This is a genomic window from Thermococcus cleftensis (assembly GCF_000265525.1).
Classification (GTDB): domain Archaea; phylum Methanobacteriota_B; class Thermococci; order Thermococcales; family Thermococcaceae; genus Thermococcus; species Thermococcus cleftensis.
Genome location: NC_018015.1, coordinates 324456 through 380798, shown reverse-complemented (window position 1 = coordinate 380798; position 56343 = coordinate 324456). Strand labels below are relative to the sequence as shown.

Genomic DNA, 56343 nt, shown 5'->3' with positions numbered 1-56343 from the left:
CAAGAAAGATGCGGAAGGGAACGAGATACCGCCCAGCCACAAGAACGCCCGCTTCACCGTTTCGCTCGAGCACTTCCCGAACGTCGATCTTGAAGCCCTTGAGAACCCGTGTGGAGTTGAAGTGGGGGGAATGATTTTCGGGGGGAGGGACAGGGATACCTGGCCCCCTGTCAGGGAAGCCTTCGACTGGAAGCACGGCGTCATAACGATGGGGGCTTCACTCGAGAGCGAGACCACAGCGGCAACGCTCGGAAAGGAGGGGATAAGGGCCTTCAACCCGATGGCGATACTCGACTTCATGAGCGTTCCGCTCGGCGACTACATCAGGAACTACCTGCGGTTCGGGGAGAAGCTGAGGAGGGCCCCGAAGATATTCGCGGTGAACTACTTCCTCCGCGACGAGAACGGCAACTGGCTCAACCACAAGCTCGATAAAGCGGTGTGGCTCAAGTGGATGGAGCTTAGGGTTCACGGCGATGTCGATGCCATAGAGACGCCGATAGGCTACATTCCGAAGTACGAGGACTTAAAGAGGCTCTTCAGGGAGGTCCTCAACAAGGACTACAGCAGGGAGGCCTACGAGAAGCAGTTCACGATAAGGGTTCCGGAACTGCTCGCCAAGATTGACAGGATAGAGAAGATCTACCGCGAACAGGTCAAAGAGGTTCCGGAGGAGCTCTTCGAGGTTCTCGAGGAGGAAAGGAAGAGGCTCCTTGAGGCGAGGGAAAGGTACGGCGACTACATCAGCCCCTTCACCTTTGAGGGGGCCTGACTTTTCTCTCCTCTTTTCGGCAAACGCCGAGCGGCAAGACTTTTTAAGGTCGCCGATAACTAAGTATCACCCAGAATGATATATGGTGGTTGCCATGGCCGAAGTTGAACGCGTGCACGATACAATCAGGGAGAAGCTCCCTCACCCTCTGAAGGGACTGGCCGAGTTGGCCTACAATTACTGGTGGAGCTGGAACAGGAGAGCAACCAGGCTCTGGGAGAGAATAGACCCAGAGCTGTGGTGGGAGCACAAGAACCCGGTTAAGCTCCTGCTAGATACCCCTGAATCCAGGTTCAGAGAGCTCCTTCGTGATGACGACTTCATGAACCTCTATGAACTCGTCATGGACCAGTTCGAGGCCTACATGAACCCCGACTCGACCTGGTTCTCCACCAACTACCCCAAGTGGGACAAGCCGATTGTCTATCTCTGCATGGAGTACGGCATAAGCAGGAGCCTGCCGATTTACTCCGGCGGCTTGGGAATTCTGGCCGGAGATCACGTCAAGACCGCCAGCGACCTTGGCTTGCCCTTCATAGCGGTCGGCCTGCTCTACAAGCACGGCTACTTCCGCCAGGAGATTGACGGGAACGGGAGGCAGGTCGAGATATTCCCGGAGTACAGACCGGAGGAGATGCCGATAAAGCCGGTCTTGGACAGGGACGGAAAGCCCCTCCTCATTGAGGTTCCGATAGAGGATAGGGTCGTTTACGCGAGGGCCTTCGAGGTTCAGGTCGGGAGGGTCAAGATTTACCTCCTCGATACGGACGTTCCCGAGAACGGCCCCGACGACAGGACGATATGTGACTACCTCTACAACGCCGAGATGGACAAGAGGATAAAGCAGGAGATCCTCCTCGGTATAGGCGGAATGCGCCTCCTTCGCAGGCTTGGCATTGAGCCAGGCGTCGTCCACCTCAACGAAGGTCACCCCGCCTTTGCGAACCTACAGAGAATGGCCTGGTACATGGAGGAAGGGCTTACCTTCACGGAGGCCCTGAGCATAGTCCGCGGAACGACGATATTCACCACCCACACGCCCGTTCCTGCTGGTCACGACAGGTTCCCGATTGAAGAGGTTAAGAAGAGGCTGGCCAAGTTCCTCGAGGGAAGGGAAGAGCTCCTCGAGCTTGGCAGGGAGGGCGACCAGCTCAACATGACCCTCCTGGCCATAAGGACGTCGAGCTACGTGAACGGCGTGAGCCAGCTCCACGCCGAGGTCAGCAAGCGTATGTGGAAGGACCTCTGGCCCGGCGTTCCGATAGAGGAGATACCCATTGAGGGCATAACCAATGGCGTCCACACCATGACCTGGGTCCACAACGAGATGCGCAAGCTCTTCGACCGCTACATCGGGAAGGTCTGGCGCGAGCACACGAACCTCGAGGGCATCTGGTACGCCGTTGAGAGGATTCCTGACGGGGAGCTCTGGGAGGCCCACCTCGAGGCAAAGAGGCAGTTCATCGAACTGCTCAGGCGGAAGGTAATGCAGAGGAACCAGCGCCTCGGCAGGAACGACCCACTGCCGAACATCGACGAGAACGCACTTGTAATAGGCTTCGCCAGGCGCTTCGCCACCTACAAGCGCGCCACGCTTCTCTTCACGGATCTCGAGAGGCTGAGGAGGATACTCAACGACCCGGAGAGGCCGGTCTACATAGTCTTCGGCGGCAAGGCTCACCCGCGCGACGAGGCCGGCAAGGAGTTCTTGCGGAGGGTCTACGAGGTCTCCCAGATGCCCGAGTTCAGGGGCAAGATATTCGTCATGGAGAACTACGACATGGGGAGCGCGAGACTTATGGTCGCTGGTGTTGACGTCTGGCTCAACAACCCGCGCAGGCCGATGGAGGCGAGCGGGACGAGCGGAATGAAGGCCGGCCTGAACGGTGTTCTAAACGCGAGCATCTACGACGGCTGGTGGGTCGAGGGCTACAACGGCAAGAACGGCTGGGTCATCGGCGAGGAGAGCACCGAGCCTGAGACAGAGGAGGACGACGTCAAGGACGCCCAGGCCCTCTACGACCTCCTGGAGAGGGAGATAATCCCGACCTACTACGGCAACAGGGAGAGATGGATATACATGATGAAGGAGAGCATCAAGAGCATAGCCCCGCGCTTCAGCACACACAGAATGGTCAAAGAGTACATGGACCGCTTTTACTCCAAGGCCATGAGCAACCACATCTGGCTCACGAGGGAAAACTACCGGGGCGCGAGGGAGATAGCGGCCTGGAAGGACAGGGTGATGGAATCCTGGCACGGCGTTGAGTTCGGCGACGTCAGGATCGGGGACGGGAAGCTCGAGGTCGAGGTGATCCTCGACGGCCTTAAACCTGAGGACGTCCGCGTCGAGCTCTACTACGGCGTCAGGGCCGAGGGGTATCACGTCGAGAAGCCCCACATCGTGGAGCTGAGGCACCCCGTGAAGATTGGAGAGGGCAGGTGGCTCTACACCTACGAGGGGAGCGCGCTGGGGCACCTCGGCGACCCCTGCTGGCACTACGCCCTCCGCGTTTACCCGCACCACGAGAAGCTCCCCCACAGGTTCCTGCTGGGATTGGTTAAGTGGAAAGCCATTGACCGTTGATTTTTCCCTTTTGTTTCATCTTTGCACTGTATTGTACCTAAGAATACCCGTTGGAACTTTTGGACTTTCCCTATTGAGGGGACATATTTTTAACTGGAAGCGTTCATTGTAAAGTTTGAACGACCCTCTGGGGGTGAAATCATGGATGAAGTGAAGAAGTGGACCCTGTATCTGATATTCCTGGTGGCCGGATTCGCCACCGGCATTGGTAGCATAGGGCTGTTTCCCCAGTTCTGGCTCCAGTACGGCATAACGGGAATGGCAGTGTACATAGTGTTCTTGGCAATACTGACCTATGTGGCCATACTCGAGGCGGAGACCGTCATGAAGTCCGGCTACTACTTCGTCGAGCTGTACAATAAGGTCTCCAAGAGGCCAGCGATGGTGCTGTCTATCTTCGTGGTTGTAGCGATGTTCCTGTCATACTACACTGCCAACACCATGCTGACGGTGCTCTCGCCGGTTCTCGGCACGGGAACTGTAGCCAGGTTGGTAGCGAAGATACTAATGTTCGCCATAGTCTTCCTGATACTCACCAGGGCCAAGGAGAAGACCTTCGCGATAATGGCGTTCGGTTCGATAATCTTCGTTGTTGCTGTTTTCATCACAGCCTTTGCCTTTAAGACTCAGATACCAGAGAATGCATCGTTCCTTGGTATAGCCAAGCACATGATGGTTGCCAGACATGACATAAACCTTGCCATGATAAAGGCCGCGGCGGAGAGAGCCATCTATGGGGTCGGTCTTGGATTTGCCTTCTACCTGATGCTCGGCAGCTTCATCAACGAGCGCTTCAACGCCAAGGTCATAATCGGAACTGGGATCCTGATTCAACTGCTCATCGGTGTCCTTTCCACGGTGATAGTCGTCTACGCCATCGCACCCACGACTCCCGAGAGACTTATCCAGTACGTTTACGGTGGCGAAGAGGGAGCCATTCAGATGCTTGGAGATCTGCCGGACATACTGGCCGACTACCAGACTCTGCTGCTCCTCATAGGCCTATCTGCGTTCTTCGCTGGAGTGACCAGCTTGCTTCCAACGGCTGAGGTTGGTCTCCAGATCATCGAGTCCCTCCTTGGAGTCGGCAGGAGCAAGGCCGCAACCTACCTAATCGGTGCGTCGCTCCTCATAGGAATCTTTGACTCCCCGCCAACTATAGCGGACATGATCCTCAAGGCCGTCGTCGTCGCGACCTTCTTCACGGCTATATACGAGCTTTATCCAGTGGTGTCCTCAAAGGAGAAGCTCTCGACTCCGGCAATGGCAGTCATTGCAATAAGCGCACTTATCCTGGCGGTGGGTGGTCTCTACGCCTTCTTCGGTGTATTCAGGGCCGGCGGAGTGTACATAGTCTCCGGAATCCTTGCGGCGATAGTCGTGCTCTTCGGTCTCTTTGGGGACAGTCTGGTCCCACAGAAGAGCGCCTGATTCTTCCCCGTCTTTTTATCTTCAAAATCAAAAGCAGAGGAGAAGAGAGCATCACTTGTGGGCGAAGATCGCCCTCACCTTTCCATCTTTTACCTCGTCTATCCTCACAAAGCCGAAGCGCTCGAATTGAACGACCTCATCAACTTTCACATTGGCGTCGCTTTCGAGGAGGCCGTGTCTTATCACGAGTTCCTCTCCCTGGGGCACCCACACCTCGCATGGCTTCCCCTCTGTGACCCAGTGAACCATTCTCCACCTGTTCTCCCTAGCTATTTCGTACTCAACGCTGTGGAACTTTGCCTTAATCCCCTCTTCGCTCACCTCGATGATTTCGACGTTGAAGAGATCCTTGAGCCTTACGAAGTTCCCGGGCTTGAAGAGCTCCATATCGTCCTTCGAGACGTAGACCGGCTTCCCAGGTGTGAACTTAAGCCTTCTAACGCCCCTCTCGGGGTAATCTGGGTGGAGTGGTATCTCGGCCGTGAACTCTTCGCCATAGCCCTCAATATACATCGGAACCGGGTCTGCAACGAAGAAGTAGCGGTTCGCTATCGGCTCGACGATTCTCCTGTTTATCGCTGCGAGGTTGTCCCAGCTCACCGTCGTGTCGCTCCTCTTCAGCCCGACCTCGATGATTAGCTCTCTAATAGCTTCCGGCCTTATCCCGCGCCTCCTCAGGGCCCTAATCGTTCCGAGCCTCGGATCGTCCCAGCCGAGGTATTTTCCTTCTTCAATGCCCTTCCTCGTCTTCGACTTGCTGAGGATAACGCCTTCAATGCTCAGCCTCCCGTGGTGAACCGTTACCGGGTATTCCCAGCCGAAGTAGTCGTAGACGTAGCGCTGCCTCGTCTCGTTTTCTGCATGCTCCTGTCCGCGGAAGATGTGGGTAACGCCCAGCTCGTGGTCGTCTATGGCAGAGGCGAAGTTGTAGAGCGGCCAGACGCGGTACTTGTTGCCCGTTCTCGGGTGATTGGGGTTGTCAATTATCCTCAGCGCCGGCCAGTCCCTAACCGCTGGATTCGGGTGCTTGAGGTCGGTCTTTATTCTAACTACCGCTTCGCCCTCTTTGTACTCGCCGTTCAGCATCTTCCTCCAGCGCTCGAGCTGAACCTCAACCGGCTCGTCCCTGTGGGGGCAGGCGATGGCCTTGTCCCTTAGCTCGCGGAACTTCTCCGGCGGACAGGTGCAGACGTAGGCCTTTCCCATCTTAATCAGCTTTTCCGCGTAGTCGTAGTAGATTTCGAGCCTGTCGCTGGCGATGTGCACCTCATCAATCTTGAAGCCGAGCCACTCGAGGTCCTCTTTAATCCACTCGTAGAAAATCGGCTCGGGCCTCTTCACCTTAGGGTCTGTGTCGTCGAAGCGGAGTATGAATTTACCGTCATACATACGAGCGTACTCGTGGCTCAAAATAGCGGCCCTCGCGTTCCCGAGGTGGAAGGCTCCATCGGGGTTGGGGGCGAAGCGTGTAACGACCTTTCCTTTCTCGGCCTTCGGGAGGGGTGGGAGGCCTTTCTTTTCCTCTTTCCCTGCTTTTTTCTCCTCGAAGAACTCGGGGTAAAGCTCCCTCAGCTTTGCCTCCTGTTCCTGGAGCGAGAGGGCGTTAACCTTCTCGACTACCTCGTTCACGAGCGGGATTATCTCCCTCGCCTTTGGCCTGAGCTCTGGGTTCTCACCGAGAACCTTTCCGATAACGGCCTTGGGGTTTGCCTTCCCCTTGTGGGTGTAAGCGTTTATGAGCGCGTACTTCCAGATTAGCTCCTCCACGTTCATTCTCCTCACCGGTGGGAGAAGGGAGAGAGGAGTTATAAAGTTACTCCTTGGTCCATTCCTTTCTCGGCTTTTCGTCCGCAAGGGCCTAGGGGAACATGACGAGGGAGCCGATGACTCCGGGGAACAGTCCGGCGCCAGGGTATCCCACCAGGATCGCGAGAATGCTGGACAGTATGAGTCCTATGCCGAAGGGCAATATGTTCGTCCTCAAGGCAATCCCCTGGAAGAATTACTTAGAAGAGTTAAAAAGATCGCGGAGGGTCACTCCGCGAAGGTTATTATCTTGAGGTTTATTGGCCTCCTGACGACGTTGTACTTCCTTGCGCCGACGAGGTACTTCACGCCACTCTCACTTACAGTGTCGATGAGGCGCTGGGTTATGACGCCGTTGAACACAACTGCGTAGACGTCCTTGCGCTCCCTGAGCTGGTTCGTCATTTCCCTGACCGGTATCTCGGCTATTACCTTTTTGTCCTTGTCCAAGAGCAGGGCGACGGACTCCTTGGAGGCCTTAACCTTCTCGACGAACTCCTTGAACTCGTCGAGCTCGCTCTGCTTCGGCTGCTGTATGGGCTTTATTATGCGTTCCTCCTTCTTGGGTTCGGGCTGGGGCTTTTTCTCTTCCGCTTTCTGGGGCTGTGCGGGAACGACCGCAGGAGTGGGTTTGTTCTCCTTCCTCTCCTCCTTTACCTTGGCCCTCTCCTTCTCCCTGAGGACCTCGTAGAAGTTCCTGCCCTTGTAGAATATCTCCGTTATGACCTGCTCCGCCGGAACCTTGCTCCTGAGGGACTTGACTATTTCCTTCTTGGTGAGCTCTTCGACCTCCTTGCCCTCCGGCGCGCGAGCCACGTAGTCCACATCAGCAACCTGGAGGAGCTCCTTGAGTATGAGCTCGCCGCCGCGGTCGCCGTCTGTGAAGGCCGTAACGATGCGCTCCTTGCTGAGCTTTATGATGGTCTCTGGAACGGAGGTTCCTTCAACGGCTATGGCGTTCTTTATGCCGTGCTTGAGGAGGTTGAGCACGTCGGCCCTTCCTTCAACGACTATGATTGAGTCAGAGAACGGCACGTGCGGGCCGGCCGGAAGCTTCTCCGGACCGTACTCTATGAGCTCCTTGGCGCGGACGGCTTTCTTGACCTCCTCCGTTAGCTCCTGCGTTTCCGGAATCTCCTGCTCCATGAGGCTCTCGAGTATCTCCTTGGCCCTTTCGATGATGTACTTCCTCTTCGTTGCGCGGACGTCCTCGATGCGGAGAACCTTTATCTTGGCCTCGGCCGGGCCGACGCGGTCAATGGTCTCTAGCGCAGCGGCGAGGATAGCAGTCTCGACCCTGTCTAGGCTCGAGGGGACGGTTATAGTTCCGTAGGTCTTTCCGGCCTTTGTGTGGACCTCAACCCTTATTCTTCCAATCCTTCCGGTCTTCTGGAGCTCCCTAAGGTCTAGATCGTCACCTAGAAGACCTTCTGTCTGCCCGAAAATGGCCCCAACGACATCGGGCCTTTCAACAATGCCGTTAGCCTCAAACTCTGCATAGATAACGTATTTGGTAGTTCCAAACTCATCTTTGGCTGACATACCACCACCCTCTTTTCGTTTTTCAAACTTCTGCTTCTCGGCCAAAATGTGGTGAAGCACGGTCTTCTTCCTCTTCATCGAATCCCCTCCGCCAGGGGGTCAGAAACGGAGACGATCTTGATGTACAGGCTGTAGAGATCCTCGATACCTTTAATGTCCTTCTTCGCTATTCTCTTGAGCTCCCTGCGCGTCTCTGTATCGACCCTGCAGGGGTAGCCCTCCAGATATCGGAGGAGCTTTCTCGCGAGTTCTTCGCCCTTTCTGTCGAAGTCGGTAAGTATGATGACCTCTTTATGTGATGACGCGATGAGCGCGACCTCCGCCAGAGGCAGGCGGGAGAGTCTTATTATCTCCGCCCTGACCCCCAGATTCCTCAGAGCCACCTCGTCTCGCATGCCCTCGACGATGAGGGCACCCTCAAACTCTCGCAGTTTGTCTATAAGCTCCAGGAATCTTTTATAGTTTTCGGCGTACATTTCGCCGTCGGTTGGATAACGAAACAACGAGGTTATAAGCTTATTGGAGGCTCTTTGACACGTTTATGTTCATACTGACCTCCTCCCTGCCGTGAGGGGCGAGGCTCCAAAAGAAAAATGTACTCAGCAGACGTCCCTAACGGGCACCGTGTGGCTCATTGGCTCCTCGTAGAACTCCTCCATCAGCCTCTGGAGCCTCTGCGAGAGCTCGATCTGCTTGCCCCATGACCCCTCGATCTTACCCTTTGCGGCCATTCTCCCCAGGAACCTTCTCATCTCCTCACTCAGCGGACTTGGCTTACAGCGTGCCCAGGGGGTTCCTGGGAGGGGCATAAAGTAATGGGCGCGGACCTTTCCACCCTTTCTCATTATCCACCTCATAAGCTCGATGCTCTTTTTCTGGCTCTCCTTGCTCTCGTTCGGCAGGCCCACGATGAAATCAACGACCGGTTCAAAACCATACTCGAGCATGTACTCAACCGCCCTCCGGACGTGCTCCACCCGATGGAGCCTGTGCATGGCCTTGAGCATGGCATCGTCGCCGCTTTGAGCGCCTATAGCTAACCTCCTGTTGTCGGCGTAGTCAATGAGGAGCTCAAGCGTCTCCGGTAAAACGAACTCGGGTCGAACCTCGCTCGGGAAGGTGCCGTAGAAGAGCCTCCTACCCTCTTTCCTGAGGGGCTGAAGGGCCTTGAGGAGGGCCTCGAGCTTGCTGAGCTTGAGTATCGCCCCGGGTGAGCCATAGGCGAAGGCGTTGGGGGTTATATAGCGCATGTCCTTCATTCTCCTCGAGTACTTCACAATCTGATCTATTGGCCGGTGCCTCATTCTGAGCCCCTTGATGTAAGGCGTCTGGCAGTAGTAGCAGCCGAAAGGGCAGCCGCGCGTTATCTCTATCGGAGATATGAGCCGAACACTCTCTGGGTACGGGGGAAAACGCCAGAAGTCCTCCACCTTCGCAAAACCTGTAAAGACGAACTCACCGTTGAGGTAGAACGCCAGCCCCGGGATTGAGAGTAGGTCTCTGGTTATCCTGTATCCGCTACGCTCAAGGGCCGTCAGGAGCTGGTAGATTACCTCTTCACCTTCACCGATAACTGCTATGTCAAACCCGAGCTGATTGAGCGTATGTTTGGGCATCGCTATAGCATGATAACCGCCGGCTATCAGGAGCGAGCCTCCCTCCTTCAGTAGTTTAATCTCCTCGGGCAGGTTTCCCCATATCTCCTCAGTGAAGAAGGAGTAGAGAACCACCTTGGGCCGGGCCTTCAGTATCTCGCTGAAGTCCTTGGTTATCAGTAACTTTTCTAGGTCGTATCCCTGGCTCTCCAGGGCGCCCAATAGGTGAACGAAGGCATTGTGGTTGCGCTTCGTCATTCGGACGGCTATCTCGGGCATGGTTGAAGCCTGGATAAGGAACTTAAAACGCTAACGGTGTAGAAATGAGTAGAAAAGCCAAAAAGGCCTTCAGGCCTTGATGGCAAGCTTGATGTCCTCGGCCTTGACGGTCTTTCTGCCGGCGTGCCTGGCGAAGTCGTTGGCCTTCTTGGCGAGCTCAATGGCGTACTCCTCGAGGTACTCGGCGAGAACCTTGGCGGCATCCTCGCTGACCCTCTCGGCGCCGGCCTTCCTTATAAGCCTGTCAATCGGGGCAATCGGAAGCTCGGCCATTCACAACACCTCCATAAAGGGTTCTTCGGTATTTTTTTTTGGAATTGGAGGTATATAAACCTTTCGGTAAACGGGGCTTTCTGCATCGGTTAGAGAGCAAGTGCGCCGTTGAGTACAATCGACTGGGCTATATCAATATTTTCATGAAGGTTCACGAGAATAGGTAACCTGTCACGGGCTGGGTCTTCAATAGAAGCCCCCACCCAGATGGTGCCTTCCATTGGCTATAACCCGGTAATCGTGGGGCCTGCTTTTAGAACCTCCCCCAGGATTTTCTGACTTGTTTTCCGCGGCCATTGGAGAGCACCCACGACAAAAAGAAGGAGACTGAGGGATTATCCCTGCTTTCTCTTTGAGAGTGCAAGATGCTGGCTTCCCTGGTAGTTCCCCCGATATGGATTTTTGGCCGGCCCCTCCAGCCTGATGAAGGCTATCTGGACGAAGCGTTCGCCGTAGGAAAGCTCAACCGGCTCGTCAGAGGCATTGTAGAGGCCGAGAGTGAGGTTGCCGTCCCAGCCGGGATCGACCCATGCGAAAGAGCCGAGAAGGCCTTCCCTCGCCAGACTGCTCCGGAGCTTCATATCACCCATCACGTCGTCGGGAAGCTTTAGCCTTTCCAAGGTCAAGACGAGTGCGTAAGTCCCCGGGGGAATGGAAATCTTGCCTACCTCTTCGATGTTTACCAGTTTTCCTTCTATGTATGCCTCTTTACCAACGCGCAGGTCGTAACCTGCCGGTTGGAGCGACTTCTCGCTGAAGGGCTCGATTAGTATCTCCTTTTTGATTTTCCAGTCTGGAAGCATCATAGGAACCACCGCTGGGAATTTAAATAGGGGATATAAAAACAATCTGGCCGATGATGAGCGATTGGCCCGGCACCGAGCGGTGCGGAGGGCCACCACTTCTGAGGCCAGAAAGCTTTCGCATGAAAAGCTTGACCAACATGGTTTAATTATCTAAAAGGGCAAGAGGAAAGTTGTATACAAAGTTGTATGCGTTATATGCCCATAGTGGCATGAATAGGAATGTTTAGTTCAAACGATCCTTCATGATGAAGAGAACACGCGCTCAAACCTGGCAAAGTTTGAACATATAAATCTCCTTCACCAAAAGTTAGTAGCTCTTGCACAAAAAGAGGAAAGAGCCAGGCCTTTGTCAAACTTCGCCAAAATTTGAACTGGCGGGCCCGGCGGGATTCGAACCCGCGACTACCGGCTCCGAAGGCCGGCGCCATGTCCTCTAGGCCACGGGCCCGCCAGAGATGGTTCATAAGGATCAAACATAAACCTTGCGGTCTTTTTCGAAAAACTTTTAGATTACTATACAGAATATTAACCTGGGGGAATAACAATGAGACGGAGCACTGTGGTATTAACTGTAAGTGCACTGGCAATCCTGGGCTTCTTTGCCCTGGCACCGGCCCTTCCCTTGTATCCCATGTTGGTGGAGAAATACGGTGCGAAACCAATAGACCTACTAACGGTAGCTTTGGGACTGCTCGGGCTCGTCACTCTGATCGGAGGCGTGGCCCTCAGAAAATTCGAAAGACTTCCAAGAAACGTTGCCCTATACGAGACGGCCGAGTTTGTGATAATGGGAACCTTGGGTCTCATCTGGGTAAACACCATCAACAACATGGAAAGCACTTCCGAAAAGGCGGCCGTTTCTGCTGTGTTTTTCATTCTTTATGTGGTCATCATTGAGATTCTAAGGAAAAAGCTTGACCCAGATAGGTACAGAAGGACTTGGAGAATGATTGTAATGCTCAAGAACGGTGGAGAAAAGTTGTGAAAACGTCCGCCCAAAGGCGGACAAAAGGGGAAAGGAGTTCAGCCGAAGAGGGCACCGAGTCCAGCGAGGGCCTCCTCCTCGCTGGCCTCCTCTTCCTCTTCCTCCTCTTCCTCCTGGGCCTGCTCGGCACCGCCCTCGGCGGCCGGAGCGGCGGCAACGGCAACAGGGGCGGCGACCGGCATGGCGGCCTTCTCGATGACCTCGTCGATGTTGACGCCCTCAAGGGCGGCGACGAGGGCCTTTATCCTAGCCTCGTCCGGGGTGACTCCAGCGGCCTCAAGGACGGCCTTGAGGTTCTCCTCGGTTATCTCCTTACCAGCGGCGTGGAGCAGCAGAGCGGCATACACGTACTCCATTTTTCGCACCTCCAATCATCTTCATTTTTCATTCATTTCACACGGGTTGTTCAGGGATACGAGGGAAATGGAAAGTTCAGCCGAAGAGCGCGCCCAGTCCGGCGAGCGCGTCCTCCTCGGAGGCTTCCTCTTCTTCCTCCTCTTCCTCAGCCTCCTCAACCTTCTCTTCCTGCTGAGGCTGAGCGGCAACGGCTATTTGTGCCTGTTGGTTTAAAAGCTCTTTGGTCTTCTCGTCAAGCAGCTCCTCAGGCAGCTCCTGCGCTATGAGCAGGACAGCGCGCAGGGCCCTGCCAAAGATGTCCTCGACGGTCTCTGGGGTGACGTAGCCAGCCTCCACAGCGACGTTCTTCGCGCCGAGGAAGGCCTTCTGTATGATTGCCTCGATGGTCTGGCTGGTCGGATAGGCGGTGTTCACGGACAGGTTGAAGGCGTGCATGTAAGCCTGCTGGAGCAGGTTGATGTACTCCTCCTCGTCGATCGCCAGGACGTCCGGGGTGTAGACGATTCCGTCCTCGTAGGCCGCGAGCAGGTTGAGACCGACCTCAAGCGGCTCTATGCTGAGGGCGTTGAGGATTCTCGCGAGCTGGTCGGTTATAACCTCTCCGGCCTTGAGGACGGTGTAGTCCTTCTGGATGCTGACCTTACCCCTCTCAATCCTCGCCGGAATGCCGAGGGCCTGCATCTCACCGACGAGCGGACCCGGCGAGAGTGAAGTTGGACCGGCTGGTATCACGACGTCCCTCGGGACCACCGCTCCGGGCTTGGCCGGGGCCGGGGTCTTGCTCTCCTCGAGGAGCTTGTAGAGCTTGAAGGGGTTCATCTCGGTGGCGAGGATTCCGGCTCCGCCCTGAATGTGGTCAATGAGCTTCTCGAGATCCGGGTTGTTGAGCTCCTGGGCGGCCTTCTTTATGGCGAGTTCGATGAGGGTGTTCCTGCTGACCCTGAGGAGCGCCTTGCCCCTGAGCTTCTCACGCATCTTGCTGAGCGGGTAGGCTGGAACGTTGGCCACATCAACGAGCGCTATCACTGGGTAGCTCTTGATGATCTTGGCGAGCTCTTCAACTTCCTTCTTCTTCCACTCGGCAACGTGGGCCATCTCCCTCACCTCTCCACCTTAACTGCCGGTCCCATCGTGGTCTTGATGTACACTGACTTCACTTGGTTCTCGCCGCGCTCCAGCTTGTTGAGTATGGCGTTGAGAACGGCCTCGGCGTTCTCGGCGAGCTTCTCATCGTCCATGTCCTCGGTGCCTATCCTGGCGTGAACGACGGGGTTGTTCTTGAGCTGTATCCTGACGGTCTTCTTGAGCTTGTTCACTATCGGCTCGAGGTTGGTCATCGTCGGCGGAACGACCTGGGGCATCTTGTTCCTTGGACCGAGGTACCTACCGAGGTACCTACCGATCTTTGGCATCAGCGGCGCTGCGGCAATGAAAAAGTCGTAGTTCTTCGCCAGCTTCCTTGCCTGCCTTGGGCTCTTCGCGAGCTCTTCAAGCTGCTCTCCACTAATCACATCAAGCCCGAGCTTTTTAGCCGCCTCGGCAACGGCACCATCAGCGATGACCGCGATTTTGGGCTCCTTCCCACGACCGTGGGGCAGCACAACCTCAAGCTTGAACCTGTTCTCCGGCTTGCGGAGGTCTATATCCTTGAGGTTGACTGCCATCTCGACGGTCTGTGTGAAGTTGCGCGGCTTAGCCCGGGCCTTCGCCTCCTTCACCGCTTCCACGAGTTTCTGCCTGTCAAAGGCCATTTACAGCCCTCCCTTTCGGTTTTGATTTAAGCCCGAAAAAGTCAAAAATGCGTAAAAAGAGGGATTTTTAAACTTTTCCCTCACTCCTCGGCGTTGGCGAAAATCTCGTCGTAAACGCCTTCGTCAATCTCCTTCTGGACTTCCCTCGGGTCCTTGCCTTCAACCGTAACGCCCATGCTGAGGGCAGTTCCGATGACCTCCTTGGCCGCGGCCTTGAGGTCGGCCGCGAGCATCTGCTCCTGCTTGGCCTTCGCTATCCTGATGACCTGCTCCATGGTCAGGTTCCCGACAGGGCTGTGGCCGGGCTCGCTGGAGCCCTTCGGGGCGCCGATTTCCTTCTTGATGAGCTGGCTGACCGGCGGAACACCGACCTCTATCTCGAAGGTCTTCTTCTTCGGGTCGGTGACGATGATCTTGACGGGAACCTGCATTCCCTCGAAGTCCTTGGTAGCCTTGTTTATCTCATCAACGACCTGCTTGACGTTAAGTCCGAGCGGTCCGATGGCTGGGCCGAGAGGCGGACCGGGTGAAGCCTTTCCTCCCTCAACGAGCACCTCAACAATCTGCGGCATCTTTCTCACCTCTGTCCTTTGACCGTTCACTCCTTCTGGCGTTTGCTTATAAGTCTAACGTATTCGCCCCTCACCGTGACTGGAATCGGGACGATTGAACCTATGAGCTCGACGACTATCTCGTCCTTGGCCTCATCGACCCTGACGACCTTGGCCTTCTCGCCCTTGAACGGGCCGGAGATTAGCTCAACGATGTCTCCCGGTTCGAAGCCGCTCACGGCTGGTTTCTCCTCGAGGAAGTGCTCTATCTCCTCGAACTTGACCTCTCCCGGCAGGGTGCCCTTGGCGTGGCGTATGCCCTTTATAGCTTCGTCCACGGCGCTCTTGCTCGGTGCCTCAACGAAGATGTAGCCCTTTACCTTCGAGGGCGCCAGTATGGCGTAGACCGGGAGGTTGTATGTCTTAATCTTGCTGTATATCAGCTTGGAGGTGGTCTCTTCCTGTCCCACCGTGACGCGCACTGTGAAGATCCTGCCCTCGCTCATCGCTCTCACCCGCGAACAGTTCAGGCCCCTGTAATCAGGTAGCCTATCAGGCGGATTATGAGGCCGATGGTACCTATCAGGAGCATTCCGATGCCGGTTATCTTGGCGGCCATCTTAAACTCCTTCATACCCGGCTTCTTAGTGACCAGCAAAACCCTCCGCGACTCCGCGAAGAAATTTTTAAGCTTTTCCGTAGTCGTTGCCACTGCCGTCACCTCGCCAAATTTTGAAAATGAAAGTTAGTCAAAGCTCGTCAAGGTCGAGCTTAATAACTTTTCTCTCCTGTTCCTCACCGTAGTAGCCCGGCTCCTCCTCGGCCACCGCGTAGGGTGAGCTGACGCCGGTGACGACGATGAGGATTCTAATCATCTTGCCGAGCTCCTCGTCGAGCTGTATGCCCCAGATAACCTGGGCCTCCGGGTCGAGCTTGCTGGTGACGAGCTCTATTATCTGCTGGGCCTCCTCGAGCTTGACATCGCTTCCACTTATGCTTATCAAAGCGCCCTTGGCACCGCTTATGTCCACGTCGAGGAGCGGGCTGTTGAGGGCCTGCTGGGCGGCCTCTAAAGCCCTCTTCTCGCTGTCGCTCTCGCCTATGCCTATCATCGCAACGCCGCCGTCCTTCATGACTGCCCTGACGTCGTTGAAGTCAAGGTTAACCAGGCCGGGCTTGGTGATGAGCTCGGTTATGCCCTTGACGGCCTGGACGAGTATCTCGTCCGCGACCTTGAAGGCCATGTGGATCGGCAGGTTCGGAGCTACCTCCATAAGCTTGTCGTTCGGGATTACTATGACGGTGTCGCTGTTCTTCCGGAGCCTCTCAAGGCCGTACTCGGCGTTCTTTATGCGCCTTATGCCCTCGACGGTGAACGGGAGGGTGACGACTGAAACGGTGAGGGCGCCCATCTTCTTGGCTATCTCGGCCACGACTGGAGCTGCGCCCGTTCCGGTTCCTCCACCGAGACCGCAGGTGATGAACACCATGTCCGCCCCTTCGAGGGCCTCCCTTATCTCGCGCTCACTCTCCTTCGCGGCCTCCTCGCCCATCTTGGGGTTGTTCCCGGCTCCAAGGCCCCTGGTAAGCTCCTTTCCGATGAGTATCTTCTTGTGAGCGCGGACCTTGAGGAGGTCCTGGGCATCGGTGTTGATGGCTATGACCTTCGCCCCCTGGATTCCTACCTGCATCATTCTGTTAATGGTGTTACAGCCGGCACCGCCGACACCAACGACATAGATCTTAGCCTGAATCTGCTCAAGAATCCTCTTGAGCTCCTCATCAACATCGGTCTGGCTCGGGGCCTCCGGCACCTGGTTGAGGCCGGCGGAGGTTCTTTCGATGGCGTCTTCAATCAGCTTCAGCATTTTTTCACCCTCCGGGCAATTTAACATCTGTTCCACTTTGTACGCAGGTGGTATATAAATTTAGCTAGGCAGATGCTGATTTTAAATCCCGCTCAACGTCTTTAAAGATTTCGCCTCTTCAGTCCCGTATGAACTCCAGGCCCAGCTCTTCGGCCAGGGTCTTGGCCATCTGCCTGGTTTCTCCCTTACTGCCCTTCCAATCAACGTAAATGACATCTACCTTGCCCTGTGTCCTCTCAATCGCCCGGAGGATCAGCTCTTTTTTCAGCGGGTGGGTGTACTTGGGGGCTATGTGGCCGAAGGCGATGTCGCTTTCTAGGGCGCGCTTCGTCTGCTTGGGGGCGTAGTGGCCGCCGCCGATTCCCAGTGCGACTGGAAACTTGGCCTTCTTGTAGTTCTCCAGGACGTAAATTATGGTCTCGGCTATTATCTCGCCGGCCCTGTCAATCACCCACTCCTCCTCGCTCGAGCCTATCTCTATGAAGAAGCTTGGAACCTCCAGCTCGCTCGGTCCGTGGTGGGTTGCCTCGTAGCAGACGGTCCAGCCGAGGTCGTTTAGCTCGCTCATCTTGAGCAGGGCGAGCTTCATGGCGGCCGGCTGAGCTATGGCGAGGCTCTCGTCCTTTCCCCCGTACATGGCCTTTCCCCAGTTCCCAGTCACGTGAGTGGTAAGGGCAGGTAGCTTCTGCTTGCTGGAGTGCCTGGAGGCGAAGGCTATTATCTCTGGCTTAAATCCGAGCTGGGCTTCTATTGCATTATCGAGGTCGTCATAGTATATCATCTCCTCGTTGGTCGTCAGTATGAGCGTGTCGCCCCTGGCATAAACGGGATTTCCGTCGAAGATCCCCTCGGTCTCCCTGAACCCGAAGTTCTCAACGAGCCTGTTCAGTATGTTCATCGACGCGAGGTCGATTTTCGTTGTCATTATCACCTTCATAACGATCCCCTTTGGAATAGCCGTCTCCGTTAAAAGGCTTTACCCGGGTTCGAAGTTCTACCTTTGTATAGCTTTCATCGATGTTCTTGCGTTTTGCTTGGGAGATAACCTGAAAGATTTACGGAAATGTAACGAAAACTATATAACTTTGAATGTACTTCAATATCCTAATGTGGTCGTTAGGCCATAGGTGTACGTTACAGTATGGAGGTGGACATGAGTATGAAGAAGTCGGTAGTTGGTGTATTGGTTTTTGTGCTTTCGGTTTCTCTTTTAATGGCCGGTTGCATAAGTCCCGGAGGGGAGGAGACTGGAACCCAGACTACTGGCCCAACCGAAACGTACTCCATTGAGATATACACGGGGGGAACCAGCGGTGTTTACTACCCACTTGGCTCCGCCTATGCCAACATACTGAACCAGTACAGTAAGGACGAGACCGGGATAAAGATTGAGGCTAGGGCAGTTACAAGCGGTGCCAGCGTCGCCAACGCCCAGGCCATAGGCGATGGTAGAGCCCAGGCGGCTATAATGCAGAACGACGTTGCCTACTACGCCTTCCACGGCACCACCCTCGAGGCCTTCCAGGGCAAGCCAGTGACCAAGCTCCGCGGCATCGCCGCCCTTTATCCGGAGACGATACAGTTCGTTGTCAAAGCTGACAGCAACATAAAGACCCTGGCGGACCTCAAGGGCAAGAAGGTTGCCGTTGGTGCTGCCGGAAGCGGTACCGCCGTCGCGGCCCAGCAGATACTTGAGGCTGCGGGAGTCTGGGACGACGTTGATAAGGTCTACCTCTCCTTCAGCGAGGCAACCCAGCAGCTCAAGCTCGGCCAGATCGATGCCGCCGTTATAGTTTCCGGCGCTCCGACGCCGGCGGTTGATCAAATAGCGGTTCAGACCCCCGTCAGGATCCTCCCAATTGGGGACGATATCCTCAAGAAGCTCAAGGACGAGGGTTACATCTTCTACGTCAGCCAGACCCTCCCGAAGGACACCTACAAGGGAATGACCGAGGACACCCAGACGCTCGCGGTTAAGGCCGTTCTCGTCGTCAGCGCCGACGTTCCCGATGACGTGGTCTATGCTATGACCAGGCTGCTCTTCCTCCACGTCGATGAGCTCAGGCAGGTTCACGCAAAGGCCCAGTACATAAGTTTTGACACAGCCCTCGATGGTATGAGCATACCGCTCCACCCCGGAGCCATCAAGTACTACGAGGAGAAGGGCAAGACCGTTCCAGATGATCTAAAGCCGTGAGGAGGGTCACTTTGAGCCGAAAAGCCCTTTCTTTTCTTATCATTACCGTCGCTCTCGTTCTTCTTCTGCCGGTTAATGCGGTCGAGATTAGCTTCAATGGCAGGTCTTACACTTATTCCCCCGGCTCCACAATCGAGATTGAATACGTTCACAGCGTTGAAAGGAGCGAGGTGGTTGAGATCATCACCGCCAACGGAACCGGATTTTACGTCGTTGAGATGAGGTGGAAGGACTTTGGGGCCGGCCTTCCAGAGGACGTTCAGAACCTCACCGACGGCTTCTACGTCAAGAGGACGAGGGATTATCTTGGAAGGAGTTTCACCTACTGGTTCATACCCATAAACCACGCCAACGTCACCGTCAATGGCTCTCCTGTCCTTGTTGATTCCGACGGTGGAAAAAAGGTTGTCGTGAACTTTCAAATTAAGCGCGTTCCACTTGTGATGAGGTTGATTGGGAGGTGGTAAATTGTCTGAAGAACCCAGCATCGATGTCGTCGCCGCGGAGGAGGTCGTGATAGAAAGGACCAGAACCCTCCCCCCAAGGCTTGAGTTCGTGGTGAAGGTCGCGGCCATACTAATAGGCCTTTACGAGATACTCTTCATCTTCAACTTCAACTACACCCTCTACGACCTCTTCCAGCGCCTGGGACTGGAGCTGGACTTCCTTAGAATAACGTTCCAGCCCAAGCAGGGAGAGGCCTTCGTAATGGCAATGCTGATGGTAATAACCTTCCTGCTCTACCCGATACGCAAGAAGGAGAAGTACTTCAGGAAGGTCTTCGCCTACGACTACGTGATGGGCGCCGTTGGGGTAATCTCCATGCTCTACCTCTTCGCAGTCTACGAGCGCTACATACTAACCTCTTCCCTCAACCAGACCGACGTGGTCTTTGGACTCATCGCGGTGCTCATGGTTCTCGAGGCAACGCGGCGCGTCCTTGGCTGGGTTCTCCCGGCCATAGTGAGCCTGTTCCTTCTCTACGGAATCTACGCCATCAACTACGACTGGACCCGCTTCGTGCAGCAGCTCTACTTTGACGAGGGCATCTTCGGAATCCCGTTCTTCGTCATGACGATATACGTCTTCGCCTTCATCTTCTTCGGCGCCTTCCTGCTCAAGATAGGCGTCAGCGACTACATCACCGAGTTCATGATAAGCCTCTTCGGAAAGAGGCCCGGTGGTCCGGCTAAGTCGGCCGTCATATCGAGCGCCCTCATGGGAACTGTCAGCGGCTCGAGCGTGGCCAACGTCCTCACCACGGGAACCTTCACGATTCCCCTCATGAAGAAGGCCGGCTACCCGCCGGAGATAGCCGGGGCCGTCGAGCCCGTCGCCTCCACCGGTGGCCAGCTGATGCCCCCGATAATGGGCGCGGCAGCCTTCATAATGGCCGAGTTCCTCAACCTGCCCTACAACAAGATAATCATCGCCGCGGTGCTGCCGGCCATAGTCTACTACGGCGGCGTTTACCTCTTCATAGACCTCGAGACCAAGAGGCTGGGCCTCAAGGGTATGGCTGCCGAGGCCTTCAAGACCATGGCCTACTTCCTGCGCAAGCTCTACATACTCCTTCCCATCGTCGTCATAACCGTCGCCCTCGTGTGGGGAATAGCGCCCCAGATCGCGGCCATTTCCTCGCTCGGGATTGCCATCTGGGTGGCGTGGATTTCAAGGGACGAGATATACGGAGACGAGAAGCTCTACGTCGCGGTAGCCCTGCTCACCACCCTGCTGATGTTCCTCGGGAACAACGTGGCGAAACAGACCGCTCTGGTTCTCCTGGCGATGTTCTTCCTGCTGGTCGGACTTGGAATCGCGAAGAAGGGCGTCGCCTTCAACGAGAAGTTCTACATCAGCGCGATGTTCCTCCTCTTTATAGCCCTGACCAAGTACTTGGGAATGACCAAGGAGCAGATAGTACTGATGACGGGAGTCTTTGGAATAGTCTTCTCAATCCTCGTCGGCTACCGTTCGGCACTCGACAGCGGCAAGATGATGTACCGTGCGACCTACGAGGCCATGATAGACGCCGGCAAAACCAGCGTCAGCGTCATGCTCGCGGCCGCCAGTGCGGGCCTCATTCAGGGTGTTCTCACGATGACCGGTGAGCTTACAAACATCGGCTACCGCCTCATCAGCCTTACCCACGGAAACCTCTGGCTGCTCCTTCTGCTCACGATGGTCTTCAGCCTCATACTTGGAATGGGTGTCCCCACGACCGCCAACTATATCATCACCTCGCTCGTCGCCGCCCCGGCAATCTACATGCTGGTCAGGAACATCGAACCCTACAACCAGCCGGTTCCCGGCTACACCGTCCTCATAGCCATGCTCGCGGCTCACTTCTTCGTGTTCTACTTCGGTATCCTCGCCGACGTTACGCCGCCGGTGGCCCTCGCAAGCTACGCCGGCTCGGCGATAGCGGGCGGTGACTTCTGGAAGACGGCGATCAACGCGGTCAAGTACGCGCTGGCTGGCTACATAGGCCCGTACATCTACTTCACACACCCGGAGATGTTCCTCATAACGGTCTCCGACTGGACGCCCGCGATGATACTCAGGGTGCTCTACTACCTCCTGGCGACGCTCTTCGTGATGTACCTGCTGGCCATCTCGCTGACCGGCTTTTACAACACGCATCTGAAGAAGTGGATGCGGGCTGTGATCGGCGCAATCGGCCTGGCCGGAGTCACCCTCAACCCCATCGTCATCGGGGCAGGGGTCGTCGCATGGCTCGGCCTGAAGTTCTACGGCTCGAAGTTCGCGGCCTCATAAGTGTGGGGGCTTTAATTTTTGCCCCTCACAGCTTTTTTGGACGCTCAAGATTAAATCAACCTTCTTGGGCTATTTGGCTCAGCTCGCTGGCCATCTTGTCCGATGCGGTCTCTATCTGTCTTGTTGCACTGTTGGCCGCCTGCTGAATTGCCCGGAATATGATTAGCACCATCACAAGGGACAGTGCTATCATAAAGAGGTACTCAATCGCCGCCTGTGCTCTTCTCAATTTTCTCACCGAGAATAATACCACTAAGGTCCTAATAACTCTTTTGGTTGGTTCGAAAATGAAACTAAAAATTTGGAAGTTCAGTATAGCATGACCTCGAAGCCGAGCTCGCTCAGCAGGTCTGCCAGCTCCTCGCTGTCCACGTAAACAAGCAGGTGGTGGTTGCCGAGGGTTCCGTCTATGAAGTCCATTGCATCTTCGACTTTCAGCCTTACCTGGGTCCTGCACCTGAAGTCGCTGTGCTCTTGGCCAGCGACCTCGACACCGGCAACAACAGCTCTCCTTCCGCGTATCTTGAGGAGACTGGCCTTACCCTTCGGCAGCTGGACGTCCACGCCAACCCCCGTGCCGCTCTCGAAGTGCGACCGTATGATGTACCTTCCTATCAGCGGAGCGGTGCAGTGGGCGAGGATTATGTAATCGTCCCCGTAGTCGGCAATGTTGCCCATGAACGCCGGCTTGTCGAAGAAGCGCCTCGCTATCATCATTCCAACGAGCGCGTTCAGCTCGCCCTCGCACGCTGCTGGAATGCCCTGGGCGTTAAACATCGCCAGCGCGAGGCAGGGGGTCATCTTGGACTTCATGACTATGTCAAAGCACCCTATGGTGAAGCCGTCCAGCCGGTAGTCTTCGAGGATTCTTTTTATGGCCAGATATATCCTACCTGCCCTAATCAGGTCTTCCCTCTGTGCTTCCCTTATCTCAACAGCTTTTCCAACTATCTCCTCGACGACCTCCCAGCCCTCCGCGTCGGTCGTGGCCTCGTAGTACTCGTAGAACTTCTTGAGGCTTATCCTGGTGTATGGGAGCTCGAACCTCTCGTTTATCAGCCATGGCGAAATCCTGCCTATCAGCCCTATACGCATGCGGAGGAACTTGTCCAGCGTCTCCCGCATGTCTTCGTAACCGAGCAGGGCGGCTTTAAGCTCGTTGAAGTCCTTGACCAGCGTTGAAGGAACCAGCCTGTCCCTGAAGTATTCCCTCAACTCTATCCCTGCCGCGAGGGAGTTGTTGAAGGGGTCACCGTAGATGACCACGGGCCTCCTGTAGACGAAGAACTCTTTCAGCGGGCCTTCAGTACCCCCTGTCAGGGGATAGAGGACTATCGCGTCCACCTCGTTGAAGTTTACCTCCTCCTTGGCTTCCTTGAAGTCGGCCTTTGTTGATACGAAGAACCCTCCAACGACCTCGAACTCTCCGGCGAGCTTCGTCATGAACTCCGACGCCTTCTTCTCGAACGCCTTAGGGTTCGCGAGTTCGCTAACCCCAAAAACGACTCCTACCTTCATGCTTTCACCTAACCGTTTTAAACTTCCGCGCTTAAATAAGCTTGTGGTTGCCATGAGGTTCGTCCTCGACACGAGCATCTTCGTCAATCCCGAGATAAGGGGCAAGTTCGGCGACAGCCCTACCGAAGCCATGAGGACCTTCCTGCGCTACGCCGAGAGGCTCTTCGGGCGGGTCGAGTTCTACATGCCCCCCGGAATCTACCGCGAGGTAATGCACTTCGTGGACGGGGAGGAACTCATTCCCGAGATTGAGCTTTACATAATCAAGAAGCCCCCCAATGTTCACGACATAAGGATACCCGCTTTCGTGGTCTACGAGCTGATAGACGACATACGGCGAAGGATAGACAAGGGACTCCGTGTGGCTGAGAAAGCCGTCCGCGAGAGCGTCATCGAGACGGACAACGTGGACAGGATAATCCAGAAGCTTAGGAGGAACTACCGGAAGGCCCTCAGGGAGGGCATAGTGGACAGCAAAGAGGACTTCGAGCTTATCCTCCTCGCCAAGGAGCTCGATGCGACGATAGTTTCCGCCGACGTGGGAATACTGACCTGGGCTCAGAAGATGGGCATTAAATGGATAGACGCGGCCAACTTCCGTGAGGTTCTTGAGGGCCTCGTCGAGAGGCTGGGAGAAGGGAAAAATTTATAAAGCCTCACCTGCATCGTATCATCGACGCCCCGGTGGCTCAGCCTGGTGGAGCGGCCGCTTGGTAAGCGGCAGGTCGCGGGTTCAAACCCCGCCCGGGGCTCCATTCTACAAACTTTTGCTCTGCAAAAGTTTGATCAAGGTTCGTGATTCCTTTTGAAAAAGCGTGCTTTGAGTGACATGATTTTATGCAGTTTTAACGAGGTTTAACTGTTGAACAGGGCCTCTTTAATGGTTCACTTCATTTTTAGCGTTCGAAGGACGCCTTGTGGAGAGTGGAACACTGCAAACTGTCAGTTGAGAACAAACCCCGTGAAAAACAGGCAACTTTTGGAATTGCACGCACTCTTCCGCCAGCGCTTCGTAGGAAGCGAAGCTTCCCGACGTGTTGAGGCAAAGCCTCAACATGCGGAGCAAAGGGCTGTTATGGTGGGGCCGCCGGGATTCGAACCCGGGTCACGGGCTCCCAAAGCCCGCAGGATAGACCAGGCTACCCTACGGCCCCGCCCGCGGTAGGTGCATCGGGGGGTTCCTTATTAAGCTTTTCGCTGAAGCTTCACCAAAAGTTCGCAGTCTCTCAAAGGCTCGCGTCCGGTGGAATCCTGAACATCTTTGCTAAAAGCCTGCTCCGCAGGATTTTTATAATCCATCTGCCTATCGCCTCAAGGTGTCGTCATGGTCACGCTCATCATAGCGGAAAAGCCCAACGTTGCCCGTAAAATCGCCTATGCGTTAGCGGAAGGCAAGCCCGTCAGGAAGACCATCGGAAAGGTGAGCTACTACGAGTTCACCCGAGACGGGAAGAGAATAATCGTAGCTCCGGCGGTTGGCCATCTCTTCTCACTCGCGCCGAAAACTAAAACCTACGGCTATCCTGTCTTCGATATAGAATGGGTTCCCGTCTACGTCGCCGAGAAGGGCAAGGGCTACGCGAAGGACTACATCAAAGCCCTGGCCACCCTCGCCAAGAGGGCCGACGAGTTCGTGGTTGCCTGCGACTACGACACCGAGGGTGAGGTTATTGGTTATACTGCTCTCAAGTACGCCTGCGGCGTTGACCCCACCAGGGCGAAGAGAATGAAGTTCTCCGCCTTAACAAAGAAGGACCTCCTGAAGGCATGGTACAACCTCGAACCGACGATAAACTTCGGAATGGCCGATGCAGGAATAGCGCGCCACGTCCTCGACTGGTACTGGGGAGTCAATCTCTCCCGCGCCCTTACCTCGGCCATAAAGCGCGCCAGCGGCAAGTGGCAGGTTCTCTCAACCGGCCGCGTCCAGGGGCCAACGCTGAAGTTCCTAGTGGAGAGGGAGAGGGAGATAGCCAACTTTCAGCCCAAACCATACTGGGTCATCAAAATGACCCTCGAGAAGAACAGCAAGAGCTACACCGCAACCTACGAGAGGGACAAAATCTGGGACGAGGAGGAGGCGAAGAGAATCGTTCAGGAGGCCAAGAAGGGGCCGGCCTTCGTTGAAAGGGTGGAAGTCAAACAGCAGAAGAGGAATCCGCCCGTCCCCTTCGACCTCGGAACACTCCAGCGGGAAGCGTATTCGGCGTTTGGCTACTCCCCGAAGAAGACTTTGGAGATTGCACAGAAGCTGTACGAGCGAGCCCTGTGCTCATACCCCCGCACCTCCTCGCAGAAGCTCCCCAAGAACCTCAACTTCCGCTCCATTCTCCAGAACCTGGCAAAGCTACCCGAGTACAAGCCCTTCGCCCACGAGCTTCTGGGAAAGGATAAGCTCAGGCCCGTAGAGGGCAAGAAGGAAGACCCTGCCCACCCGGCGATATACCCCACCGGAGAGCTTCCAAAAGCTGGAGAGCTGACCAGAGACGAGGCGAACCTCTACGACCTCATAGTGAGACGCTTCCTGGCCCTCTTCATGGAGCCTGCCGTGAGGGAGATAGCGAGGGTGATAATAAACTCCAACAATCATCGCTTCATTTTGAGTGGGGCGAGAACCGTAAAGGAGGGCTGGCTGAAGGTCTATGGTAAATACGTCAAGTTCGACGAGGTTATTTTGCCCGCCTTTAAGGAGGGCGAGCAGGTCAGGGTTCTCCAGATAAAGCGCGAGAAGAAGAAGACGAAGCCCCCGGCGAGATACTCCCCGGCGGCCGTAATCAAAAAGATGGAAGACCTTGGAATTGGAACTAAAGCCACGCGCGCCCAAATCCTTGAGACGCTTTACAGCAGGGGCTACATCGAGGGCAAGAAGAAGATAAAGGTCACCCCCCTCGGAATGCGCGTTGTGGAGGCCCTCGAGAAGAACGTGCCGGACATAGTGAGCGTTGAGCTGACGAGGGCCTTCGAGGAGAAGATGGAGGAGATAATGGCGGGAAAGGCAAAGAAGGACGAAGTCATCGAGGAGAGCAGGGGACAGTTGATTAAAATCCTGAAGGTCTTCAAGGAGAAGGAGCTGGACATAGGTAAGATGCTCCTTGAAACGACGGGAACTGGGGTAACGACCTCTAAAGACTCCGCCAAGGTTTCGGAGGACTCTGCGAAGGTGCCCAAGGGAACTGCCAGCTCCAAGGCTCAAGAAGGCCGGAAAACGGGGAAGGGGCTCGTTCTCGGCAAGTGCCCCAAGTGCGGCGGTGACCTGGTCGTTCGCTACAACAGGAAAACGGGCAAGCGCTTCGTTGGTTGCTCCAACTGGCCCAAATGCGACGTCACCTACCCCCTTCTCCAGCGGGGAGAGATAATCCCGACGGACAAGACCTGCTGCAACGGTGCACCCGTGGTGAAGATTCGCGAGAAGGGAAGGGAGTACGAGATATGCGTGGATATGAACTGCAAGGAGTGGAAGAAAAAGGGTAATTAGAGGAGCTCCTTGAGGAGCGTTATCCTCCTCGGGCTGAGGAGAACCTTCGGGTGCTTGAGGAGAGCCTTTATCACCTCTCCGTAGTCTCCGCCCGCTATCTTCTCGGCGTCTGCCCCGCTGAGGATCTGTATGAACAGGTCGAGGTCCTCGTCGGTGAGCTTCTCGGTGACGCGCCTCACCTTGAGAACCTTTTCGAGCCTCTTCCCGTCGGTCTCCCACCACTCGGTCGTGTAGTTCTTCAGGAGTTCGAGGTTCTCCTCTTCGAGGGCCTTCACTATCCACTTGCTTGCTATGGTTCCAGCTTCCATTGCCTCGGCCATTCCACCGCCGTGCATCGGGTTTACCTGTCTGGCCGCGTCTCCGACGACGAGAACGTTGTCCTTGACGAGGTCCTTAACGAAGCCACCAACGGGGACAACGCCAACGTTTATCTCGAGGAGCTTCTTTGCTGGAATGTTGTTCTCCCTCAGCCACTTGTCGAGGTAATACTTGGCGGTCTTTGGATTGTCCGAGTTGATGCCAATCCCGACGTTGGCCCGGTCCTCGTCCTTCGGAAAGACCCAGACGTAGCCCCTCGGCGCTATCTCGTTGCCGAACCAGAGGTGTATCATGTCGGGGTCGAAGCCCTCTATGAGCATCTCGTACTCGTAGCTTGAGTCGAACTCGTGCGGCGGGGCGTAGGTGTTTATTCCGGCTTTCCTCGCGATGGTGCTCTCGACGCCGTCGGCAGCAACTACAACGTCGGCGTAGATCTCGACAGGCTCGTCCTCGTGCTTGGCCTTGATTCCAACGACTTTGCCGTTCTTCTTTATGACGTCCAAAGCCTCCGTCCTCGCGAGCACATCTGCTCCAGCCTTGGCCGCGTAATAAGCCAGCATCTTGTCGAAGACCTTCCTCTCAAGGATAACGCCGCTGGCCTCTTTGTACCTGAGCTCAAGCTCGTAGCCGCTCGGTGAATAGAGCTTTGCTCCATAAATCTCGCGGTTGATGAAGCGCCTGTCGTAGGGTATGTCGTACTTATCGAAGACCTTGATGCTTATGCCTTCGGCGCACTGCTTGGGCGTTCCAATCGCGGGCTTCTTGTCGATGAGAAGGACGGAAAAACCTGATTTGGCGACGTTTCTGGCAACGATCGGGCCGGCTATTCCGGCACCGACAACGACGACGTCGTATTTCATCTCCTTCATTCGCTCACCTCCAGTGGCTCAGCGCTGAGCGCTCCAACCGGACAGGCGTTGATGCATATCCTGCAGCTGATGCACTTGTCCTGGAAGAACTCCCAGCCGCTTGAGTGGACCTCTATGGCCAGAGTCGGGCAAACGCCGGCGCAACCACCGCAGAGGTAGCACCTGTCCTCGTTCACGATGACTCTAATCTTCTCCGGCATCACTTTCACCGCCGAGTTTTTGTTTTAGCCTTTCTTCGTCAATCTTAATGGCCCCGTCTTTTATTATTAACGGTACGAACCTGTCCAGCTCCCTGGCCTTCACAAGGACTTCCCTTTCCTTGAGGTTGAGCCTGTCGCTGAGCTCGTCCACCGTTGCCTCGCCGACGAGGAGAATGTAGTGCAGTATGGCGAGCTGGGTCATGTCGCCTATCTCCTTGAGGTAGCGCTCCTTTATCTCCTTCATCAGCGCATCGCGCCTGGTTTCAACTGCCTTGAGTGCCTGAAGAACCTTTTCAAGCTCCACACTGAGCTCGTGGAAGGAGTGAATCATCTCCAGGAGCGAGCTGTGCTCGTCCGGAATGCGGGAAATGTCTATCTCGGTTCTCTTGATAACCTCGCCGCCCAAGTCGAGTCCACGGTACCAAAAGAGGTTGGGCGTGACCGTGGCGACGTAGGTTTTTGCTATGGCTATGTCGTAGTACTTCCTCGCAGGCCCGATGAAGGGTCCCTCCCTCTCATAGGACCTAAGTATTCCCTCGCGCTCCATGATTTTAAGGTGCTTTGCAACGGCCGTTGAAGAAACGCTAACCTTGCTGCTCAGGAAGCTGAAGTAGCACTCGGTGCAGGTGAGGTGGCTCAGCAAGTCGCGCCTCACCCTGTTCCCCAGTATGTAAAAGATGTCCGGTTCAGCCATGACCCACACCACCCAGATCTGTGACGCAAAGCTTATATAGTGAACATTCAACCTTAGGTTGCAAACCGGAGATTAAACTCCTGGGAGTATTGCGCTCAAAACGTTATAAACCTTTAGCATGGAGGTGTTGAGAATGGGACTGATTAGTGACAACGACAAGAAGGTCATCAAGGAGGAGTTTTTCTCCAAGCTGACCAACCCGGTTAAGATTATCGGTTTCATCGGAAAGGACCACTGCCAGTACTGCGACCAGCTCAAGCAGCTCGTCCAGGAGCTTTCAGAGCTGACCGACAAGCTTACCTACGAGTTCCACGACTTCGACAGTGAAGAGGGCAGGAAGCTCGCCGAGCAGTACAGGATAGACCGCGCCCCCGCCGTCACGATAACCCAGGACGGCAAGGACATGGGCGTCCGCTTCTTCGGCCTTCCGGCCGGCCACGAGTTTGGAGCCTTCCTCGAGGACATCGTCGATGTCAGCAACGCTAGCACCGACCTCATGCCCGAGAGCAAGGAGGAGCTGGCGAAGATCGACAGGGACGTCAGGATACTCGTCTTCGTCACCCCGACCTGCCCCTACTGCCCGCTCGCCGTTAGAATGGCTCACAAGTTCGCCATCGAGAACACCAACGCGGGCAAGGGTAAGATACTCGGCGACATGGTCGAGGCCATCGAGTACCCCGAGTGGGCCGACCAGTACAGCGTCATGGCAGTTCCGAAGATAGTCATACAGGTGGACGGCGAGGACAAGGTTCAGTTCGAGGGTGCCTACCCGGAGAAGATGTTCATGGAGAAGCTTCTTGCCGCCCTCGAGTGAGGAGTTTTCTTGGTCTTTTTCTTTAACAAACTCTCTATTCAAGCTGTTTGGGGGCTGTTATTCTTTGCGGGCTTTTCATTTCCATGTTAATGCACCCCTCTTCTGACGTCCAATCTTCCCACGGAAAAGTTATAAGTGCCTCTCTCTAGCCCATACCGGGGAAGCCAATGGGCGTGAGAATAGGCGGTGTTGATGTTCACTTCACAGGGGAGCTTGACGACGGTTTTGAGGACGCTTTCGGGGGACTTTTCGCCAGGAGGTACCTTCCGGACGTTGGGGAAAGCGGTGGTGAGCCGAACGTCATCGTGGAGCGCTTCAAGGGAGAGGAGTTCCGCGTATTCAGCGCGGTCTACGACCACCTGGGAAGGGACGAGTACAAGATAGAGTCAAAGGTCCCCTCCGCCTATGGAAACGAGGCTCCGATTTTCTTCATACTCCAGGCCGCGGCAAGAGCCGCTGCTAAGGTAGGCAGACTGTTCATAACGGACTCCGTTGGCGTCGTTACGCCCAACGGAAAGGCGGTTCTGTTCATAGGCTACCCCCACACGGGGAAGAGCACGATGTCCGTCCTGGCAATGGCCAACGGCTTTCCGGTTCTGAGCACTGAAAACACCATCATCGAAGCCAGAAACGGGCGGCTCTACATAGTCGGCGGCACGGACGTCCTCGTCTATGACCCAAGGATCGAGGGCATCTACGGCGTCGAGGTTCCCTACGACGAGCAGACGAGGAGCGGGTACAGGATAAAGGACCTCCGCGGCGACCGGGAAAGGAAAAAGCTCCTGGAGAGGGGAGTGGAGGTGGACATTATAGTGCTCCTTCACGCGGCCTTTAACTGCATGGAGGCGAGCTTTTCCAGGATAAAGGGCAGGAAAGTCAGAAAGACGCTCTGGTACTTTTCCACGGCCTTGATGAAGGGACTTGACTACTATGAGCCCTCTCCGCTCCACGTCCCAATAAGCGACGAGATCGGCCGGAATCTCCGGCACTTCCTTGAGACCGCCTCGGAGAACTACTCGGGAAGAATGTTCGAGGCCTTCGGGAACCACGGGGCGCTCTTCGAGAGAATCGTCGAGATGGCGCTTTCAACTGAGACTAGTTAATTCAGTTTTTATGTGATCCACCAGTTCATTAATTATGCAGTTGTGCCGTCTTCAGTTTCCCTGGAGTCTTATTGTCCGGGGGGACGTTCCGTCCCCCACACCCCCTCGAACTTCCGCCGGGGTTTTATAGAGTTCCAAGTTCTCCTAGGAGTCTTATTGCAACCCAGAACAGGGAAGTCATAGCCTCGCTGCCCCACCGCGTTTCAATTCTTCTAGAGTCTTATTGCAACTTTGTCAGAGGATATTTGGTCCAGCGCCTTATACCGTTTCAATTCTTCTAGAGTCTTATTGCAACATTGGCAGCGCCTACGAGAGCAAGAGCGACCCGACTGGTTTCAATTCTCCTAGAGTCTTATTGCAACAACACGCAACGCGTCTTTGTTCTCGATGAGATACTTCGTTTCAATTCTCCTAGAGTCTTATTGCAACGTCAAGGTTTGGGGGCTGGAGGCGGTTCGGCCTCAGGTACGTTTCAATTCTCCTAGAGTCTTATTGCAACGAAGAGTCAAGGCTTCCAGAGAAGATAAGCACCGCTCTGTTTCAATTCTCCTAGAGTCTTATTGCAACCCGAAAAGGGGTAGAATTCTGCCCCTTATAAGCAAGGTTTCAATTCTCCTAGAGTCTTATTGCAACACGAACTACGCGCTGAAACTGATTATAAGCGTTGCCCTGTTTCAATTCTCCTAGAGTCTTATTGCAACAGGTGATAGGCATGACAAACTCTGAGATGGTTCTGTTGTTTCAATTCTCCTAGAGTCTTATTGCAACGCAACATAACATCACCGTACAGCAGACGACCGAGGCAAGTTTCAATTCTCCTAGAGTCTTATTGCAACCTTGCAGAGACGGCCAGGGCTTTCTGGATTATCTACCGTTTCAATTCTCCTAGAGTCTTATTGCAACTCCTCGTCATCGGTAGCATCGCAATGCTCGCAATGACGTTTCAATTCTCCTAGAGTCTTATTGCAACAAAAACGTCACTGTCGCAGCCTTCCTTGATGCAGTCTGTTTCAATTCTCCTAGAGTCTTATTGCAACCCGCGAGCATGAAGCGGGACCCCGTAACGCTCGACGAGTTTCAATTCTCCTAGAGTCTTATTGCAACACGACGCCGAGGTCCTCAACGAGCCTAAAATTACTCAGGTTTCAATTCTCCTAGAGTCTTATTGCAACGCCCTAGTGGTGTGGATTAAGACTGAAAACCCGATCGCGTTTCAATTCTCCTAGAGTCTTATTGCAACGACCTCCGGGTCCACCAGTATGATGTAACTCTTCCTGTTTCAATTCTCCTAGAGTCTTATTGCAACTCGCCTTGAGAACGTCCTCCATGCTGACGTTGGCATGTTTCAATTCTCCTAGAGTCTTATTGCAACTGCTGTCGATTGCAATGTAGCCGCCGCTGAGCGTGCGTTTCAATTCTCCTAGAGTCTTATTGCAACTTTGTATAACAAAGGGCAAAAATATGAAAATGCTCACGTTTCAATTCTCCTAGAGTCTTATTGCAACCTTGATGCCATGGAAGAGGGTATGTTCACGTACAACAGTTTCAATTCTCCTAGAGTCTTATTGCAACTTTATACTGGCGGGGGAATGAGGCATATGTAAAGCTTGGTTTCAATTCTCCTAGAGTCTTATTGCAACAGCGGAGGGAAGGGCTAAGGACCTGATAAGGTTACTGTTTCAATTCTCCTAGAGTCTTATTGCAACTCAACCACCCACCAGCCCGATTATTAAATTTTCGTCGATGTTTCAATTCTCCTAGAGTCTTATTGCAACAGGCGGCGATTTTTACGAGATACCCCCGTTTAAGCTTGTTTCAATTCTCCTAGAGTCTTATTGCAACCACGACAGGCGACCCGAGGTGGATTGACGCGGAAGTGCGTTTCAATTCTCCTAGAGTCTTATTGCAACTTTATCCGTCTCAGCGGCAACGCTCACCGGGACGGCCGTTTCAATTCTCCTAGAGTCTTATTGCAACGTGTAGTTATAGGCCTTTATGTCGCCCTCAGAAATGAGTTTCAATTCTCCTAGAGTCTTATTGCAACTTCAACGAAGTCCTTGAGGCCATCTACAAGAAGCACAGGTTTCAATTCTCCTAGAGTCTTATTGCAACACACGCTACCAGCGATTATAGGCACGATAAAGAAGAGGTTTCAATTCTCCTAGAGTCTTATTGCAACCTGTTAGCAGCCTCAGCATAGACTATAACGCTACTACGTTTCAATTCTCCTAGAGTCTTATTGCAACCAGGTGGGCAGTCGAGGGATTGAGACGGCTACTTATACGTTTCAATTCTCCTAGAGTCTTATTGCAACCAAGCATTCTGGCCGTCGTGCTCATCACTCGACCCCGTTTCAATTCTCCTAGAGTCTTATTGCAACAGTTGTCTTTTATATTCGAGTAGTTGTCGCCTCGTGGTTTCAATTCTCCTAGAGTCTTATTGCAACCACGGGCGAGGTTCTGTATTACAGCGGTGGCAAGTATGTTTCAATTCTCCTAGAGTCTTATTGCAACACTATTGCAAGCGCAACAAGTTACCGACGCTCAGCCAAGTTTCAATTCTCCTAGAGTCTTATTGCAACCCCCACCAATAACGCCAAAATTGCAATAACTTCGTGTGTGTTTCAATTCTCCTAGAGTCTTATTGCAACCCATGTGGATTCTCTCGACCCTCCGCCAGGCCTCCTCCTGTTTCAATTCTCCTAGAGTCTTATTGCAACCCACGGCGACGACCTCGCCGGCGGCGTTGGTAACGTTTCAATTCTCCTAGAGTCTTATTGCAACAGGGCGGAAAATTTGCCCGTTTGCCCATTGGAGTATTGAGAGGCTTCGAATATTTAAGTCTTTCTGAAAACCGATGGAAAAAGGGTCCCATCAGGCTTCGAATCCGAGACTTTTCAGTGCTTTAACCCACATAAAGAATGCTCCTGAAAGGAGCTTCCCACGGGGCCGATGGACACTGCAGGGTAATGCAAAGGGTTAAACGGGCTGTAAATTCGCGAACAGACTGCACCTAATGCCAGAATGGGAAAGGGACGTATCTCCTCAAGGAAGTGGCATATCCAGGCCCAATCATGGCTCGGTTTTACTTTTCGAAAATATTTCGTTACGCGATCGTGAAATATATGAAACAAAAAGTTACAAATTAAAAAGCCTAAAAATCGATTTCCAGAGCATGGGGGAGGGCTTATTTGAGGTTCTGGTCCCTTCAACGACCCGTTTCAAAGAATAAGGCGTTCCAGGCGTGATACGCCACAAAAGTTAAATTCAGAGACCTCAAATTCAAAAAGGTGGTGCCATGTACATCATCGTGGTCTACGACGTGAACGTGAGGCGCGTCAATGGCGTAAAGAAGTTCCTCCGCCAGCACCTTCACTGGGTTCAGAACAGCGTCTTCGAGGGCGAGGTTACGAAGGCGGAGTACGAGAGGATTAAGGCCGGGCTGAAGGGGATAATAGACGAGGGTGAGGACTCAGTTGTAATCTACCGCCTCCGCTCTCAGCCCCTCCGCGATGTCCTCGGCACGGAGAAGAACCCGATGGAGGACATCATCTAACTCCTTGGACATATCGGTCGGTAGATGCAGTTCCTGCACTCCCAGCCGAACCTTGGTTCAAAACTATCTGGCACGTTTCCGTTCTCAAGATCCTCAACGAGCTTTACAACCCTTCTTGCGCGCTTTAGTAGTTCATCAAACATGTCACCATTTTTTTCAACCAGTATCTTTTTCCAAGGCACGAGACTATTCCTGTTGAATATCCAGAGGTGCCCAACTTCAACGTCGGGGAGCACGTGGAGGTACGCATTCAGCTGTTCAACGTATGCCTTCACCACGCTGTCGTCTGGTATTTCGTCTATCTCCTCAATGCTCTCCGGTATCGCTTCATATGGGTACTCGTGCAGGAACTTGAACTCGAAGACATGCTTTCCGACGACCAGATCGGCCCGTCCACTCAGAACCCACCCGTTCTCAAGTTCGTATTGGAGAGGGACTTCAACGAGCGGTTTCTCCGTTAGATTGCCCCTCAGGTAGTCCCAAGAATCAACTATCGTGTTCAATAGACCAGCGTGTAACACCGTTCCCAGAATCTGGCCGTCGTTCTTGGTTCCAAAATAACGAACGTCAAAGCGCAGGCTCAACGCAAGCTTAAGAGGGCAAAAGGATAGCTGTGTTATGGGTATGCTTTTCTTTGGTCCCCGAGGATTCCCGTGCCTCAAATAGTTCTCGAGTCTCCTGGCAAACTCCTCCACTTCACCCATGGGCATCACCTCAGAACCACGCCACCAGCGGTTCATATCCCCTAATGCCAACGAGGTGCTTGATGAGCTTGTATGCCTCGAGTCGAATAAGCCGCTTTTTCGTTACGTTCCTGCCGAGGGCAGGGTGTTTGACGCTTTTCGCGAGTTCCTTCTCGTACTCGCTTAGGACCTTCTTCATGCCCTCCTTCGTCAGCAGGACGCCGTTGAGTTCCTCCCGAAAGTGCCCCTTCGAGAGCATTCTCTTCGTCGCTAGCCTCGTCGCGAGCCTGTCAACTATGGCAGGCTTGAAAATCTCGCTCAGGTCGAGCGCCAAAGAAAAGCGCCTCTCTCCCGGCTCGTGGAGATAGCTGACGGTTGGGACCAGCTGGGTGTTGTATAGCTCGGAAACTATCGTTGCGTAGAGCCTCGAATTCAGGAAGCTTATCAGGGCGTTCATCTCGTTCTCGGGTGGTCTGCGCGTTCTCTTCACTATCTTGAATCTATCTGGCAGGTGCCCGTCCCAGCGGGCGTAGTACTCTCCCCGTATCCGCGCCTCGACGTTCATGACCTCGGTGATTTTGCAAGCATCTTCAAGCTCTTCGAAGAGTTCCTCCAACAGTTCCGAGAATCCATCGGCGACCTTCCAGCGCCTCAGGTTCCGCTCCATGTTGAGCGCGCTCCCCCTGACGAAGAGCTTCGCCAGCTCCAGTCTTCTCTCCCGGTCGAGGTAGTGCTCGGCCTGCCTGATGACCAAATCGCCGGAGTTCAGGCTCTCCCTCGGATAAAAGCTTCCGTCATAGTAGCCGTAGTGGTTGAAGAAGTGCACGGCTATGCCTTTCTGAGCCAGAAAGTGAAGTGCCTGGGAGGTTATGCTCACGTGGCCGTAGACGTAGATGTCGTAGATTCCCTCGACCGCGAGCGGCTTCCTACCGCGCTCGTTCTCGAAGTAGAGGGTGTTCTCCCGCCTGAAGAGCGTCCCGTCCGAGAGCAGGGTTATGGAGCGCTTCCTCATGCGACCACCTCAAATCCAGCAGAGTTCGTAGTAGGCGCATTTGAGGCACTTCTTTGATTTAACGGGCTTCGGCGGGACTGGGAGGGATTTAATCCTTTCGACGTCTTCTATCGCCGCTTTGATTTCATTCTCTCTGCCGTCGAGAGTTACTTCCTTCGTCTCGTTGAGCTTCGGGTAGTGGAGAACGGCCTTTGCCTTGATGCCGAGCCTCTTGAGGTAATAGAGATAGTAGAGCGCCTGCATCTCGTGAGCCTTCTCCATGCTTCTGCCGAGTTTAACCTCGTGTATCTCTATGACGTCGCCCCTGCGAATAAAGTCGATCTTTATTCTCCCGACCTGAACTTCCTTCTCCTCGTTGGCGTAGCGTTGCTCGTGGAGGAATCTTCCCAAATCGACCCACTCGCTTTCCTGTTCCATCGTGATGCCCTTAGCGAAGTACCAGAGCTTGGTGGGGCAGATGAAGAGGTAGTTTATCTCTGTGCCGGTGATGAGGAGTTCGTCGAGGGGATAGGTGGCCGGGTTATACTCATTGGTATAACGAATTTTATGGTTCGAACTGTTATAGTTCGGGGTGTAATTCACAGCACCTCACCGCCCGAAGGTTCTCTCAGAAGGCCGAGTTCTTGATTGTACTCAAGCTCCGCGACGATGATGTGTTTTCCGGGCCCCGTTGAGCTGAGCCTGTGGAAGGCGTCGCTTTCGCTCATGAAGAGCCACAGGGGAATCGGGACGAGGTAGCGGTGAACTTCCATGTAACGTTTCCTGGTGAGCAGCTCCAGAACAGCGTCCTGGTAAGCGCCGGGTATCGCCTCCAGCCCCCTGAACATCTCGTAGAACCTGCGCTCGTTTTCGCCACTCCTCAGGGGCATCAGGGCCTCAAAGAGTTCGAGCGCCTGGGCCTTGTACTCCAAAACCTCCCCCCTGAGCCTGTCCGCGAGCGGTTCGTAAGCCAGCGTCACAAGCTCCGGAACCTTTGACTCGGGCAGGGGCTTCCCGTCAAGCTCCTTCAGCAGCCCCAGGCTCCTCCTGACGACTTCGGGTGGGTAGATGCGTTTATCCCCCTCCCCGCCCTCGGTTAGGACGTAAACGTTCCTCGGGTTCCCAAAACCCCTCCTGTTTACCCTACCGAAGCGCTGGATCAGGGCATCTAACGGTGCCGGTTCGGTGATAATCGTGGAAAAGCTCACGTCGATCGAGACCTCCACCACCTGGGTGGCAACGACCACGTCGAAGTCGTTGAGGTTCGACAGGAGCTTTTTCTCCTTCTCCTCCCTGTCACCGTACGTGAAGCGACTGTGGAGGAGCATCGCGCTGTAATCGTCCCTGAGGCGTGAGTAAACCTCCACAGCCCTTGATACCGTGTTGCATGCCACCAAGGCCGGTCCGTCCTCGGGTTTGAGTTCCTCGATTAGCTCCTCTATGCTCTCCATCGAGCCGTCGACGACGTTTATCCTGTGCCTCGTGAAACGGTCCGCCTCCTCCGGCGGAGCCTGAAGCTTCCTTGGTTTTATCGTTTCCTCGATTAGCCTCTCAAGGAACTCCGGCAGGGTCGCGGTCATGACCATTGCCTTTGTCCGTCTCCCCTTCAGTAGCTCGAGGATCGCCAGGATTATGCCGAGGACGTTGGGCTCGTAGGCGTGGATTTCATCGAAGATCAGGAGCGAGCCTGTCAGCTCGGTGAGACCCATCTCGAAGAAGCCGACGCCGAAGAAGGGTTTCATGAGCTGGAAAGGCGTCGTGACCTTGAGGGGCGTGTAAATCTTCCTGTAGAGGGAAGACAGGCGCCTGTATTCCAGCTCCGAAGAGTAGAGGTAGAAGCCCGAGGAGCTGTGGAGAACGCCGACGAGCGCGGGGTCCTTGAAAAGACCGAGTAACCTCGAGTGCATCGCGTTAATGCTGGCCTTGTAGGGGAGCACGTAGAATATCCTGCTCGACAGGCCCTTCCTCGTTCTTTGGGCGTTCCTGTCGGCCCACAGGAGGGAAGCCTCGGTCTTGCCGTAGCCCGTGGGGGCCCTCAGGAGGAGGTTTCCTTCGGTGTTCCATGCCGCCCTCTGCAGGGGCCTCCAGCGCTCCTCCGGAATCCGAAGCTCAACCGCCGTTCTGATGTCAGGCAGAAGACGTACCTCAAGCTCTCCCGCAGATGCGAGATGATCAGAGGCGTTGAGAAGACCCCTCAGATAGACCAGTTCCTCCCTGTATCTCTCCACGTTCCGCTCGTACCAGCTAATAAGAGCGTCGAAATCGTAGCCCCGGACGCGCTCCGACCAGTCTTTGGGCGGATTAAAAAGCTCTAGCCTTCTTCCAAAGAAATACAGCTCCCAGTAGGGAACTCGCTCGAAGAAAATCCCCTCGATGTAGTCCCTGTTCTGAAAGAGTTCCTCAACTTTATCCTCGAACCCCCCGCGGTGTTCCCCGCTGGGCAGTATCTCCTCAAGCTCGTCGAGGGTTCGATGGTGGGTGAGGATTGCGAGTGCAATGAGGTTTCTCTCGTCCTCGGGAAGATCGAGGAAAGAGGCGAAAGGTGCCGAGAGAACCTCGTGTCGGTAGCCCCATTCCCTTGGATTCCTCTGAAAACCGCTCGCGCACTTGCCGAGGTCGTGGAGGAGAACGGAATAAAAAGAAAGTTCCCAGACGCGCGGGAAGGGCTCCTCAAGCCATTTGAACGCGGTTTTCATGCTCTTCAGCACGTTTATGGCGTCGTTGGTGTGGCACTCAAGGAAATCGTGCGGGAGGAACTTGGCGTAGCAGGGTCTCATTCGTGCCACCTGTGGAGGTAGACTCCGACACCGAGTTCCTCATCGTAGGGGAGCTTCAGTTTCGACGCTTTGCCCTTTGGAAACGGCAGGACGACGAAGGGCCTGACGAGTCTCGCCTTCCTCGGCGTTACGGAGTAGTCGTACTCGACGACGAGGGCGTGAACGACGCCGGGGACTCCAAGCTCCAGGGGAAGGACCGTCCCGCCGACGGGAGCTTCGGTCTCCTCAAGCTCGACCTCCTTTATCTCCTCAACCGTCGCCACGTCGCTCGAACGTCCAAGGAGGAGCTGGTATCTGGGCCTCCTGAAGTGCTCTTCCCATTCATCGGGGAGATAAAGGTAAAGCTCGGCGTTGTAGAGGAACTCGCGCCTCATTATGTCCGTCTCGACCTTTCCAAGGGCGTAGATCTTTTCGAGGTCAAGCCCTTTACCTTCGCTCCTGAAGACGTAGCCGACGTATGGAAGCTCGGTTAGATAGACAGGCTCGCCCTTCGCCGCCGAGAGGATTCCCTGAATCGTTGAGGGCGGTGGAACGGGCAGCGTCGGCTGGTAGCCTGACTGGAAGGTGGGATAGCGGAACGAGGCAGTCCACGCCCTCAGCTTGACCCTTATCATGGGCTCACCCGTAGTAGGCCTCGATTTCCCTGGCGAACTCGTCTACCGCTTCACCAACGGTACCCGTGAAGACCTCGACGCCTGCTTCTTTCACCGCCTTGGCCATTTCATTGACGTCCCAGCCAAGGGAGCGGACGAAGCCGGCATCGTAGCCGATGTAGAGCTTTGTGCCCTCGGGTATTACCTCCTTGAGGTCCTTGAGCCTCTTTGCAAGGGCCTCGGCGTCGAAGCGGATCTCACCCTTCTCCTCGAAGACGAGGTCGCTTATGAAGGGGTTTATGCCGGCATCTACGTTGAGGAGCAGGACGAACTTCGGGGTCACGTCGGTGTGGTACTGGCTCTGCTTGGCCCCGCCGGTCAGGAGGCGGAGGGCTTTGATGGCCTCGGTGGCGCGCGTCTTCCTGATCTCGGGGGGCATGAGCCACTCTTTTTCGGTTCTCTGAACGCCGAGTTCCTCCGCTATGCGCTCCATTTCCCTGATTTCATTAACGACGTCCTCTGTGCCCTTCTTCGGGTTGCCCTTCTTGTCCCTTGGAACGTCGCCCCAGGTGAGCAGGTTCTTGAAGCCTGCCTTGCTGACTATCGTGAACCTGCCGACTGAGTCGAGGTCAAGGGAGAACGCACCCTTGAAAACCGTCGAGTAGAACTCCTGGCTGTAGGGAACGGGGTCTCCCTCGTGCCTTGAGGCGTAGCCCTCATCGACGGTTATGGAGCTCCTGTCGGGGAGTACAGAAATCAGCGGTGTGTTCTTAAGGGGCGAGACCCGCGTAACGGTCACGTTCACGCCGCCCTTCTTGAAGGCCCTCATGTAGCCGAAGACGTCGTCATCGGGGTACTTGAGGGGGTTCGCTGCGGTAAAGACCTGCTTCTGCTCGCGATAGAGCGGGGAAAGCTCCCAGTTGAAGTGCTCCTTCAGCGTGAACCTCCACCAGTAGCGCCAGGCCTGCGGTGAGACGTAGGGGTAGCGCTTTCCACCCCTCCTGAAGGTCTTAACCCTCGTCACGTTCCTGTCGGCGAGGCTCTCGTCGATTCCGAGCATGTTCAAAGCGGAGTGCGGCGCGTCGATCAATACCATTCCGGTCGCAAACCTCATTCTTCCACCCCCATTCCAAAGATCTCAACTTCTTCGTTCTCCTCAACCTCTTCCCCGGCCTCCTCCGAGGCCTTCATCAGCCTGTCGTGGAGCCTCTCATAGACCCTGAAGAGGAGCAGGTGCTTTACCGTCCTCCACGAGACGTTCAGGTCTTCCCCGTAGGAGGTGAGAACCGTCGCGAACTCGTCGAACGTCATGAGCGGCTTCTCTATCCCGAGCCTCTGGCGGAGCTTTTCGAGGTTCACGAAGAAGGCCTCGAACTGGTAGAGCCTCTCCGCCCTCTCCAGCTCCCTGACGCGCTTCGAAAGCTGGTTGTCCGGGAGCTTCTCCAGCGTTTCGACAATCCTATCCCCGACGTCCTTAATAAACTCCAAAGCCTCCTTATCCAAACCCAACACCTCCGAGCAGTAGAAAGCCAAAAGCGACCATTTCGCGTTCGCACGGCGGTTTTTTATGTCGATGAAGTAGGGCAAGATGCTCTCCTCGGCCAAGAGTCTGGCGTAAACCTCGTTGGCGTAGCTCCGCTCGTACTTTTCAAACTCCTCCTCGCTCGGCCGTTTACGCCAGCCCATCGAGACGATTCTTCTCCAGCCTGCCCTGTCGTAGCGGGCTGCGTGGGCAACAAAGCGCAACACGGGCGTTGGAACGTGGATTATCTGAAGGTCCTGCCCCTGGTTGTTGTTCACGAAGTGGTAGAGCGTTATCGAGGCTCTGCCCCAGAGATCGTCGCGCTCCGTCTTCCTCGTCAGCTCCCCGAGGAGGTGGAAGAGAAAGTTCTCCGGTCTCTTAAAATCCCTTGCGTTCGAGGCGAGGAAGCTCTTCCTGACGTCGTTTATGGCCTCGCCGTGGAGTTCGAGCATAAGCTCGTGGGGGTAAGTGTGCATCACGAGAACCCTTCCCCCGACTTTGTAGGCTACGAGGGGCAAGAACTGAACGAGGAAAAGGCAGTGGGAGCAGACGTTGGCTCCGTCCTTCGCCGAGGGGAAGTAGTTTGGAACGCCACCGGTTCCAACGAGGGGAAAGTCCGAGCGGTAAACCGGCCTTGGGCGCGAGTGTCTCCTTCCACAGATTTCGCAGATCGGTGCGCTTTCATCTTCCTGCTCATTGAGGAGGGCCTTCAGGTTCTTGGCTATAGCTTCGGGCGTTCTCTTCCTGGCCATGCTCGGGTTGGCCATGAGGATTCCGCTGTTAGGGAGCATCATCGCGTGAATGTAGCCCGAACTCCACTCCTTACGCGCGTAGAGCTTCGAGGCAAAGTCTATCGCCTTCTCGATGTCTTCCATGGTTAGCTCCTCGGGCGAACGCTTCTTTCTCAGTAGCAGCAGCGCTGTGAGACCTGCATCGACGAAGGGGTGCCCGGTCCAGTCAAAGGGTGGTGCCCCCCTTTGCCCCTCCCCGTGGGGTCCTTCAGGAGGATTTCCCTTCCCGATCCTTCACACCTCCCTTTGGGTTTCTTTTCATCTTCCGCCCATCAGCCTTCACCATTCCAAACCCTATTGAGTTCTTCTCCCCGAAGCCGGCCAGATAACCTGCCTTCAGCAGGCCCTCGTCGCCCTTCGCGCGGAACACGAGGTGCCACGCCACTTGGAAGATGCCGGGCTTGACCTCGAAGCGCTTGGGCTTGGCGTTTAGGACCTTCATCTCGAAGTCCTCGGGCGGTCTCGAGCCATAGATGTGGAGGTACTTCTCCCTGAGGTTCTCCTGTATCAGCTCGTAGAACTCCGGTTCGGCCGGGCTTAAATCGTAGCTCCTCGGCTTTCCGAACTGGATCCGCCTTGTGGTCACTGCCACCGGCGAGAGGGTCACGAACTTCCTCCCGCTGAGCTTTTCCGGCTCCGCGATGGCCTTCACTTCTCCCACGACGAAGCGCTCGCCCCAGAGCTCGACCTCGGGATTCTGGAGGAGGCCGCCTATGAAGGCCTCCGCCACTTCTGGAACCGCCGTCGAGAAGTAGAAAAAGCCGCGCTTGTAGCCCAGTAGAGAGCTCCTGTCCTCGGCCAGCTCGCGCCTCTCCGCCATGAAGAGGGAGTAGGTGAACAGCTTAGGAACCTTCGGCGAGTGGAGGCTGAGACTCAGCTCGGGGTTCACGCGCTGTATTCTGCGGTATATCAAACCCTGGAGCTTGTGCTGGTGGCTGAAAGGTATGCGAAACGGCTCATTCTCCGGGTGGAGTCTTATTAGGAACCTGACCATTTCCTCCACCGTGAGGGCATATACATCAAGGAGGGTACGCACCCCAGCCTTATAAAGTTTCCTTCAGTTATGGGTACGAACAAATTAAAACGTGAGGTTTCATCAATGAACCGGGGGGTGAGTAATTCCTCCACCCGAAGGTTTCATGAGGCCCTCCCGTCTAGAACGGTTACTTCTTCAGGTTCGTAGTGGAGAACGTCCCTAGAGGCCAATTATGGGATCTTGCCTCTGTATGATGACCATTGGTATAACCACTGTTATACTAACCGTCGTTATACCCGAAACCTGGAAGGCTAGGTGCTGGGGAAAGAAAGAGGCCAGAAGAAGGGAAAGGGCCAAAGCCCTCAGAGAAGCATTCTGGCATCGACGGCAACGGCTGAGTCCTCGTAGGCGAAGATCGGGTTGATGTCGAGTTCCTTAATTTCGGGAAGCTCGAGGGCAAGTTCTCCAACCTTGACGATGATGTCCGCCAGAGCTTCGATGTCCACCGGCTTCTCACCGCGTGCCCCAGCCAGAATCGGGTAGGCCTTGATCTCCTTTATCATGTCGAGGGCTTCCTCCTTCGTTATCGGGGCAACGCGGAAGCTGACGTCCTTGAGAATCTCGACGAAGATTCCACCGAGACCGAACATTATCGCCGGGCCGAACTGCGGGTCGCGGATCATACCGACGATGACCTCCTTGCCGAGCGGGAGCATGCGGTAGATGATGACGCCCCAGAGGTCGGCGTCGGGCTTGTAGTTCCTGGCGTTCTCCATTATCTTCTTGAAGGCCTCCCTCGCCTCCTCGTCGCTCTTGATGTTGACCTTGACACCGCCGGCGTCGCTCTTGTGAATGATCTGCGGAGAAACGATCTTCATGACGACCGGATAGCCTATTTCACGGGCGAACTTTACGGCCTCTTCCTCATTGGTGGCGACCTTGAAGTCCGGGACGGGGACACCGTAGAGCTTGAGTATCTCCTTCGCCTCAGGCTCGACGAGCGGCCTGTTCTCGGCCTTGGCCTTCTCGATGATTGCCCTAGCCTTTTCAATCCTGTCCATACCAATCACCCCATCAGCTTGACAGTTCTCAATCCGGTCGGGGGGTTAAAAGGGTTTCCATTTGCCAACCTTTCGTTTCTTTCGTTTCGGCCCGGTTTGAAGCGATGAGGGGGGTATAAATACCCTGCCGCCGAATATAGTACAGGTGATTCTCATGAGGAAAAAGGCGATGGCTGCAGTTGGTGGAATTGCACTTGTAATCCTGGCGGTTTTTTCGTTCCAGGGAGAAAAGGCGGTGGCGAGCGACACCACCGTTGTTCTCTACAATTCCGCGAAGATTGGGGTTGTAGAGAAGACGCTCGAGCTTGAACTGGAAGAGGGAATAAACGATGTTCCCCTCGAGGAGCTTGCGGGTCTTAACATAGCCGAAGTCACGATAATGTCCCTTGATGAGGGGGTCCGGGTTCTCGGCATCTTCAGTAAAGGCCAGGGCGGGGACGTCTACAGCGCCAACATCGGGAGTGAAGTTGAGATAAAGCTGAGAAGTGGTGATACCGTTACCGGCAAGTTCCTCGGCTTCAAGAACGGGAAGATAGCCATCGAGGGGGACGGCTACTACCTGATCAACCCCAACGAGGTTGTCTACTTCAAGGCCAGGAATCTTGAGGGTCAGGCGAGCGTTTATGCCGCCATACAGGCCGACAAAGCGGGGAAGTACAACGTGAGCATAACCTACCGCGTCGCCAACATGAGCTGGGAGAGCAGGTACAAGCTCTACATCGGTGATGACGCAAGGCTCTACGGCTACATCGTCCTCAACAACCCGACCGCCCAGGAGTTCAAGGATGCGAAGGTCCTGCTGGTGGCCGGCGACGTTCAGCTCTACCAGAACGTTCCCCAGCCCAGGGTTCTTTACGCCATGGCGGAGAAGGGAACCGACCAGGTTAACGTCGGTCAGCCGGAGAAGATAGAGGCGTTCTACCTCTACAAGCTTGGAGTCGTTGACCTCAACCCATCGAGCAAGATGATGTACCCTTACATAAGCTTCGAGGTTCCCTTCGAGAGGGAGTACCTCTACGAGAGCTGGCCCTACAGTCGGGAAGGGCCGGTTTACGAGTCGATATCCTTCAAGACCGAGAAGGTTCTCCCGGCGGGTATAGTGGAGATATACCGGGAGACCGATGATGGAAGCCTGCTGGTGGGTGAGAGGGCCATAGAGCACACCCCCAGGGGTGATGTGCTTAGGATAGGCATTGGACGGGACTACGACCTTAAAGGCACGACGACCGTGCTCGATCAGAGGAACGGTGATGGTTACTCCTACTACAAGGTCAAAATCACCCTTGAGAACTTCGGGAACGAGACTAAAACGGTCATCGTCAGGCACCACAAGTGGGGAAAGGTAGTTACATCAAACGTTGAACCTATCAACGAGACTGCAAACTACGTGGAGTTCAAGGTTACGATTAACCCCGGTGAAAAGAAGGAGATAATCTTTGACTACGAGAACCGCTATTAGCCCTTCCGGAGCGTTACTTCAAACCTTTTTTCTCCCCTTGTAACCTCGATGACGAGGCTCTTGTCGTAGTCGATGAACTTGGTTCCAACTACCGCGTAGCCCTCCTCCCTCAGGAACTCCGCCATCTTGAGGCCCAGGTCGTCGAAGAGCTCAGCAGCCATCGTGGCCATGCTCGGCTCCTTTATGCCCAGCTCATCGTGGTAGCGCCTCGCGAGTTCGAACACGTCCATCTGTCCCACCGGTTGCTGTATGTACCCTGGGGATAAAATGCTTTCGTCCGAAAGGCTTAAAGCGGTGTAGGCCGAGCCTTTGGGAGTGGGTGCTATGGACGAAAAAACCCTCCGGAAGGGGGAGCGTTATTATAAGGCGGGAAAGGTCCTATGGGTGGTCAAGCACGGGGGTAAGCTTTTTTCCAAGGTTCTCGGCACGTATCCCTATTACGTCGAGCTAGATCTCTCCACGGGCGAGAACCGCTGCACCTGCCCCCTTGGCGGGGACTGCAAGCACGTCGCGGCCGTTCTCAAGGCCCACGAGAGCGGCTTCTACTTCGAGAGCTTTGATAAACATGCCGAGCTTTTTCCTGAGGCCGTTGCCATGGAGTTTCTGGCCGAGGTCCCCGAGCTGGCGCTCGACGTTACCCTCAAGGAACTCCTCTTTACCATGAGCACCGACGAGAGCGGGAGCGAGGTTGCGAAGCTTTTCAGGCGGGCCTTAAGGCTGGTTGGTATAACCCGCAAGAAGGAAGCCCTCCACGTCCTTGAAGAAGTTCTCGATGAGTACCGCCACGTGTTCGATGACTACGAGCTGGCGGTGAAGCTCGAGGACGAGCTGAGAGAACTCGAGTCTGCCCTCTAAAAAAGCCTTATAAATCCCCCGTTCCCCAAATAAAAACTTAGAGGGTGGGAAAATGAAGGCGATTTACCGGGAGATGTGCCCGAACTGCGCCGGTAGAATCTCCGACGAGAGGCTCGTAATGAAGAACCCCTGTGATGAGTGTCTCGAAAGTCCCGTTCACGCTGATTCCTATTTTGAACTCATCACTGCCGTCAGAAACGCCCTCCAGCTGAGGGGAACGCTCAAGGAGTGGGAGAGGATTCACTCCCTTGAAGCCGGGCTCAGGGAGGTCGAGGAGTTCTTTGAAAAGGCGACGGGCTTCACCTTCTGGAGTGCCCAGAGGACGTGGGTGAAGAGGCTCTTAAAGGGGAGAAGCTTCTCGATAATCGCGCCGACCGGAATGGGTAAGAGCACCTTTGGAGCGGTCATGGCGGTGTGGCACGCCCTCGGGGGTAAGAAGAGCTACATAGTGGTCCCAACCACCCCACTGGTGATTCAAACCGCCAAGAAGATTCAGGCCATAGCCGAGAGGGCGGGCGTCGAGATAAACCTCGCCTACTACCACGGTAACCTCCGCAAGAAGGAGAAGGAGGAGATGCTGGCCAAAATCGAGGGTGGCAACTATGACGTTCTCATAACCAGCGCCCAGTGGCTGGCTAGGAACTACGACGAAAAGCTGGAGGGCAGGCGCTTCGACTTCATTTTCGTCGATGACGTCGATGCGTTTCTCAAGGCCAGCAAGAACATAGACCGCTCTCTCTACCTGCTCGGCTTCAACGAGGAGATCATCGCTAAGGCCTGGGAGATAATAAGGCTCAAGAAGCAGATGTCAAAGTACCTCAACGGCCGCTCCCAGGACAGGGAAGAGAGACTCAAGGAGCTGAACTCCCAGATCTCGGAGCTTCAGCGCGAAATTGAGGAGTTCAAGCGCGAGAACCCGGTTGGAATAATGATTATTGCCTCCGCGACGGGAAGCGCGAGGGGTGACAGGATAAAGCTCTACCGCGAGCTTCTTGGCTTCGAGGTCGGAAGCGGAAGGAGCGCACTGAGGAACGTTGTGGACAGCTACCTCAAGCCCACGAAGGACATAAGGGAGCATGTGGAGGAGCTCCTAACGAGGCTCGGGAAGGGAGGAATAATATTCACGCCAATAGACCAGGGATTGAGCTATGCTGAGGAGCTGGTCGGTTACCTCCGCGAGAGGGGATTCAGGGTCGAGCTGGTAAGCTCAAAGAACAGGAAGGCCATCGAGAGGTTTGAAAACGGCGAGGCGGACTACCTCATAGGCTCCGCCACCTACTACGGCTCACTGGTCAGGGGTCTCGACCTGCCCCACCTGATACGCTACGCCGTCTTCACCGGCGTTCCCAAGTTCCGCTTTTCCATAGATCTTGAGAGGCCGACAATCTACCGTGCCCTCGGCCTCCTCAGTGAGGTCATGGACTTTCTGAGCGATGAAGACAGGAAGCAGGCTGAGAAGCTCCACGCGAGGCTCAGGAGGCTCATAAGGAACATTCCACAGTTCGAGCTTCTCAAGATAGAGGAGGCCCTCGCGGAGGGACTGCCTATAGAGAACGACTTCCACAACCACGTGCTCGGCGTCTTCCGCGAGCTGGTGGAGTTCCTGAGGAAGGTTCTGAGGGACGAGGAGGTTCTCAAAAGGCTCGCCGAGGATCCATTCGTCAGCCTCGTCGAGGAAGAGGGGAAGTGGTACATCGAGATTCCCGACGTCAGAACATATATCCAGGCCACTGGGAGGACTAGCAGGCTCTTCGCGGGCGGAATAACCAAGGGCCTCAGCGTCCTCATAGTGGACAACGAGAAGGTCTTCAACGGCCTGGTCAGGCAGATGCGCTGGCGCTTTACGGAGTTCAAGATGGTGCCCTTCGAGGAGCTGGACCTCGGCGAACTCCTGCGGCAGATAGACGAGGACAGGGAAAAGGTTCGCCTCGTCATGGAGGGCAGGATAAGCGCCAAGGTCAAGGATTTGGTCAAGTCGGCACTCATGATAGTCGAGAGCCCCAACAAGGCCAGAACGATAGCCAACTTCTTCGGTCAGCCGAGCAAGACGAGGATAGGTGACCTCGTCGCCTACGAGGTGAGCATAGGTAACATGATGCTGACCATTCTCGCGAGCGGCGGGCACATGTTCGATCTCGTGACGAACGAGGGCTACCACGGCGTTCTCGTTGATGAAAAAGATGGCATGCTGAGGTTTGTTCCCGTCTACGACACCATAAAACGCTGCCGCGACTGTGGCCATCAGTTCGTTGACTGGGAGGAGAAAGGTACCTGCCCGCGCTGCGGCTCAACGAACGTGAGGGACGCGCTTGAAAACGTTAAGGCCATGCGTGAGCTGGCGCAAGAGGTAGATGAGATACTCATCGCGACCGACCCCGACACGGAGGGTGAGAAGATAGCCTGGGACATAAGGAACGTTCTCAGCCCCTACACGCCGAACATCAAGCGCATAGAGTTCCACGAGGTGACGAGGCCGGCGATAATGAGGGCCATTCAGGAAGCCAGGGACGTGAACGAGGGCCGCGTTAATGCCCAGATAGTGAGGCGCATAGAGGACAGATGGATAGGCTTCGAGCTGAGCCAGGAACTCCAGCGCGTCTTTGAGAACCGCAACCTCTCAGCCGGAAGGGTTCAAACGCCAGTTCTCGGCTGGATAATCGAGCGCTATAAGGAGTTCACCGAGAGCGAGACCTACTTCCTCGGTTTAACCCTTGAGAACGGTCTCCAGGTAACCCTTGAGGTGGGAAAGGACGGCAAGAAGGTTGAGCCGCCGGAGTACGTCACCGTTGAGGAGGTCGAGCTGGAGGAGAAGGAGCTCAACCCCTTGCCCCCCTACACGACCGACGCCATGCTGAAGGATGCCTCGACCTTCCTCAAGCTGTCCGCGCCCGAGACGATGCGCTTAGCGCAGGATCTGTTCGAGGCCGGATTGACGAGCTATCACAGAACAGACTCCACTCACGTCAGCAACACCGGGATAGAGATAGCGAAGGAGTACATCACCCAAGAGCTCGGTGAGGAGTACTTCAGGCCGAGACACTGGGGTGAAGAAGGAACGCACGAGGCCATAAGGCCCACGAGGCCAATAGACACGGGCAGGCTGATGCAGTTAATCCGCGATGGAATCATTCAGATTCCAAAGAACCTCACAAGGAACCACTACAGGCTCTACGACATGATATTCAGGCGCTTCATGACGAGCCAGATGAGGGCTGCGAAGCTTCTCATGGAGAGGGTGGTCATCGATGCCGGCGTTGGGAAGGTCGAGCTCGAGGGCTACGTCGAGGTAATCGAGGACGGCTGGACAAAGCTGAGGAGCCCGCCGATGAGGCAGCTGCCAAAGCTTGAGCCTGGAGCTAAGCTTAAAGTCGTCGAGGCCAAGAAGTGGAAGGCGCCCAAGGTTTCCCTCTACACCCAGGGCGACATAATAGCGCTCATGAAAGAGCGCAAGATAGGAAGGCCTTCAACCTACGCCAAGATAGTCCAGACACTGCTCCAGCGCTACTACGTGATCGAGACTCGCGGAAGAAAGAAGCTCGTGCCCACGGATCAGGGCATCAAGGTCTACCACTATCTCATAAGTAAATATAAAGAACTCGTAAGTGAGGAGAAGACGAGGGAGCTGGAGGAGCTGATGGACCGCATAGAGGAGAAGGGCGTGGACTACCAGAAGGTTCTGGGGGGCCTTTATCGGGAGCTTCAGGAATACCTTAAAGGTGGAAATGAAGGCTCCGTATGATGATTTCCGTACGGTCAGTTACCCTTTCCAAATTTCTAAATATTTGTTCTAACAACATCGTGGTGGTACGATCTTGGAACTCACACGTACATAAAGTCTGGTTTTCGCTGATTTTCTCTGGCGGAGAGCAACATAAAGTTTCAACTTGAAATTTTGCTCCCCAGTAAAACCAAAAATTTTAAAATCCCTATGTAGTAATAGGTTTGCATGAATGCGCAACGGCCGTAATATCCGGGAAAGTTATCCCGGGCAGTCTCCGGAACATAACCGGAGACACTAACAAAGTTTGGAAAAAACTTATATGTGATGAAATCCAACTTCGAATATAGAAAATGTGGTGGTGGTAAAGATGGTTAAGGACAGGATGGTTGAGCTCCTTCAGGAGCACTTTGAGTTGAACCTCTACGAGGCCAGGGCGTACGTGGCATTAGTCGGTTTTGGCGTCCTCACCCCGGCCGAGCTGGCCAGCGTTTCGGAGGTCCCGGCTCCAAGGACCTACGACGTTCTCAGGAGCCTCGAGAAGAAGGGCTTCGCCATCAGCCAGCCGGGCAAGGTGAACAAGTACAGGCCCGTTCACCCGCAGAACATCCTCGAGAAGTTCATCGAGGAGTGGCAGGAGCGCGTTGCCGAGGAGCTTGAGGCCAAGAAGAAGGCGAAGGAGGAGCTCCTCGAGCTCATGAGCCCGCTCATTGAAACCGAGATTCCGAAGTACGGTGTCGAGAAGGTCTGGGTCGTGAGGGGCATAAGGAACGCCACCCTCAAGACCAAGGAGATGTTCGAGGAGGTCAAGGAGCAGATCCTCCTGGCTGACGACGGTTACATAGCCATCAACCTTGAGAGCGACATCATCAAGGCCATTGACAACGGCGCCAAGGCCAAGATAATAGTCACCGAGAACGTCTTCCACAGGCTCGGCACCTCAAAGATAATGGACTACTACAAGGCCGGCAAGCTCGAGCTCAAGGTCATCGACAAGCTCGAGCTCCCGATGCTCATCTGCGACGACGAGGTCTTCTTCGCCCTCGAGGACATGGCGGCGAGGTACTTCAACTACGAGACCCAGATCTGGATCAAGGACTTCCGCGTCAAGGCCCTCTTCGAGGGCAAGTTCAACGAGTACTGGGAGAAGGCCAAGAAGGCCTGATTCCTTTTCTCCCCTTTCGTTTGTGTTGCTCTTTTCTGCAATTATAATGGAAAGAAAAGTCAGACGTACTTGAACTCTTCCTCAAGCTCGTCCTTCTCCTTCAGCTTCCAGTAAAGCTTCCCGTCCCTTTCAAAGGCCTCGGCCTTCCCGCTCTCGGCGAAGCGGAGTAAATAACGCCTCACTTCCATCGGTCTGATCCCGGTTTCCTCCGCTATCTCCTCGACGGTCTTCGGGCCGCTCTCAAGGGCCTTGAGAACCTTCACGTTCTTCATTCCCCTCCCTCCAGGACTTTGTACCTTTCTAACAGATTTATTATGAGTTCCATGACCCTTAAGTGTTTCTCAAGCTCCTCGATGTCCTCCGGGAGGGAGTTGGCGAGCTCGTTTAGCTTTTCCATCAGCCTCTCCTCGACGCCCTTCAGCTCAGCCTGTCTCTGCTTCTTCCTGTGCTCGCAGACGGGGCAGAAAACCTTCCCGTCCTTCTCGAAGAGCGGGGAGCCACACTTGGGGCAGTGCCTGTCAAGCATCTTAGCGCCGGAGAGCATGAGGGGCATTATTATCTTCCTTATCTCCTCCTCCGTGGGACCCTTCGTCATCTCTCACCCTCCCAGGAGCTGGAACACTTCGACGAACGCCTTCTTTCCGAGTCTCGAGCGTCTTATTCTGTCCGAGACCTCGGCAATGTCAAAGGCCTTTATCCTGAAGTTCTCCTTGATTCCCTCCAAAAGCTCCAGGAGCTCTTCTAGGGTCAGCTCGCCGTGCTGGAAGCGGGCTATCTTGTACTCCGGTCTTAAGACGTCCATGTCCACGGTGAGGTAAACCTCATCACCGAGGTACTTCTTGGTTTCGTCAAGTATCTCCAAGAGGTCGTTGGTCTGGAGGTTCCTGTAGGCCCTCCACTTTCCCCTTACCCTCCTGCTCCTCAGCAGAGCCGGGAATATTTTGACCCTTCTCGTCCACAGCTGGGTCCTCTCGGTTGTGGGTATCATCAGAACCGGGGCCAGAACGACGGCCCTGTTCACGAGGCGCTCTTCCAGGGCGTAGGCGAGCCACGAGCCGTGGTCAAGGTAGTCGTGCATAAGGTCAGTGTGGGCATCGACGCTGATGAGAGATTGGGGCCTGAGCTTTTCAGCTATCCCGTACGTGGCAAGGTGCTCCCCTATTATGTACGCCCTATCCTGGGGAATCCTCTCGGCCAAAAGCTCGACCCTGCTTGATTCCACTATCATGTAGTCGTCGATGAGCTTGTTGCGCTTGAGGAGCTGGAGAACGTACAGAACCCCGTCCCTGTTGGGTTTTTCTCCGAAGGGAATGAACGTTACCATTGATTCCACCGCCCCCTGTTGGGTCTCGTGCTTTTAAAGTTTGGCCGAGCTCTTGGACATCTAAATGTTAATTTGCAATGCCAAAGTTTAAAAAGTAGCATCGCAAGCTTAAATCGAAAACTCTTCGGAGGCGAGGAGATGATACTCCAGGTTGCCCTGGATCTCACTGATATTGAGCAGGCCATTTCTATAGCCGAGAAGGCTGCGAAGGGCGGCGCTCACTGGCTAGAGGTTGGGACCCCGCTCATAAAGAAAGAAGGCATGCGCGCTGTCGAGCTTCTCAAGAGGCGCTTTCCGGACAGGAAAATCGTCGCCGACCTCAAGACCATGGACACCGGCGCTCTGGAGGTCGAGATGGCGGCCAGGCACGGTGCCGATGTTGTTTCTATCCTCGGCGTCGCGGACGACAAGACCATAAAGGACGCGGTCGAGGTCGCCAGGAGGTATGGAATCAGGGTCATGGTCGATCTAATCGGTGTCAAGGACAAGGTTAAGCGCGCCAAGGAACTCGAGAAGATGGGCGTCCACTACATACTCGTCCACACGGGCATAGACGAGCAGGTTCAGGGCAAGAGCCCGCTGGAGGACCTGGAAAAGGTCGTCAAGGCTGTGAGCGTTCCCGTTGCGGTGGCCGGTGGTTTAAACCTTGATACCATACCCAAGGTCGTCGAGCTTGGCGCCACCATAATAATCGTCGGCGGCGCGATAACCAAGGCCAAGGATCCGGAGGAAGTCACCAGGAAGATAATAGACCTCTTCTGGGGCGAGTACATGATGACCATAAGAAAGGCCATGACCGACATACTCGACCACATCAACAACGTCGCGGGAGAGCTGAAGCTTGATCAGGTTCGCGGCTTCATCGACGCCATGATAGGGGCCAACAAGATATTCATCTACGGCGCCGGCAGGAGCGGCCTCGTCGGCAAGGCCTTCGCGATGAGGCTCATGCACCTCGACTTCAACGTTTACGTCGTCGGTGAGACCATAACACCTGCGTTTGAACCAGGAGATCTCCTCATAGCCATCAGCGGTTCCGGCGAGACCAACAGCATCGTCGATGCCGCGGAGATAGCCAAGAAGCAGGGAGGCAAGGTTGTTGCGATAACCTCCTACGCCAGCTCGACCCTTGGAAGGCTCGCTGATGTCGTCGTTGAGATACCCGGAAGGGCCAAGACCGACATACCAACCGACTACATAGCGAGGCAGATGCTCACGAAGTACAAGTGGATAGCGCCGATGGGAACCCTCTTCGAGGACTCGACGATGATATTCCTCGACGGCGTCATAGCGCTCCTCATGGCGACCTTCCAGAAGACCGAGAAGGACATGAAACGGAAGCACGCCACCCTTGAGTGAGCACCGAAAAGGATATGAACGGCCCCCCATATTTTCCTTTTAGGGGTCGTCATGCAGTCTTTTACCCACGTCTTCGTCGGAATCGGGGGAACCGGAGCGAGGATTGTAAACAGCATCACTGCCGACGGGATAGTCAAGGTAACCGTCAATCCAGCATACTATCTCCTTCCGAACTCCAATAGTTACGAGGATCGGCTGAGGAACTTCTTTTCCAGGCTCCCAAGGGACACGTTTCTCTGGCTCGTGTTCGAGGACAAGGACATCAACCACGAGCTCAGGGAAATCATAACCGAGAGTGCCCCGGGGGATACCATAAAGCTGGCCTACGTCCTCACTCCCCGCAAGGAACTTGTTGAGGAGAAAAAACCCTCCTGGGCACGGGAATTTGAAACGGTCTTCTACGACTCCCTCTGGGACTTCTTCTCCGATGAAAACGTTTCCCTGGTAAAAGCTTTTGAGAGAGCCTCTGCCAACATAGCCGAGATGTTCTCCCGTCTCTACTACTACCTGGAAACGCAGATGCTCGTGAACATCGACTATGCGGACCTCTTCAACATGATCCGAGGGGGCAACGTGGGCATACTTCGCCTCCTCCGCGAGGTGGATTTCACCTGGCACTGGGGGATATGGGAGAGGGGCCTGATTGGAATCCTGGTCGGGAGCGACTTTCCACTGAGGGGCGCCCACAGCATACTGCGGAACTTTCAGGAGGTACTGTCGGAGAAGGACATAATATGGGGCGTCATAACGGACGAAAGTTTAAACGGCAGGGTCGAGATACTGGCACTGCTGGTTAAGAAGTGGTAGGTGATAGAATGAAGGCGGTTCTCTTCGACATCGATGGGACGATATTGACAGAGATGCCTCTTATCCAGCTCTTCCTCCCGCAGGTCTACGACAGGCTCTCGAAAAAGCTTGGAATCAGCAAGGACGAGGCAAGGGAGCGCTTTCTGGCCGAGATATTCGAAAGGAGGGACACCTACGACTGGCACGACTGGAACTTCTTCTTCAGGCTCTTCGACCTCGACCTACGCTACGAAGAGCTCCTAAAAAGATACCCCCACAGGCTCAAGGTTTATCCCGACACGGTGCCGACCCTCGAGTGGCTCAAAAAAGAGGGCTACCTCCTGGGCGCCGTCACGAGCGGGCCAGAGTACCAGAGGCTCAAGCTCGAGCTGACCGGCCTTTTGGGGTACTTTGACGTAATCGTCACCCGCGAGGACGTGAGGACCATAAAGCCCGAACCTAAAATTTTCCTCTACTCCCTTGAAGCCCTGGGAGTCGAGCCCGGTGAGGCGGTTATGGTCGGCGACTCACTGAGCCAGGACGTTTACGGTGCCAAGAACGTTGGAATGACCGCCGTCTGGATAAACCGGGAAGGTGAAATCGGTTACAACATGGCGGATTACGAGATTAGGGCCCTTCACGAGCTTAGAAAAATCCTGGGGGGATTGGAATGAAGGAGATATTCAGTGGGGAGGGCGTCTTTGTCGAGTATTCGGAGAAGAAGGTCAAACTTGAGAACGGCCACGAGCTGACCCACAGGAGTGAGAAGCCGACGGAGCTATGGTGGAAGCTCAAGGAGGCCGTGAAGGGAAAGAGGGTTAAGGTGGTCGTGTACGAGATAGGGGAATGAGCCATGATAGCCCACCTCATAAACACCGACGTGGGAAACCGCGGGGTTCTGGGCCTGTACCTGGACTACCGCAGGAGGAATCCCAATTTTTTACATAATTCTGCAAAAATGTTTTTGGACAATTATGATAGAGTGCTCATCGTCACGGGCTTCCCCATACCCCCCACCATGCGCGCCGAGACCGACGGGCCGCCGGGAACGCTGGCCCTGGCCAAGGCCGTTGAAACCCTCGGCGGCAGGGTGGAGATACTGACTTATCCCGAGGTGGAAAATGCACTCGATGCCTTTGGACTGGAATTCGTCAGGGAACCGGACGTTTCCTCCTATTCTCTGGTCATCGCGGTGGAAACCCCCGGCAGGGCGGCCGATGGGAGGTACTACTCCATGAGTGGGCTGGAGATAACGAGGGAAACTTTTGACGGTGTTATCCTCAAGGCTAGAGAGGTTGGGGTGCCAACGATAGGCATAGGCGACGGGGGAAACGAGGCTGGAATGGGCAGGATAAGGGATCTGGTCGTCAAGCACGTTCCCCATGGTGAGAGAATAGCAAGCGTCGTGGAGACCGATGAGCTGATCCTCTCGGCCGTTTCCAACTGGGGCGCCTATGGCCTCGTTGCCCAGGCCTCAATTGAGTTAGGGAGGGAGCTGCTCCCCGGCTGGGACGAGAGGACGATAGTGAAGGCCATCTCGAAGCTCGGGTTAATCGACGGTGTCCTGAAGACCCAGACGCCTTCCGTGGACGGGGTAAGCTTGAGCGTTCACGATGCCATCGTTGAGCTTTTAAACGTGCTCGTCAAGGATTCCCTCAAGGTGGTGGAATGAGGCTGGAAGACTTCATAAGGGAAGAGGATTCAATCAGATTGATAGAACGGACGAGGGAGTTCGCGAGGGGCTTCTTCGAGAGGGAAGGGACGCACGGCTTTAGCCATACCGAAAGGGTCTTCAACCTCTGCCTCCACATCGGCAGGGAGGAGGGGGCCGATTTAGAGGTGCTCGCTTTGGCCTCTCTCCTCCACGACATAGCGAGGCCCCTGGAGAGCGCGGGGAAGGTCGAGGACCACGCGGTTGAGGGTGCAAAAATTGCGAGGCGTTTCCTGACGAGCCTAGGTTACCCCGAGGAGAAGGTTGAAGCTGTCGCCCATGCCATCGAAGCCCATCGCTTTTCGAGGGGACCCGAGCCGAAAACGCTCGAGGCAAAAATCCTGAGCGACGCCGACAAGCTTGACGCGATTGGTGCTATCGGAATAGCGCGTGTTTTTATGTACTCGGGCGAGAATGGAAGGGACATAGAGGCCTCTCTAAGGCACTT

The 56343-nt window shown here is 55.0% G+C and carries 55 protein-coding genes, 3 tRNA genes and 1 CRISPR repeat array (2 of these 59 running past the window's edge); of the genes, 23 read left to right on the top strand and 35 right to left on the bottom strand.

Annotation, left to right across the window (positions count from 1 at the left end):
- From CL1_RS02110 to CL1_RS02100, 3 genes are all read left to right on the top strand, one after another.
- A protein-coding gene (locus CL1_RS02110) for a phosphoenolpyruvate carboxykinase (GTP) (RefSeq protein WP_014788265.1) crosses the window boundary here: on the top strand, positions 1–772 show its 3' end. The gene continues 1106 nt to the left of window position 1, outside the view; only the last 772 of its 1878 coding nucleotides appear in the window; its start codon lies beyond the left edge, outside the window; it ends in the stop codon at positions 770–772.
- A gap of 94 nt (positions 773–866) precedes the next feature.
- Complete coding sequence (malP, locus tag CL1_RS02105; protein ID WP_014788264.1) at positions 867–3359, top strand: maltodextrin phosphorylase; 2493 nt, start codon at positions 867–869, stop codon at positions 3357–3359.
- Between the two features lie 141 nt (positions 3360–3500).
- Positions 3501–4790 (top strand): sodium-dependent transporter, encoded by a 1290-nt coding sequence (locus tag CL1_RS02100; RefSeq protein WP_014788263.1) that lies wholly within the window; start codon positions 3501–3503, stop codon positions 4788–4790.
- Positions 4791–4841: 51 nt separating this feature from the next.
- Here CL1_RS02100 and CL1_RS02095 read toward each other — a convergent pair whose 3' ends face one another.
- The 8 genes from CL1_RS02095 to CL1_RS02065 all read right to left on the bottom strand — a co-directional run bounded on the left by CL1_RS02095 (position 4842) and on the right by CL1_RS02065 (position 11539).
- Positions 4842–6563 (bottom strand): glutamate--tRNA ligase, encoded by a 1722-nt coding sequence (locus tag CL1_RS02095; RefSeq protein ID WP_014788262.1) that lies wholly within the window; start codon positions 6561–6563, stop codon positions 4842–4844.
- 85 nt (positions 6564–6648) lie between these two features.
- On the bottom strand, positions 6649–6774 hold the full coding sequence (locus tag CL1_RS10880; protein WP_257719860.1) for a hypothetical protein: 126 nt from the start codon (positions 6772–6774) through the stop codon (positions 6649–6651).
- A 50-nt stretch (positions 6775–6824) separates the two neighbouring features.
- Positions 6825–8216 carry a DNA primase DnaG gene (gene dnaG / locus CL1_RS02090; RefSeq protein WP_014788261.1) on the bottom strand — a complete coding sequence of 464 codons (1392 nt, stop codon included), beginning with the start codon at positions 8214–8216 and terminating at the stop codon, positions 6825–6827.
- Positions 8213–8614: a toprim domain-containing protein gene (locus CL1_RS02085; RefSeq protein ID WP_014788260.1), complete on the bottom strand. Its 402-nt coding sequence runs from the start codon at positions 8612–8614 to the stop codon at positions 8213–8215. Before CL1_RS02085 ends, dnaG begins: the two co-directional genes overlap by 4 nt.
- A 123-nt stretch (positions 8615–8737) precedes the next feature.
- A complete protein-coding gene (locus CL1_RS02080; RefSeq protein ID WP_014788259.1) occupies positions 8738–10012 on the bottom strand; it encodes a TIGR04013 family B12-binding domain/radical SAM domain-containing protein in 1275 nt (424 codons plus the stop codon).
- 69 nt (positions 10013–10081) lie between these two features.
- On the bottom strand, positions 10082–10285 hold the full coding sequence (gene hpkA, locus CL1_RS02075; protein ID WP_014788258.1) for an archaeal histone HpkA: 204 nt from the start codon (positions 10283–10285) through the stop codon (positions 10082–10084).
- A 335-nt stretch (positions 10286–10620) separates the two neighbouring features.
- Complete coding sequence (gene dcd / locus CL1_RS02070) at positions 10621–11091, bottom strand: dCTP deaminase (RefSeq protein WP_014788257.1); 471 nt, start codon at positions 11089–11091, stop codon at positions 10621–10623.
- A 372-nt stretch (positions 11092–11463) separates the two neighbouring features.
- Positions 11464–11539: transfer RNA gene (locus CL1_RS02065), tRNA-Arg, on the bottom strand.
- Positions 11540–11635: 96 nt separating this feature from the next.
- On the opposite strand from CL1_RS02065, the gene CL1_RS02060 reads away from it, so the two are divergent.
- Positions 11636–12076: a hypothetical protein gene (locus CL1_RS02060; protein WP_014788256.1), complete on the top strand. Its 441-nt coding sequence runs from the start codon at positions 11636–11638 to the stop codon at positions 12074–12076.
- A gap of 38 nt (positions 12077–12114) precedes the next feature.
- Here CL1_RS02060 and rpl12p read toward each other — a convergent pair whose 3' ends face one another.
- The 8 genes from rpl12p to CL1_RS02020 all read right to left on the bottom strand — a co-directional run bounded on the left by rpl12p (position 12115) and on the right by CL1_RS02020 (position 17540).
- Positions 12115–12432: a 50S ribosomal protein P1 gene (gene rpl12p, locus CL1_RS02055; protein WP_014788255.1), complete on the bottom strand. Its 318-nt coding sequence runs from the start codon at positions 12430–12432 to the stop codon at positions 12115–12117.
- Positions 12433–12508: 76 nt separating this feature from the next.
- Complete coding sequence (locus CL1_RS02050) at positions 12509–13528, bottom strand: 50S ribosomal protein L10 (RefSeq protein ID WP_014788254.1); 1020 nt, start codon at positions 13526–13528, stop codon at positions 12509–12511.
- Positions 13529–13533: 5 nt separating this feature from the next.
- The gene (locus CL1_RS02045) at positions 13534–14184 is read right to left on the bottom strand and encodes a 50S ribosomal protein L1 (RefSeq protein ID WP_014788253.1); all 651 of its coding nucleotides are present in this window, start codon (positions 14182–14184) and stop codon (positions 13534–13536) included.
- A gap of 80 nt (positions 14185–14264) precedes the next feature.
- Positions 14265–14756, bottom strand: coding sequence for a 50S ribosomal protein L11 (locus tag CL1_RS02040; protein WP_014788252.1), 492 nt, complete (start codon positions 14754–14756; stop codon positions 14265–14267).
- Between the two features lie 26 nt (positions 14757–14782).
- Complete coding sequence (locus CL1_RS02035; protein WP_014788251.1) at positions 14783–15241, bottom strand: transcription elongation factor Spt5; 459 nt, start codon at positions 15239–15241, stop codon at positions 14783–14785.
- Positions 15242–15261: 20 nt separating this feature from the next.
- Positions 15262–15447 carry a protein translocase SEC61 complex subunit gamma gene (locus CL1_RS02030; RefSeq protein WP_014788250.1) on the bottom strand — a complete coding sequence of 62 codons (186 nt, stop codon included), beginning with the start codon at positions 15445–15447 and terminating at the stop codon, positions 15262–15264.
- A 37-nt stretch (positions 15448–15484) separates the two neighbouring features.
- Entirely contained in the window at positions 15485–16603 is a 1119-nt protein-coding gene (ftsZ, locus tag CL1_RS02025) for a cell division protein FtsZ (protein WP_014788249.1), read from the bottom strand.
- A gap of 118 nt (positions 16604–16721) precedes the next feature.
- Positions 16722–17540, bottom strand: coding sequence for a D-aminoacyl-tRNA deacylase (locus CL1_RS02020; RefSeq protein WP_014788248.1), 819 nt, complete (start codon positions 17538–17540; stop codon positions 16722–16724).
- A 222-nt stretch (positions 17541–17762) separates the two neighbouring features.
- On the opposite strand from CL1_RS02020, the gene CL1_RS02015 reads away from it, so the two are divergent.
- The 3 genes from CL1_RS02015 to CL1_RS02005 are packed head-to-tail and all read left to right on the top strand — an operon-like array spanning position 17763 to position 21578.
- Positions 17763–18800 carry a TAXI family TRAP transporter solute-binding subunit gene (locus CL1_RS02015; RefSeq protein ID WP_014788247.1) on the top strand — a complete coding sequence of 346 codons (1038 nt, stop codon included), beginning with the start codon at positions 17763–17765 and terminating at the stop codon, positions 18798–18800.
- An 11-nt stretch (positions 18801–18811) separates the two neighbouring features.
- Complete coding sequence (locus CL1_RS02010) at positions 18812–19267, top strand: DUF1850 domain-containing protein (protein ID WP_014788246.1); 456 nt, start codon at positions 18812–18814, stop codon at positions 19265–19267.
- A 1-nt stretch (position 19268) separates the two neighbouring features.
- Positions 19269–21578 (top strand): TRAP transporter permease, encoded by a 2310-nt coding sequence (locus CL1_RS02005; protein WP_014788245.1) that lies wholly within the window; start codon positions 19269–19271, stop codon positions 21576–21578.
- 55 nt (positions 21579–21633) lie between these two features.
- On the opposite strand, the gene CL1_RS02000 is transcribed toward CL1_RS02005, so the two are convergent.
- The gene (locus tag CL1_RS02000; RefSeq protein WP_014788244.1) at positions 21634–21816 is read right to left on the bottom strand and encodes a hypothetical protein; all 183 of its coding nucleotides are present in this window, start codon (positions 21814–21816) and stop codon (positions 21634–21636) included.
- A gap of 71 nt (positions 21817–21887) precedes the next feature.
- Positions 21888–23096 carry a hypothetical protein gene (locus CL1_RS01995; protein ID WP_014788243.1) on the bottom strand — a complete coding sequence of 403 codons (1209 nt, stop codon included), beginning with the start codon at positions 23094–23096 and terminating at the stop codon, positions 21888–21890.
- A 52-nt stretch (positions 23097–23148) separates the two neighbouring features.
- Here CL1_RS01995 and CL1_RS01990 point away from each other — a divergent pair, with 52 nt between their 5' ends.
- Positions 23149–23748: an RNA ligase partner protein gene (locus CL1_RS01990; protein ID WP_014788242.1), complete on the top strand. Its 600-nt coding sequence runs from the start codon at positions 23149–23151 to the stop codon at positions 23746–23748.
- Between the two features lie 26 nt (positions 23749–23774).
- Positions 23775–23851: transfer RNA gene (locus CL1_RS01985), tRNA-Thr, on the top strand.
- A 321-nt stretch (positions 23852–24172) separates the two neighbouring features.
- Here the strand turns inward: CL1_RS01985 and CL1_RS01980 are convergent.
- Positions 24173–24250 (bottom strand) — tRNA-Pro (locus tag CL1_RS01980).
- Positions 24251–24420: 170 nt separating this feature from the next.
- Between CL1_RS01980 and topA the strand changes: the two genes are divergently transcribed.
- Positions 24421–26571, top strand: a complete 2151-nt coding sequence (gene topA, locus CL1_RS01975; protein ID WP_014788241.1) for a DNA topoisomerase I — start codon at positions 24421–24423, stop codon at positions 26569–26571.
- Here topA and CL1_RS01970 read toward each other — a convergent pair.
- Genes CL1_RS01970 through surR form a run of 3 tightly spaced genes read right to left on the bottom strand, consistent with a single transcriptional unit; the run spans position 26568 to position 28652 of the window.
- Positions 26568–27758: a geranylgeranyl reductase family protein gene (locus CL1_RS01970; protein WP_014788240.1), complete on the bottom strand. Its 1191-nt coding sequence runs from the start codon at positions 27756–27758 to the stop codon at positions 26568–26570. The genes topA and CL1_RS01970 overlap by 4 nt on opposite strands.
- Positions 27755–27958: a DUF362 domain-containing protein gene (locus tag CL1_RS01965; RefSeq protein WP_014788239.1), complete on the bottom strand. Its 204-nt coding sequence runs from the start codon at positions 27956–27958 to the stop codon at positions 27755–27757. The genes CL1_RS01970 and CL1_RS01965 overlap by 4 nt, the downstream gene beginning before the upstream one ends.
- Positions 27942–28652, bottom strand: a complete 711-nt coding sequence (gene surR / locus CL1_RS01960) for a sulfur metabolism transcriptional regulator SurR (protein ID WP_014788238.1) — start codon at positions 28650–28652, stop codon at positions 27942–27944. Before surR ends, CL1_RS01965 begins: the two co-directional genes overlap by 17 nt.
- A 133-nt stretch (positions 28653–28785) precedes the next feature.
- Here surR and pdo point away from each other — a divergent pair, with 133 nt between their 5' ends.
- From pdo to cas2, 3 genes are all read left to right on the top strand, one after another.
- Positions 28786–29466, top strand: a complete 681-nt coding sequence (gene pdo, locus CL1_RS01955; RefSeq protein ID WP_014788237.1) for a protein disulfide oxidoreductase — start codon at positions 28786–28788, stop codon at positions 29464–29466.
- 167 nt (positions 29467–29633) lie between these two features.
- The gene (locus tag CL1_RS01950) at positions 29634–30569 is read left to right on the top strand and encodes a cell wall-binding repeat-containing protein (RefSeq protein WP_014788236.1); all 936 of its coding nucleotides are present in this window, start codon (positions 29634–29636) and stop codon (positions 30567–30569) included.
- A 200-nt stretch (positions 30570–30769) separates the two neighbouring features.
- A CRISPR array of direct repeats spans positions 30770–33352; the repeat unit is 30 nt; unit sequence GTTTCAATTCTCCTAGAGTCTTATTGCAAC.
- A gap of 514 nt (positions 33353–33866) precedes the next feature.
- Positions 33867–34124 (top strand): CRISPR-associated endonuclease Cas2, encoded by a 258-nt coding sequence (gene cas2 / locus CL1_RS01945; RefSeq protein WP_014788235.1) that lies wholly within the window; start codon positions 33867–33869, stop codon positions 34122–34124.
- Here cas2 and CL1_RS01940 read toward each other — a convergent pair.
- The 9 genes from CL1_RS01940 to CL1_RS01900 all read right to left on the bottom strand — a co-directional run bounded on the left by CL1_RS01940 (position 34121) and on the right by CL1_RS01900 (position 43518).
- Positions 34121–34828 (bottom strand): PD-(D/E)XK nuclease family protein, encoded by a 708-nt coding sequence (locus CL1_RS01940; protein WP_014788234.1) that lies wholly within the window; start codon positions 34826–34828, stop codon positions 34121–34123. The genes cas2 and CL1_RS01940 overlap by 4 nt on opposite strands.
- A gap of 10 nt (positions 34829–34838) precedes the next feature.
- Complete coding sequence (gene cas1b, locus CL1_RS01935; RefSeq protein ID WP_014788233.1) at positions 34839–35819, bottom strand: type I-B CRISPR-associated endonuclease Cas1b; 981 nt, start codon at positions 35817–35819, stop codon at positions 34839–34841.
- A gap of 9 nt (positions 35820–35828) precedes the next feature.
- On the bottom strand, positions 35829–36401 hold the full coding sequence (cas4, locus tag CL1_RS01930; RefSeq protein ID WP_014788232.1) for a CRISPR-associated protein Cas4: 573 nt from the start codon (positions 36399–36401) through the stop codon (positions 35829–35831).
- Complete coding sequence (locus CL1_RS01925) at positions 36398–38575, bottom strand: CRISPR-associated helicase/endonuclease Cas3 (protein WP_014788231.1); 2178 nt, start codon at positions 38573–38575, stop codon at positions 36398–36400. Before CL1_RS01925 ends, cas4 begins: the two co-directional genes overlap by 4 nt.
- Positions 38572–39189, bottom strand: a complete 618-nt coding sequence (gene cas5b, locus CL1_RS01920; protein WP_014788230.1) for a type I-B CRISPR-associated protein Cas5b — start codon at positions 39187–39189, stop codon at positions 38572–38574. The genes CL1_RS01925 and cas5b overlap by 4 nt, the downstream gene beginning before the upstream one ends.
- Before the next feature lie 4 nt (positions 39190–39193).
- On the bottom strand, positions 39194–40282 hold the full coding sequence (cas7i, locus tag CL1_RS01915; RefSeq protein WP_014788229.1) for a type I-B CRISPR-associated protein Cas7/Cst2/DevR: 1089 nt from the start codon (positions 40280–40282) through the stop codon (positions 39194–39196).
- A complete protein-coding gene (gene cas8a1, locus CL1_RS01910; RefSeq protein ID WP_014788228.1) occupies positions 40279–41565 on the bottom strand; it encodes a type I-B CRISPR-associated protein Cas8b1/Cst1 in 1287 nt (428 codons plus the stop codon). Before cas8a1 ends, cas7i begins: the two co-directional genes overlap by 4 nt.
- 124 nt (positions 41566–41689) lie before the next feature.
- Complete coding sequence (gene cas6, locus CL1_RS01905) at positions 41690–42475, bottom strand: CRISPR-associated endoribonuclease Cas6 (RefSeq protein ID WP_014788227.1); 786 nt, start codon at positions 42473–42475, stop codon at positions 41690–41692.
- A 344-nt stretch (positions 42476–42819) separates the two neighbouring features.
- Positions 42820–43518 carry an acetate--CoA ligase family protein gene (locus CL1_RS01900; RefSeq protein ID WP_014788226.1) on the bottom strand — a complete coding sequence of 233 codons (699 nt, stop codon included), beginning with the start codon at positions 43516–43518 and terminating at the stop codon, positions 42820–42822.
- Positions 43519–43672: 154 nt separating this feature from the next.
- Between CL1_RS01900 and CL1_RS01895 the strand changes: the two genes are divergently transcribed.
- On the top strand, positions 43673–44977 hold the full coding sequence (locus CL1_RS01895; RefSeq protein WP_014788225.1) for a DUF4139 domain-containing protein: 1305 nt from the start codon (positions 43673–43675) through the stop codon (positions 44975–44977).
- On the opposite strand, the gene CL1_RS01890 is transcribed toward CL1_RS01895, so the two are convergent.
- Positions 44974–45207 carry a hypothetical protein gene (locus tag CL1_RS01890; RefSeq protein WP_014788224.1) on the bottom strand — a complete coding sequence of 78 codons (234 nt, stop codon included), beginning with the start codon at positions 45205–45207 and terminating at the stop codon, positions 44974–44976. The genes CL1_RS01895 and CL1_RS01890 overlap by 4 nt on opposite strands.
- 94 nt (positions 45208–45301) lie before the next feature.
- Between CL1_RS01890 and CL1_RS01885 the strand changes: the two genes are divergently transcribed.
- The 3 genes from CL1_RS01885 (at position 45302) to trmBL2 (ending at position 50715) form a co-directional block, all read left to right on the top strand.
- Positions 45302–45832, top strand: a complete 531-nt coding sequence (locus tag CL1_RS01885; protein ID WP_014788223.1) for an SWIM zinc finger family protein — start codon at positions 45302–45304, stop codon at positions 45830–45832.
- Positions 45833–45884: 52 nt separating this feature from the next.
- Entirely contained in the window at positions 45885–49571 is a 3687-nt protein-coding gene (gene rgy / locus CL1_RS01880; RefSeq protein WP_014788222.1) for a reverse gyrase, read from the top strand.
- A 349-nt stretch (positions 49572–49920) separates the two neighbouring features.
- Positions 49921–50715: an HTH-type transcriptional regulator TrmBL2 gene (gene trmBL2 / locus CL1_RS01875; RefSeq protein ID WP_014788221.1), complete on the top strand. Its 795-nt coding sequence runs from the start codon at positions 49921–49923 to the stop codon at positions 50713–50715.
- A 59-nt stretch (positions 50716–50774) separates the two neighbouring features.
- Here trmBL2 and CL1_RS01870 read toward each other — a convergent pair whose 3' ends face one another.
- The 3 genes from CL1_RS01870 to CL1_RS01860 are packed head-to-tail and all read right to left on the bottom strand — an operon-like array spanning position 50775 to position 52039.
- Positions 50775–50987 (bottom strand): helix-turn-helix domain-containing protein, encoded by a 213-nt coding sequence (locus tag CL1_RS01870; RefSeq protein ID WP_014788220.1) that lies wholly within the window; start codon positions 50985–50987, stop codon positions 50775–50777.
- Positions 50984–51310: an Sjogren's syndrome/scleroderma autoantigen 1 family protein gene (locus tag CL1_RS01865; protein ID WP_014788219.1), complete on the bottom strand. Its 327-nt coding sequence runs from the start codon at positions 51308–51310 to the stop codon at positions 50984–50986. Before CL1_RS01865 ends, CL1_RS01870 begins: the two co-directional genes overlap by 4 nt.
- A 3-nt stretch (positions 51311–51313) precedes the next feature.
- Positions 51314–52039 (bottom strand): arginase family protein, encoded by a 726-nt coding sequence (locus tag CL1_RS01860; protein WP_014788218.1) that lies wholly within the window; start codon positions 52037–52039, stop codon positions 51314–51316.
- Between the two features lie 138 nt (positions 52040–52177).
- On the opposite strand from CL1_RS01860, the gene hxlAB reads away from it, so the two are divergent.
- The 6 genes in view from hxlAB to CL1_RS01830 are tightly spaced (at most 51 nt apart) and all read left to right on the top strand, a layout consistent with a single transcriptional unit that may run on beyond the window.
- Positions 52178–53398, top strand: coding sequence for a bifunctional 3-hexulose-6-phosphate synthase/6-phospho-3-hexuloisomerase (gene hxlAB, locus CL1_RS01855; RefSeq protein ID WP_014788217.1), 1221 nt, complete (start codon positions 52178–52180; stop codon positions 53396–53398).
- Between the two features lie 51 nt (positions 53399–53449).
- The gene (locus CL1_RS01850; RefSeq protein ID WP_014788216.1) at positions 53450–54205 is read left to right on the top strand and encodes a hypothetical protein; all 756 of its coding nucleotides are present in this window, start codon (positions 53450–53452) and stop codon (positions 54203–54205) included.
- A gap of 8 nt (positions 54206–54213) precedes the next feature.
- Entirely contained in the window at positions 54214–54858 is a 645-nt protein-coding gene (locus tag CL1_RS01845; RefSeq protein WP_014788215.1) for a TIGR02253 family HAD-type hydrolase, read from the top strand.
- Positions 54855–55034, top strand: coding sequence for a hypothetical protein (locus CL1_RS01840; protein ID WP_014788214.1), 180 nt, complete (start codon positions 54855–54857; stop codon positions 55032–55034). Before CL1_RS01845 ends, CL1_RS01840 begins: the two co-directional genes overlap by 4 nt.
- A 3-nt stretch (positions 55035–55037) precedes the next feature.
- A complete protein-coding gene (locus CL1_RS01835; protein WP_014788213.1) occupies positions 55038–55856 on the top strand; it encodes a DUF4392 domain-containing protein in 819 nt (272 codons plus the stop codon).
- Positions 55853–56343 carry the 5' portion of an HD domain-containing protein gene (locus CL1_RS01830; RefSeq protein ID WP_014788212.1) on the top strand. The gene runs 130 nt beyond the window's last position, so the window shows 491 of its 621 coding nt (coding positions 1–491); its start codon is at positions 55853–55855; its stop codon lies off the right edge, out of view. Before CL1_RS01835 ends, CL1_RS01830 begins: the two co-directional genes overlap by 4 nt.

Bases quoted from the DNA above. Each gene is read 5' to 3' on its own strand.
- CL1_RS02015 (WP_014788247.1), top strand. From the start codon at position 17,763: ATGAAGAAGTCGGTAGTTGGTGTATTGGTTTTTGTGCTTTCGGTTTCT.
- CL1_RS02085 (WP_014788260.1), bottom strand. From the start codon at position 8,614: ATGTACGCCGAAAACTATAAAAGATTCCTGGAGCTTATAGACAAACTG.
- CL1_RS01965 (WP_014788239.1), bottom strand. From the start codon at position 27,958: ATGCCGGAGAAGATTAGAGTCATCGTGAACGAGGACAGGTGCTACCTC.
- CL1_RS02095 (WP_014788262.1), bottom strand. From the start codon at position 6,563: ATGAACGTGGAGGAGCTAATCTGGAAGTACGCGCTCATAAACGCTTAC.
- CL1_RS02060 (WP_014788256.1), top strand. From the start codon at position 11,636: ATGAGACGGAGCACTGTGGTATTAACTGTAAGTGCACTGGCAATCCTG.
- cas1b (WP_014788233.1), bottom strand. From the start codon at position 35,819: ATGAGGAAGCGCTCCATAACCCTGCTCTCGGACGGGACGCTCTTCAGG.
- CL1_RS01865 (WP_014788219.1), bottom strand. From the start codon at position 51,310: ATGACGAAGGGTCCCACGGAGGAGGAGATAAGGAAGATAATAATGCCC.
- cas7i (WP_014788229.1), bottom strand. From the start codon at position 40,282: ATGAGGTTTGCGACCGGAATGGTATTGATCGACGCGCCGCACTCCGCT.
- hpkA (WP_014788258.1), bottom strand. From the start codon at position 10,285: ATGGCCGAGCTTCCGATTGCCCCGATTGACAGGCTTATAAGGAAGGCC.
- cas6 (WP_014788227.1), bottom strand. From the start codon at position 42,475: ATGGTCAGGTTCCTAATAAGACTCCACCCGGAGAATGAGCCGTTTCGC.
- CL1_RS01840 (WP_014788214.1), top strand. From the start codon at position 54,855: ATGAAGGAGATATTCAGTGGGGAGGGCGTCTTTGTCGAGTATTCGGAG.
- dcd (WP_014788257.1), bottom strand. From the start codon at position 11,091: ATGATGCTTCCAGACTGGAAAATCAAAAAGGAGATACTAATCGAGCCC.
- CL1_RS02050 (WP_014788254.1), bottom strand. From the start codon at position 13,528: ATGGCCCACGTTGCCGAGTGGAAGAAGAAGGAAGTTGAAGAGCTCGCC.
- CL1_RS01895 (WP_014788225.1), top strand. From the start codon at position 43,673: ATGAGGAAAAAGGCGATGGCTGCAGTTGGTGGAATTGCACTTGTAATC.
- CL1_RS01850 (WP_014788216.1), top strand. From the start codon at position 53,450: ATGCAGTCTTTTACCCACGTCTTCGTCGGAATCGGGGGAACCGGAGCG.
- cas2 (WP_014788235.1), top strand. From the start codon at position 33,867: ATGTACATCATCGTGGTCTACGACGTGAACGTGAGGCGCGTCAATGGC.
- cas8a1 (WP_014788228.1), bottom strand. From the start codon at position 41,565: ATGGAAGACATCGAGAAGGCGATAGACTTTGCCTCGAAGCTCTACGCG.
- rgy (WP_014788222.1), top strand. From the start codon at position 45,885: ATGAAGGCGATTTACCGGGAGATGTGCCCGAACTGCGCCGGTAGAATC.
- trmBL2 (WP_014788221.1), top strand. From the start codon at position 49,921: ATGGTTAAGGACAGGATGGTTGAGCTCCTTCAGGAGCACTTTGAGTTG.
- ftsZ (WP_014788249.1), bottom strand. From the start codon at position 16,603: ATGCTGAAGCTGATTGAAGACGCCATCGAAAGAACCTCCGCCGGCCTC.
- CL1_RS02100 (WP_014788263.1), top strand. From the start codon at position 3,501: ATGGATGAAGTGAAGAAGTGGACCCTGTATCTGATATTCCTGGTGGCC.
- CL1_RS01995 (WP_014788243.1), bottom strand. From the start codon at position 23,096: ATGAAGGTAGGAGTCGTTTTTGGGGTTAGCGAACTCGCGAACCCTAAG.
- CL1_RS01860 (WP_014788218.1), bottom strand. From the start codon at position 52,039: ATGGTAACGTTCATTCCCTTCGGAGAAAAACCCAACAGGGACGGGGTT.
- rpl12p (WP_014788255.1), bottom strand. From the start codon at position 12,432: ATGGAGTACGTGTATGCCGCTCTGCTGCTCCACGCCGCTGGTAAGGAG.
- CL1_RS01950 (WP_014788236.1), top strand. From the start codon at position 29,634: ATGGGCGTGAGAATAGGCGGTGTTGATGTTCACTTCACAGGGGAGCTT.
- pdo (WP_014788237.1), top strand. From the start codon at position 28,786: ATGGGACTGATTAGTGACAACGACAAGAAGGTCATCAAGGAGGAGTTT.
- CL1_RS02080 (WP_014788259.1), bottom strand. From the start codon at position 10,012: ATGCCCGAGATAGCCGTCCGAATGACGAAGCGCAACCACAATGCCTTC.
- CL1_RS01870 (WP_014788220.1), bottom strand. From the start codon at position 50,987: ATGAAGAACGTGAAGGTTCTCAAGGCCCTTGAGAGCGGCCCGAAGACC.
- CL1_RS01885 (WP_014788223.1), top strand. From the start codon at position 45,302: ATGGACGAAAAAACCCTCCGGAAGGGGGAGCGTTATTATAAGGCGGGA.
- CL1_RS02045 (WP_014788253.1), bottom strand. From the start codon at position 14,184: ATGGCCTTTGACAGGCAGAAACTCGTGGAAGCGGTGAAGGAGGCGAAG.
- surR (WP_014788238.1), bottom strand. From the start codon at position 28,652: ATGGCTGAACCGGACATCTTTTACATACTGGGGAACAGGGTGAGGCGC.
- cas5b (WP_014788230.1), bottom strand. From the start codon at position 39,189: ATGATAAGGGTCAAGCTGAGGGCGTGGACTGCCTCGTTCCGCTATCCC.
- CL1_RS02035 (WP_014788251.1), bottom strand. From the start codon at position 15,241: ATGAGCGAGGGCAGGATCTTCACAGTGCGCGTCACGGTGGGACAGGAA.
- CL1_RS02020 (WP_014788248.1), bottom strand. From the start codon at position 17,540: ATGAAGGTGATAATGACAACGAAAATCGACCTCGCGTCGATGAACATA.
- CL1_RS01900 (WP_014788226.1), bottom strand. From the start codon at position 43,518: ATGGACAGGATTGAAAAGGCTAGGGCAATCATCGAGAAGGCCAAGGCC.
- CL1_RS01970 (WP_014788240.1), bottom strand. From the start codon at position 27,758: ATGAAGGAGATGAAATACGACGTCGTCGTTGTCGGTGCCGGAATAGCC.
- CL1_RS02040 (WP_014788252.1), bottom strand. From the start codon at position 14,756: ATGCCGCAGATTGTTGAGGTGCTCGTTGAGGGAGGAAAGGCTTCACCC.
- malP (WP_014788264.1), top strand. From the start codon at position 867: ATGGCCGAAGTTGAACGCGTGCACGATACAATCAGGGAGAAGCTCCCT.
- topA (WP_014788241.1), top strand. From the start codon at position 24,421: ATGGTCACGCTCATCATAGCGGAAAAGCCCAACGTTGCCCGTAAAATC.
- dnaG (WP_014788261.1), bottom strand. From the start codon at position 8,216: ATGAAGAGGAAGAAGACCGTGCTTCACCACATTTTGGCCGAGAAGCAG.
- hxlAB (WP_014788217.1), top strand. From the start codon at position 52,178: ATGATACTCCAGGTTGCCCTGGATCTCACTGATATTGAGCAGGCCATT.
- CL1_RS01940 (WP_014788234.1), bottom strand. From the start codon at position 34,828: ATGGGTGAAGTGGAGGAGTTTGCCAGGAGACTCGAGAACTATTTGAGG.
- CL1_RS01890 (WP_014788224.1), bottom strand. From the start codon at position 45,207: ATGGACGTGTTCGAACTCGCGAGGCGCTACCACGATGAGCTGGGCATA.
- CL1_RS01990 (WP_014788242.1), top strand. From the start codon at position 23,149: ATGAGGTTCGTCCTCGACACGAGCATCTTCGTCAATCCCGAGATAAGG.
- CL1_RS01925 (WP_014788231.1), bottom strand. From the start codon at position 38,575: ATGAGACCCTGCTACGCCAAGTTCCTCCCGCACGATTTCCTTGAGTGC.
- CL1_RS01835 (WP_014788213.1), top strand. From the start codon at position 55,038: ATGATAGCCCACCTCATAAACACCGACGTGGGAAACCGCGGGGTTCTG.
- CL1_RS01845 (WP_014788215.1), top strand. From the start codon at position 54,214: ATGAAGGCGGTTCTCTTCGACATCGATGGGACGATATTGACAGAGATG.